Here is a 56,335-nt window from a genome sequence, read left to right on the forward strand (position 1 = left end):
AGCCGCTGGAGCAGATCGAGCGCGACACCGAGCGCGATCGCTTTATGACCGCGGAAGAAGCCGTGGAATACGGCCTGGTTGACGGCATTCTGACACACCGCAGCTAGAACCACGCGGCGCCGATGGACTATAGTAATCAGAGTGGGCAGGGGCTCGCTCTGCTGTGGCCACTCGGCGTTCCCGATATGAGTTTGGGCGCACTGCCGCCGTGATTTTCCTGCGGGACAAGACTAAAGAAGAGGTTTGACTGATGACAGATAAGCGCAAAGACGGTTCAGGAAAGCTGCTGTACTGCTCTTTTTGCGGCAAAAGCCAGCATGAAGTGCGTAAGCTGATTGCCGGGCCGTCAGTGTATATCTGCGATGAATGTGTCGATCTGTGTAACGACATTATTCGCGAAGAGATTAAAGAAGTTGCCCCGCATCGTGAGCGCAGTGCGCTGCCGACGCCGCACGAGATCCGCCACCACCTGGATGACTACGTCATCGGCCAGGAGCAGGCGAAGAAAGTGCTGGCGGTTGCGGTGTACAACCACTACAAACGCCTGCGCAACGGCGATACCAGCAACGGTATCGAGTTGGGCAAGAGCAACATCTTGCTGATCGGCCCGACCGGCAGCGGCAAAACCCTGCTGGCGGAAACGCTGGCGCGCTTCCTGGACGTGCCGTTCACCATGGCCGACGCCACCACGCTGACCGAAGCCGGTTACGTGGGCGAGGACGTGGAAAATATTATCCAGAAGCTGTTGCAAAAATGTGACTATGACGTGCAGAAAGCGCAGCGCGGCATCGTTTATATCGATGAAATCGATAAGATTTCCCGCAAGTCCGACAACCCGTCGATCACGCGTGACGTCTCCGGTGAGGGTGTGCAGCAGGCGCTGCTGAAGCTGATTGAAGGCACCATCGCCGCGGTTCCGCCGCAGGGTGGGCGCAAGCATCCGCAACAGGAGTTCCTGCAGGTCGATACCTCCAAGATCCTGTTTATCTGCGGCGGCGCATTCGCCGGCCTGGATAAGGTGATCGGCCAGCGCGTCAACACCGGCTCCGGCATCGGCTTCGGCGCGACCGTCAAGGGCGAGTCCGAGAAGGCGACCGAAGGCGAACTGCTGCTGCAGGCCGAACCGGAAGATTTGATCAAGTTCGGCCTGATCCCTGAGTTCATCGGCCGTCTGCCGGTGGTGGCGACCCTGAGCGAGCTGAGCGAAGACGCGCTGATTCAGATCCTGAAAGAGCCGAAGAACGCCCTGACCAAGCAGTATCAGGCGCTGTTCAACCTGGAAGGCGTGGAGCTGGAGTTCCGCGACGAAGCGTTGAACGCCATCGCCAAGAAAGCCATGGCGCGCAAAACCGGCGCTCGCGGCCTGCGCTCCATCGTGGAAGGCGCGCTGCTCGACACCATGTACGATCTGCCGTCGATGGACAGCGTAGACAAAGTGGTGATCGACGAGTCGGTCATCGCCGGCCAATCCAAACCGCTGCTGATTTACGGCAAGCCGGAAGCTCAGGCGTCTGGCGAATAATTAGCCAGTCAAACCAGGGCGTTATCAGCAAAATGGGGGATTTTATCCCCCATTTCTTTTTCCTGCATTCTTGCCGTTGAATGTAAGAGATTCATCCCCATATACTCGTTAACCAGATTTTATGAAACGTTAGATGCTTGCGTCTCATGAGATTCCCCCTCAACCTGGCGGAAATTAAACTAAGAGAGAGCTCTATGAACCCTGAGCGTTCCGAACGCATTGAAATCCCCGTTCTGCCATTGCGCGACGTGGTGGTTTATCCGCACATGGTGATCCCGTTATTTGTTGGCCGGGAAAAATCGATTCGGTGCCTCGAAGCCGCAATGGATCACGATAAGAAGATCATGCTGGTGGCACAGAAAGAGGCCTCAACGGATGAACCTGGCATTAATGACTTGTTCTCGGTTGGCACCGTAGCGTCGATCCTGCAGATGCTGAAGCTGCCGGACGGCACGGTAAAAGTGCTGGTCGAGGGGCTGCAGCGCGCGCGCATCACCACGCTGTCCGACAGCGGTGAGCATTTCGCCGCGCAGGCGGAATACCTTGAGTCGCCGGCGATCGACGAGCGCGAGCAGGAAGTGCTGGTGCGCACCGCGATCAATCAGTTTGAAGGCTATATCAAGCTGAACAAAAAAATCCCGCCGGAGGTGCTGACTTCACTGAACAGCATCGACGACGCCGCGCGCCTGGCGGACACCATCGCCGCCCACATGCCGCTGAAACTCAGCGACAAGCAGTCAGTGCTCGAGATGTCCGACATCACCGAGCGCCTGGAATACCTGATGGCGATGATGGAATCGGAGATCGACCTGCTGCAGGTCGAGAAACGCATCCGCAACCGCGTCAAGAAGCAGATGGAGAAGAGCCAGCGCGAGTACTATCTGAATGAGCAGATGAAGGCGATTCAGAAAGAACTGGGCGAGATGGACGACGCGCCGGACGAGCACGAAGCGCTGAAGCGCAAGATCGATGCGGCGAAAATGCCGAAAGAGGCGCGCGAGAAAACCGAAGCGGAACTGCAAAAGCTGAAGATGATGTCGCCGATGTCGGCGGAAGCGACCGTGGTGCGCGGCTACATCGACTGGATGCTGCAGGTGCCGTGGAATGCGCGCAGCAAGGTGAAAAAAGACCTGAACAAGGCGCAGGAAGTGCTCGATACCGATCACTACGGCCTGGAGCGCGTCAAGGATCGCATTCTCGAGTACCTCGCGGTGCAGAGCCGCGTCAGCAAAATCAAGGGGCCGATCCTGTGTCTGGTGGGGCCGCCGGGCGTGGGTAAAACCTCGCTGGGGCAGTCGATCGCCAAAGCGACCGGCCGCCAGTACGTGCGCATGGCGCTGGGCGGCGTGCGTGACGAAGCGGAAATCCGCGGCCACCGCCGTACCTACATCGGTTCGATGCCGGGCAAACTGATCCAGAAGATGGCCAAGGTTGGGGTGAAGAACCCGCTGTTCCTGTTGGATGAGATCGACAAGATGTCTTCCGACATGCGCGGCGATCCGGCCTCCGCTCTGCTGGAGGTGCTGGATCCGGAACAGAACGTGGCGTTCAACGACCACTACCTGGAAGTGGATTACGATCTGTCCGACGTGATGTTCGTTGCCACCTCGAACTCGATGAACATTCCTGCGCCGCTGCTGGACCGTATGGAAGTGATCCGCCTGTCGGGTTACACCGAGGACGAGAAGCTCAACATCGCCAAGCAGCACCTGCTGCCGAAGCAGCTTGAGCGCAACGCGCTGAAAAAAGGCGAGCTGACGGTCGACGACAGCGCCATCATCGGCATCATTCGCTTCTACACCCGCGAAGCCGGGGTGCGCAGCCTGGAGCGTGAAATCTCCAAACTGTGCCGTAAAGCGGTGAAAACGCTGCTGATGGACAAGAAGCTCAAGCATCTCGAGATCAACGGCGACAACCTGAAGGATTACCTGGGCGTGCAGCGCGTCGATTACGGCCGTGCGGATACCGAAAACCGCGTGGGCGAAGTCACCGGGCTGGCGTGGACGGAAGTGGGCGGCGATCTGCTGACCATCGAAACCGCCTGCGTGCCGGGCAAAGGCAAGCTGACCTACACCGGTTCCCTGGGCGAAGTGATGCAGGAATCGATTCAGGCGGCGCTGACCGTGGTGCGCGCGCGCGCGGAGAAATTGGGCATCAACGCCGATTTCTACGAGAAACGCGACATCCACGTGCACGTGCCGGAAGGGGCGACGCCGAAAGACGGCCCGAGCGCCGGTATCGCGATGTGCACCGCGCTGGTCTCCTGCCTGACCGGCAACCCGGTACGCGCCGATGTGGCGATGACCGGGGAGATCACGCTGCGCGGCCAGGTGTTGCCGATCGGTGGCCTGAAAGAGAAGCTGTTGGCGGCGCATCGCGGCGGCATCAAAACCGTGCTGATCCCTTACGAGAACAAGCGCGATCTGGAAGAGATTCCGGACAATGTTATCGCCGATCTGGAGATTCATCCGGTGCAGCGAATCGATGAAGTTTTGAACATTGCGTTGCAAAACCCGGCCTTCGGCGCACTGCCGGTAGCGGCAAAATAGTGACGAATCGCAAAAACCATTGATAAAACTTATACTGGCAAGCCATTTCGGACTTGCCAGTATTTTTTTGTACCGCTAAGTTAGATCTCTGTCGGCCCACGTTTTGCCACCCAGTCGGTGGCTTGCCAAGGTTCGATGGGATTGATATAACAGCTGCGCTGTCGCAACCGTAGGGATTTTTCGGTGCGACGATAGAATTCTAGAGGGGATGATAGAGTGAATAAGTCACAACTGATCGACAAGATTGCCGCAGGTGCTGATATTTCCAAAGCGGCAGCGGGACGTGCTTTAGACGCAGTAATCGCTTCCGTTACCGACTCTCTGAAAGCAGGGGATGACGTGGCTCTGGTAGGTTTCGGTTCCTTCACCGTGCGTGAACGTTCGGCTCGTACCGGCCGCAACCCGCAGACCGGTAAAGAGATCAAAATCGCGGCAGCCAAAGTACCGGCCTTCCGTGCAGGGAAAGCGCTGAAAGACGCTGTAAACTGATTTAGCGTCTAACCGTTTAGCGTAACAGGGTTTTGTAATAAACAATCACCTGACGCAGCGGTGCTGGTAAGGTAAGATACAAGGCGCATCGGACTGATGCGCTTTTTTTATTTTTGTCGCAGGGAACGCGCCTGCACAAGGGTTGTTAATCCACATCACAGCGGAGTGTTGTCACACTATGATGGACAATTTACGCGCGGCTGCTAATCACGTCGTGCTCAAAATCATCCTGGCCCTGATCATCCTGTCATTCGTTCTGACCGGGGTGGGTAACTACCTGATCGGCGGCTCCGGCGATTATGCTGCGAAAGTAAATGGTCAGACGATCGAGCGCGCTCAGCTGGAACAGGCTTTCCAAAGCGAGCGTAGCCGCATGCAGCAGCAGCTGGGTGACCAGTTCTCCGCGCTGGCCGGCAACGAAGGCTATATGCAGCAGATGCGCCGTCAGGTGTTGTCCCAGTTGATCGACAACATGCTGCTCGACCAGTACGCCAAGAAGCTGGGCCTGGCGGTCAGCGACGATCAGATCAAGGACGCCATCCGCAAGGCGCCTTACTTCCAGACCAACGGCCAGTTCGATAACGCCAAATACCTCGACCTGATCGGCCGCATGGGCTATACCGCCGACAACTTCGCGCAGTCGATGCGCCAGCAGTTGGTCAATCAGCAGGTGATCCAGGCCTTCGGCGATTCCGGCTTCGTGCTGCCGTCTGAATCGCAAGCCATGGCGGCGTTGGTGCTGCAGGAGCGCGACGTGCGCCTGGCGACCATCGATTTGAAAGCGCTGCAGGCGAAACAGAGCGCCGGCGACGACGAACTGAAGGCGTATTACGATCAGAACAAGAACAGCTTCATCGCACCTGAGCAGGTGAAGGTGAGCTATATCCCGCTGGACGCTGCGTCCATGCAGGACAAGGTGAAAGTGAGCGAAGAAGACATCAGCGCTTACTACGACCAGCACAAGAGCAGCTACGGCCAGCCGGAGCGTAAAAACTACAGCGTGATCCAGCTGAAAACCGAGGCGGAAGCCAACGCGGCGCTGGACGAGCTGAAGAAGGGCGCCGATTTCGCCACGCTGGCGAAAGAGAAATCCACCGATATCATCTCACGCCGCACCGGCGGCGAGCTGGGTTGGCTGGAGCCGGAAACCACCGCCGACGAGCTGAAGCAGGCTAACCTGACCGAGAAAGGGCAGCTGTCCGGCGTGGTGAAGTCTTCCGTCGGCTACCTGATCGTGCGTTTGAACGATATCGAACCTGAGAAAGTGAAGCCGCTGAGCGAAGTGCATGACGCCATCGCCAAGCAGGTGCAGCAGGAGAAAGCGGTAGACGCGTATTACGCGCTGCAGCAAAAGGTGAGCGAAGCGGCGACCAGCGACAACGAATCTCTGGCCTCGGCTGAAGAAGCGGCCGGCGTGAAAGCGGCGCAAAGCGACTGGTTCACCCGTGACAACATTCCTGCCGCGCTGAACTTCAAGCCGGTCGTGCAGGCGATCTTCGACGGCTCGCTGATCGGCGAGAACGGCGCGCCGGGCAGCAACTCCGACGTGATCACCGTAGACGGCGACCGCGCCTTCGTGGTGCGCGTGAGCGGCCACAAGCCGGAAGGCATCGAACCGTTCGACCAGGTGAAAGACCGCGTGGCGGAACTGGTGAAGCGCAACAAGGCGCTGCAGGCAGCGAAGCTGCAGGGCGAGAAGCTGCTGGTTGAGCTGAAGCAGGGCAAGGGCGACGAGGCGATGAAAGCCGCCGGCCTGAGCTTTGGCGCCGTGCAGAAGATGGCGCGCGCGCCGGAAGACAGCCAGCTGGTAGAGAGCGTGTTCGCGCTGCCGCACCCGCAGGACGGTAAACCGGTATACGGCATGTCGCAGGATCGTCAGGACAACGTGGTGCTGATCGCGCTCGATGCGGTGAAGCCAGGCACGTTGCCGGAAGACGAAATGAAAACCTTCGTCGGCAAAATGGAAGAGGGCGCGACCGGCGTCTCCTTCGATTCGCTGCTGGCGAGCCTGCGTAAAGAAGCCGAGATCAAAATGGGCGCCGCTGAGCAACAGCCTCAGTAATCGCCGCATTTTTCTGCAACGCAGTGCAACAAACAAAGGCCGCTTTCGCGGCCTTTTCCACATCTGATATCCGCCGATTGCTGAATATCCGCCGCCGCGGCAAGGTAGCCGTGCTGTCACACACAAGGAGGATACAGCATGCAACATTCAGAGAAAAAAGCGTTTTTCGGTTACCGTCGTCACGTTAACGCCGCGCTGACCGCGCTGTTGTTATGCCTGGCTGGGCCGGCCGCCGCGGTGAATAAAGCCGAGGCGCCGGCCCCCATGCTCTCAGCACCGGGGAGCAATGGCGGGCAATCGGTGATGACCAAGACAGCTGAAGAAACGGCGGTCAGCATCAATCAGGCTACCGCCGAACAGCTGGCCGCCGCCTTGAGCGGCGTCGGCCTGAAGAAGGCGGAAGGCATCGTGCGCTACCGCGAGCAGAATGGGCCATTCACCCAGGTTGAGCAGTTGCAGGAGGTGCCGGGCATCGGGCCGGCGCTGTTTGAGAAGAACCGCGCCCGGCTGAAAATGTGATCCCGGTCGCGGCTGCGTGGCAAAATGCCGCTGAGGCCGAAACTCCTCTGCTACATTTTACAGGTCTTACCAGTTTGGCGCGTTGACCAAACGGGCGAGGGAGCCAGCGCGGCTCCCTCTTTCTGTAATCACCAGGCAGGAGCGATCGTTCCCTATGCAAACCTTTATCAAAGTTCGCGGTTATCATCTTGATGTTTACCAGCACGTTAACAATGCTCGCTATCTGGAGTTTCTGGAAGAGGCGCGTTGGGAGTGGCTGGAGAACGAGGCCGGGTTCCGCTGGATGACGGAAAACAACATCGCTTTCATCGTGGTGAACATCAATATCAATTACCGCAGCCCGGCGGTATTGGGGGATAAGCTGCGTATCGACAGCCAGATGGTGCAGCTCAACGGCAAGAGCGGCGTGCTGAGCCAAAAGGTGACGCAGGATCCGGCGGGGACGCCGGTGGCCGACGCGCTGCTGACTTTCGTGTGCGTCGATCTGAAAACGCAGCGTGCGCTGCCGCTCGAGGGGGAGCTGCGTGCGCATCTGGAGGCGCTTGTGCCGCAGGAAAACTCACGGTAAACGGGGGGAGAACGGGCGGCAGAAGCTGCCGCCGTCACTGCCTCAGGCCAGACCGGCCTTTTGTTTCAACGCCGCCATCACTTCCGCCTGATTGGCGCGATACTGCGTCAGGCCATTGGCGCGCAGGTTGCAGGCGGCGCACTCGCCGCAGCCGTCACCCTTGATGCCGTTGTAGCAGGTCAGCGTATCCTGGCGCACGCGATCCAGCTGGTGGTAATAGTCCGCCAGCGCCCAGGTCTCGGCCTTGTTCAGCCACATCAGCGGCGTTTCGAAGCGGATATCGCGGGCGATGCCCAGCGTCACCGCCTTGTTCAACGCTTTAACGAATTCGTCGCGGCAATCGGGGTAGCCGGAGAAATCGGTTTCACACACGCCGGTGATCACCGCTTCCGCTTCCACCTGGTAGGCGTAGATCGCCGCCAGCGTCAGGAACAGGATGTTGCGGCCCGGCACGAAGGTGCTCGGCAGCGCATTTTTCTGATTGGGGTCGTAGGCGGGAACCGGGATATTGTCGCGCGTCAGGCTGCTGACGGCCAGCTCGTTGAGCAGCGTTACGTCCAGCACCTTGTGCGCCTTGGCGCCGAGGGCCACCGACAGCTCCTGAGCCACTTCAATCTCGGCGCGATGGCGCTGGCCGTAATCGAACGTGACGCAGTGAACTTCGTCATACTGTTGCAATGCCTGGATCAAGCAGGTCGTGGAGTCTTGTCCACCGCTGAAAACGACAACCGCGCGCTTCATAAAATCACCTTTTTGGGCTTTGGCCTCTCCCGATACACATTCGGGCGGCAGGATAAAATTGCGTTGCGGCGACAATAGTAGCAGAAAGGGCCGCCAGGCGCAGGGCGGTTCGGCTCAGGCCGGGGCGTCGTCCACCGGCGGCGGCAGCCACGCCTGGCAAAAATCGAACCAGCCGTGGGCGGTCAGCGTGACGCCATGCATGCGCGGCGGCGCGCTGATCTGATACTGGTAGTGAAACAGCGGCGTGATGATGGCGGCGGCCATCAGCCGTTGATAATAAGCCTGCAGTTGTGCGAAGCGCGGTTGCTGCGCCTGCAACTGCTGGATCTGCCGCAGCGTCTCCTGTTGCTGTTGCCAGCGGCTTTCCGTCAGGATGCCGCGCCACAGCGTATCCTGCCGCAGCCAGCTCTCCAGCGTCGCCTCGGGCGCTTCGCCGATCAGGTTGTCCGCCAGCAGCAGGTCGGCCTGGGCGATCTGTTCCTCGCTTTGCCAGCGCTTGCCGGCGTAGTAGCGCACTTCCAGCTCGCAGCCGTGCTGCGCGAGCAGCCGCTGTAGCGCGGCCGTCACCGTTTCCAGCTCGACCGGCGGCCGATACAGCAGCGTCAGCCGGGCGGGCAGGGCGACCTCCTCTTCGACCTGTTGGCGGGGGATGCGCCAGCCGGGCAGCATTTCATGGCTGGGGGTGATCACGCTGTTGGGGATCGGCAGATGGCTCAGCAGGCCGGATTGCTGGATCAGCATCAGCAGTTTTTGCCCCTGGGCTTCGCTCAGCACGCCGTGGCGCAGGTTCAGCGCCAAATAACACCAGCCCAGGCTCATGCTGCGCTGCACCGGCCGGGCCTGCGCCAAATCGTCTTGTTGACCGATGGTGATGCGCACCGGATGCTGGCAGCTGGTGTAGGGGGCGGCGGTGGGCAGATCGGGGGTGATCCAGTATTCGATGGTGTCCAGATACGGATGCTGCAGGTGGTAACCGGCGTGCTGTTCCAGCCGCACCAGCTGCGGTTCATTCAGCGTCAGCTTGAACGGGCCGGCGCCGATGGCCGGCAGCTCCGGGTGGGTCATCAGGCAAGGTAGCTCCGCCAGCCGGTGGGCCAGCCAGTAATCCGGCAGATGCAGATCGAACTGAACGCACAGCGGATGCGGCAGGCTGATGCGCGCGACGTTGGCCAGGCTCGGTTGGCTGCGCGGGTGGTGTTGCAGTTTTTCCAGCGTTTGCAGCAGCTGGTGGCCGGTCAACGGTTCGCCGTTGTGCCAGCGCAGCTGGCTGCGCAGAAAGAAGCGCCAGCGCAGGCCGCGATCGCTAATCTGCCAATGGTGCGCCAGATCGGGCTGCGGTTCCGGGTTACCGGTCATCAGGCGCGTCAGTCCGGCGTGCAGGGTCGACACCAGGTGTTGCTCGGCGCGGCCGGTCAGCGTGAGCGGGTCGAGCGTTTCCAGCGTGCGGTAATAGGGAATGCGCAGCGTCGGGCTGCCGGCCTGCCATTGCCCGCCGAGGTGCGGGCTGAGCAGATCCTGCAGGTGCTGCGGATCGAGCTGCGCCATCTCCAGCGCCCCCTGATGGTTGCCCTGTTGCAGCAGCTGTTGCAACAGCTGCGCGCGCAGTTCATCCGGGGTTTTCAGGCAATGCAGGCGGGCGCGTTTGCCGCGGCCGGGCTGCGAATGCCAGCTCAGCCAGCCCTGATCCTGCAGCTGTTGCACCAGCGTGCGGGCGTGCCGCTCGCTGCAGTAGAACATCGCCGCCAGCTCGCCGATGGTCACGGCGACCGGCGCGCTGCCGAGCTGATGGTACAGGCGTTGATATTGGCTGAGGCGATGAACCAGGCGCATGGGCAGAAATCCGGAACGGTTTTTTCAAATTGTTCACTATTACTTCCGCAAATACCATTCCATACTGCACGGATTGTAATCGCGTTCACATTCAAGAGGTCTTTATGTATCGCCTGGCAGCTTTCGATATGGACGGCACGCTGTTGATGCCGGATCACCGGGTTGGCCCGGAAACGCTGGCGGTGCTGAACCAGCTGGTGAAACGGGAGATGGTGGTGACGTTCGCCACCGGGCGGCACTACCTCGACGCGCAGCCGATCATGGCGCAGCTGGGGCTGCAGGGCTACCTGATCACCGGCAACGGCACGCGGGTGTATGACAACCGCGGCCAACAGCTGCACGCTACCGATCTGCCGGCGGCGGTCGCCGAAGAGGTGCTGCATCATCATTGGCGCACCAGCGCCAGCATGCACGTGTTCCGCGACGAAGGCTGGCTGACCGAGTTTCCCGTGCCGGAAGAGATGCTGCGGGCGCACCACCTGAGCGGCTTTCGTTTTCAGCTGGCCGACGTGCGCCGCCTGCCGGCGTTCGGCAACAGCAAGGTGTGCTTTGTCGCGCCGCACGAGGAGCTGCTGGCGTTGCAGGTGCAGCTGCGGGCGCAGCTGGGTGACGAGGCAGACCTGTGCTTTTCCGCCTACGATTGCCTGGAGGTGCTGCCGCTCGGTTGCAATAAGGGCACGGCGCTGGACCGGCTGAGCCGCCATCTGGGGCTGACGATGGCCGACTGCATGGCGTTCGGCGACGCGATGAACGACAAAGAGATGCTGGGGGCGGTGGGGCACGGCGTGGTGATGGGCAACGCCCTGCCGCAGCTGAAATCCCTGCTGCCGCAGCTACCGGTTATCGGCCATTGCCAACAGCAGGCGGTGGCCCACTATTTACAACATTGGCTGCGTTCACCTTGCCTCACCTATTCCCCCGAAGAATGAGGTTCTCCTTACAGCCGGCCGGGTATGACTACCCGGCTTTTTTTTATCCGCAGCCTGGCGTTACAAATCCGCCAGCTGCGCCAGATACGGCTGCAGATCGCCGATGTTGTTGCTGACCCATTCCGGGTTGTAATAGGTATCCAGATAACGCTCGCCGCTGTCGCACAGCAGGGTGACGATCGACCCTTGCTCGCCGTTTTCGCGCATCTGTTTCGCCAGCTGCAGCGCACCCCAGACGTTGGTGCCGGTGGAAGCGCCAACCTTGCGGCCGAGCACGCCTTCCAGCCAGTGAATGGTAGCGACGCTGGCGGCATCCGGCACCCGCAGCATGTTGTCGACCACCGACGGGATGAACGACGGCTCGGCGCGCGGGCGGCCGATGCCTTCGATGCGGCTGCCGCAGCTGCCGATCAGCGTGCGATCGCCGTGGTGGAAGCAGTCATAGAACACCGAATTTTCCGGATCGACCACCGTCAATTGCGTATCGTGCCCCTGATAGCGGATGTAGCGCCCCAGCGTGGCGGAGGTGCCGCCGGTGCCGGCGCTCATCACGATGTGTTTCGGCACCGGGAAGGGTTCGCGCGCCATCTGGCGGAAGATGCTGTCGGCGATGTTGTTGTTGCCGCGCCAGTCGGTGGCGCGCTCGGCGTAGGTGAACTGATCCATATAGTGGCCGTTCAGCTCTTTCGCCAGCTGTTCGGAGGCGGCGTAGATCTGGGCGGCGTGATCGACGAAGTGACAGCGGCCGCCGTAAAAGGCGATCTGTTCCACCTTGCGGCGCGCGGTGCAGGACGGCATCACCGCGATGAACGGCAGGCCGATCAGACGGGCGAAGTAGGCTTCGGACACCGCGGTGCTGCCCGAAGAGGCCTCAATGATGGTGGTGTTTTCGGTGATCCAGCCGTTGCACAGGCCATAAAGGAACAGCGAGCGCGCCAGACGGTGTTTCAGGCTACCGGTCGGGTGGGTGCTCTCATCTTTCAGATACAGGCAGATGCCGGGAAACGCCGGCAGGTTCAGGCGAATCAGGTGCGTATCGGCGGAGCGCTGAAAATCCGCTTCTATTTCACCGATAGCATATTTTACCCAAGAGTTTGTCATGATTTGGCCTCAGAATAGGGGGCTGGTTTATGGCGTAGCATAGCCTGTCGGCAGGAAAAAAGGATTGCCATTTTCCCTGTTTAATCGCCTAATGGGAGAAAATTTTTCTCCTGGTGGCCGCTATGTTAGATAAAACAGACCGTAAGCTGCTGTGCATGCTGCAGCAAGACTGCACCCAGTCGCTGCAGGCGCTGGCCGATGCGGTCAATTTGACCTCGACGCCGTGCTGGAAACGCCTGAAGCGCCTGGAAGACGAGGGCTATATCCGCGGCCGGGTGGCGCTGCTGGATAACGAAAAGCTCGGCCTGGGGCTGACGGCGTTCGTGCTGATCAAGACCCAGCAGCACAGCAGCGAGTGGTATCAGGCGTTTGTACAGTTGACCAGCCAGATGCCCGAGGTGCTGGCGTTCTACCGCATGGCGGGGGAGTACGATTACCTGATGCAGGTCGAAGTGGCGGACATGAAAAGCTACGACGGCTTTTATAAGCGCCTGGTGAACGGCGTGCCGGGCCTCATCGACGTCACCTCGAGCTTTGCCATGGAAAAAATCAAATACACCACTGCATTGCCGGTGCCGGAGTGAAAAGTTCACCGGACGGGCGGCTCAACGGTGGTATCCTGCTCCGCTGAAGCAGAAAAAGAGACAAATCCCATAAAATCCTGGAATCAAACTGCGTGAGATTATTTGCTCAAATCGGCTGGTACTTCCGCCGGGAGTGGCGCCGCTACCTCGGGGCGGTGGTGCTGCTGATCGTCATCGCCATCCTGCAACTGTTGCCGCCTAAGCTGGTCGGCATCATCGTGGACGGCGTCACCGAAAAACAAATGTCTACCGGCGTGCTGATGGCCTGGCTCGGGCTGATGATCGGCACCGCGATCGTCGTTTACCTGCTGCGCTATGTGTGGCGGGTATTGCTGTTCGGCGCGTCCTACCAACTGGCGGTCGAGCTGCGCGAGAACTTTTACCGCCAACTCAGCCGGCAAAACCCGGCGTTCTACCTGCGCCACCGCACCGGCGATCTGATGGCGCGCGCCACCAACGACGTGGACCGCGTGGTGTTCGCCGCCGGCGAAGGCGTGCTGACGCTGGTGGATTCGCTGGTGATGGGGTTGGTGGTGCTGGTGGTGATGAGCACCCAAATCAGCTGGCAGCTGACGGTGCTGGCGTTGATCCCGATGCCGCTGATGGCGATCGCCATCAAATATTACGGCGACCAGCTGCACCAGCGCTTTAAATCGGCGCAGGCGGCGTTTTCCAGCCTGAACGATCAGGCGCAGGAAAGCATGACCAGCATCCGCATGATCAAGGCCTTTGGGCTGGAAGATCACCAATCCAACCGCTTTGCCGAAGTCGCGGCGCAGACCGGCGCCAAGAACATGCACGTGGCGCGGGTGGATGCGCGCTTCGATCCGACCATTTATATCGCCATCGGCGCCTCTAACCTGCTGGCCATCGGCGGCGGCAGCTGGATGGTGGTGAACGGTTCGTTGACGCTCGGGCAGCTGACCAGCTTTGTGATGTACCTCGGCCTGATGATCTGGCCAATGCTGGCGCTGGCCTGGATGTTCAACATCGTCGAGCGCGGCAGCGCGGCCTACAGCCGCATCCGCAGCCTGCTCGACGAGGCGCCGGCGGTGCAGGACGGCCCGCAGGCGCTGCCGGCCGGGCGCGGCGTGCTGGACGTGGATATCCGCGCGTTCCACTACCCGGAAAACCCGCACCCGGCGCTGCATGATGTGGCGCTGACGCTGAAACCAGGGCAAATGCTGGGGCTGTGCGGGCCGACCGGGGCCGGCAAATCGACGCTGCTGTCGCTGATCCAGCGCCAGTTCGACGTCGATCAAGGGCAGATCCGCTATCACGGCCTGCCGTTGCCGCAGGTCAAACTCGACGACTGGCGTTCGCGGCTGTCGGTGGTGAGCCAAACGCCGTTCCTGTTCTCCGATACCGTGGCGAACAACATCGCACTGGGCCATCCGGGGGCGACGCAGGCGCAGATCGAACAGGCGGCGCGGTTGGCCAGCGTCCATGAGGACATTCTGCGGCTGCCGCAGGGCTATGACACCGAGGTGGGCGAACGCGGCGTGATGCTGTCGGGCGGGCAGAAACAGCGCATCTCCATCGCGCGCGCGCTGCTGCTGGATGCGGAGATCCTGATCCTCGACGATGCGCTATCGGCGGTGGATGGCCGTACCGAACACCAGATCCTGCACAACCTGCGTAGCTGGGGGCAAGATCGCACGGTGATCATCAGCGCGCACCGGCTGTCGGCATTAACCGAGGCCAGCGAAATCCTGGTGATGCAGCACGGCGGCGTGGCGCAGCGTGGCGATCCGGCGGCGCTGGCGGCGCAGCCGGGCTGGTATCGCGATATGTACCGCTATCAGCAGCTGGAAGCGGCGCTGGACGAAGCGCCGGAAAACGGCGAGGAGGCGTTGGCCGATGAATAAAGTGCAAAAGCTGTGGCCGACGCTGAAGCGCCTGCTGGCCTACGGTTCGCCGTACCGCAAACCGTTGGGGGTGGCGGTGCTGATGCTGTGGGTGGCGGCGGCGGCGGAAGTCGCCGGGCCGATCCTGGTGAGCTATTTTATCGATAATTACGTCGCCAAAGGGCAACTGCCGCTGATGATCGTCGGCGGGCTGGCGGCGGCCTACATTCTGCTGGAGCTGCTGGCGGCGGCGCTGCATTACTTCCAGGCGCTGCTGTTCAACCAGGCGGCGGTAGGCGTGGTGCAGCGGCTGCGCACCGACGTGATGGACGCCGCGCTGCGCCAGCCGCTCAGCGCCTTCGACACGCAACCGGTCGGGCAATTGATCTCGCGCGTCACCAACGACACCGAAGTGATCAAGGACCTGTACGTGATGGTGGTCTCCACGGTGCTGAAAAGCGCCGCGCTGATCGGCGCCATGCTGGTGGCGATGTTCAGCCTCGACTGGCGCATGGCGCTGGTGGCTATCTGCATCTTCCCGGCGGTGTTCGTGGTGATGGGCATCTATCAATATTACAGCACGCCGATTGTGCGCCGGGTGCGCAGTTATCTGGCGGACATCAACGACGGTTTCAACGAAGTGATCAACGGCATGGGCGTGATCCAGCAATTCCGCCAGCAGGTGCGCTTCGGCGAGCGCATGAGCGCCGCCAGCCAATCGCACTATCTCGCGCGCATGCAGACGCTGCGGCTCGACGGTTTTCTGCTGCGGCCGCTGCTCAGCCTGTTTTCGGCGCTGGTGCTGTGCGGTTTGCTGATGTTGTTCGGCTTCAGCGGTGAAGGCGTGATTGGCGTCGGCGTACTCTATGCCTTCATCAACTACCTGGGGCGTTTGAACGAACCGTTGATCGAACTGACGTCACAACAGTCGATCCTGCAGCAGGCAGTGGTGGCCGGCGAACGCATTTTCGAACTGATGGATCGCAGCCAGCAGAGTTACGGTACCGACGATAGTCCGTTGGCCGGCGGCCGCATCGACATCACCGATCTGAGCTTCGCTTACCGCGCGGACAAAAAGGTGCTGCAGCATATTTCGCTGTCGGTGCCGTCGCGCGGCTTCGTGGCGCTGGTCGGGCACACCGGCAGCGGCAAGAGCACCTTGGCCAACCTGCTGATGGGCTATTACCCGGTCAGCGAGGGAGAAGTGCGTCTCGATGGCCGCCCGATCTCCAGCTTGTCGCACCGCACGCTGCGCCAGGGCGTGGCGATGGTGCAGCAGGATCCGGTGGTGATCGCCGATTCGGTGCTGGCCAACGTCACGTTGGGGCGCAATATCGAGGAAGACGCCGTTTGGCGAGCGCTGGAAACGGTGCAGCTGGCGGATCTGGTGCGTGGCTTCCCGCAGGGTATTCACACCCGACTGGGGGAGCAGGGCAATAACCTGTCGGTTGGGCAGAAACAGCTGCTGGCGATGGCGCGGGTATTGGTGCAGGCGCCGCAGATCCTGATCCTCGACGAGGCGACCGCCAACATTGACTCGGGCACCGAACAGGCTATCCAGCGCGCGCTGCGTGCGATCCGCGAGCACACCACGCTGGTGGTGATCGCTCACCGCCTCTCGACGATTGTCGATGCCGATTCCATTCTGGTGCTGCATCGCGGCCAGGCGGTGGAGCAGGGCAACCATCAACAGCTGCTGGCGCAGCAGGGGCGCTACTACCAGATGTATCAGCTGCAGCTGGCGGGCGAGCAGTTGGCGGAAGCGGTGCGCGAGGAGAGCCAACCCGCCTGATCCCACGGGCCGCGATCGCGGCCCTTATTTTTCCCAACGCACCACAAGCAGGCAACTCCGCCAGGCTACGCCCCCTTTCTGCACTTTTTCGACGCGACACGCACCAAATCAGTGCGCATTATTTAACCCATTCAAGGTATCGGTACTGCGCCGCGCCGCGGCGGCGCCCGCGTGTCTGCTAATCCGCTGAATCGCCATGCAAAATAAAATTTGGCACAGCCCTTGCTACATATGACGCGTACCAGGGGTGAGTTTGGGCTTAATTCGTGGAGGGGCAATATGAAGCTGGTGACCGTGGTAATCAAACCGTTCAAGCTGGAGGACGTGCGCGAGGCCTTGTCCTCCGTGGGTATTCAGGGGTTGACCGTAACCGAAGTGAAGGGCTTTGGCCGCCAGAAGGGGCACGCCGAGCTGTATCGCGGCGCCGAATATAACGTCAATTTCCTGCCCAAGGTCAAAATCGATATCGCCATCGCCGACGATCAGTTGGATGAAGTGGTTGATGTGATTAGCAAAGCCGCCTACACAGGCAAAATCGGCGACGGCAAAATTTTCGTTGCCGAGTTGCAACGTGTGATCCGCATTCGCACCGGCGAAACCGACGAATCGGCACTGTAACCGCGAACTCAGTTAAGTGATGGGGATGGATTGATAATGAAAAGACTGTTATCCATGTTGGGCCTGAGTTCGGTAACCCTGGTTCCTTCTTTGGCACTGGCCGCCCCGGCGGTCGCCGATAAGGCCGACAACGCCTTTATGATGATCTGCACCGCGTTGGTGCTGTTCATGACGCTGCCCGGCATCGCGCTGTTTTACGGCGGCCTGCTGCGCGGCAAAAACGTGCTGTCGATGCTGACGCAGGTCACCGTCACCTTCGCGCTGGTCTGCGTGCTGTGGGTGTTGTATGGCTATAGCCTGGCGTTCAGCGAGGGCAATGCGGTGTTCGGCGGATTCCAGACGGCGATGCTGAAAGGCATCGGCATCGACAGCGTCACCGGCAGCATCAGCCAGATGATCCACGTCGCCTTCCAGGCCTCCTTCGCCTGTATCACCGTGGCGCTGGTGGTGGGTGGCTTCGCCGAACGCATTCGCTTCTCGGCGGTGCTGATCTTCGCGATCCTCTGGTTCACGCTGTCTTATCTACCGATCGCGCACATGGTGTGGGGCGGCGGTTACCTGGCCGCCGACGGCGCCTTGGACTTCGCCGGCGGCACCGTGGTGCACATCAACGCCGCCAGCGCCGGGTTGATCGGCGCCTACCTGATTGGCAAACGCGCCGGCTTCGGTAAAGAGGCCTTCAAACCGCACAACCTGCCGATGGTGTTTACCGGGGCGTCCATCCTGTATATCGGCTGGTTCGGCTTCAATGCCGGTTCCGCCAGCGCGGCCAACGGCATTGCGGCTCTGGCATTCCTCAACACCGTGGTTGCCACTGCGGGCGCCATTCTCTCCTGGACCTTCGCCGAGTGGGTGCTGCGCGGCAAGCCTTCATTGCTGGGCGCCTGCTCCGGCATGATCGCCGGGCTGGTAGCAGTGACGCCGGCGGCGGGCACCGTGGGCGTGGGCGGGGCGTTGATCATCGGCCTGGTGGGCGGCGTCGCCGGCCTGTGGGGCGTCGTAACGCTGAAAAAATGGCTGAAAGTGGACGACACCTGCGACGTATTCGGCGTGCACGGGGTGTGCGGCATCGTCGGCTGCCTGCTGACCGGCGTGTTCACCGCCTCTTCACTGGGCGGCACCGGCTACGCCGAAGGCGTGACGATGGGCCACCAGGTCTGGATCCAGCTGGTGAGCGTGCTGATCACGCTGGTGTGGTCGAGCGTCGCCGCTTTTATCGCCTTCAAGATCGCGGGCGCCATGGTGGGGCTGAGAGTGCCGGAAGAGCAGGAGCGCGAGGGGCTGGATGTCAACAGCCACGGCGAAAGCGCCTACAACCAATAAGACTCGAAGCAGGGCAGTGCGCTAAAGACTAAAATAATGATGAAGCCAAAAGGGGCGATGGAAACATCGCCCCTTTCTTTATATTACGGATCAGGCGTCGCGCTGGCGAATCACCCCTTCCTGCACGGTGGTGGCGACCAGTACGCCGTCGCGGGTGTAGATCTGGCCGCGCACAAAGCCCCGTGCGCCGGAAGCGGAGGAGCTCTCCACCGCGTACAGCAGCCAGTCATCCATGCGGAACGGACGGTGGAACCACATCGAGTGGTCAATGGTGGCCACCTGCATGCCCGGCTCGAGGAAGCCGACGCCGTGCGGCTGCAGCGCCGTCGGCAGGAAGTTAAAGTCCGACGCGTAGCCCAGCAGATATTGGTGGATGCGTTGATCGTCCGGCATGCTGCCGTTGGCGCGGAACCACACGTAGCGATGCGGTTCTTCCACGCTGCCTTTCAGCGGGTTGTGGAATTTCACCGGGCGCATTTCGATCGGCTTCTGGCCGATAAATTTTTCGCGCACTTTTTCCGGCAGCATATGCGCCAGTTTCTGGGCGATCTCCGACTCGGACAGCAGCCCTTCCGGCGGCGGTACGTCCGGCATCAGGTTCTGATGCTCGAAACCCGCTTCCGGGCTCTGGAAGGAAGCGGTCATATAGAAGATAGGTTTGCCGTGCTGGATGGCGCTGACGCGGCGCGCGCTGAAACTGTTGCCGTCGCGCAGGGTTTCCACGTCGTAAACGATAGGCTTGCTGCTGTCGCCCGGGCGCAGGAAGTAACTGTGGAACGAGTGCACGCTGCGTTCGTCCGGCACCGTCTGTTTGGCGGCGTACAGCGCCTGGCCGACCACCTGCCCGCCGAACACCTGGCGCAGCCCCAGATCTTCACTCTGGCCGCGGAACAGCCCTTCTTCGATTTTCTCCAGATCCAGCAGATCGAGGAGGTTTTGCAATGCCTGGCTCATAAAGTTATTACCTTTCTAATAATCATTTTGCGCAGTGTGCGGAATATCACGGCGCGGCGTCAACATTTTGCGTTAAAGGGCCGATGAGAATGCTCTTAATCGTGGACGCCTTGGGTTGTTTAAGTGATTAATAGGCGGGGTAAAGTGGATTTATCAGTGTTTTGTGCTAGGTTTAATAGGTGAGGTGGTGAAAGCCACCAACATGTTGATAATAAAAAAGGAGACCGATCCATGAAACTCTGGCAAATCGTAGGCGGTGCCGCGGCACTGACGATCACGCTGGCGGGATGCGCGCAAAAGAGTGCTGATGTGCCTACCCAGGCGGCCGGTAACCCGGCGGCTGCGCAAACGCAGATTCAGGGCCCGGCGGTGACAGGTTCGGTTAATATACGTCAGCGCATTGCGCTGCCGCCGGACGCCGTACTGACGGTCACCCTCTCTGACGCCTCGCTGGCGGATGCACCGTCTAAAGTGATTGCACAGCGCGCGGTACGTACTGAAGGGCAGCAGGCGCCATTCAGCTTTACGCTGCCGTACAACCCGTCCGACATCCAACCGAATGCGCGTATCATTCTGAGCGCGGCGGTGACGGTCAACGGGCGACTGATGTTTATTACCGACACCATCCAGGAAGTGGTTAACCGCAACGGCACCCGTGCCGATCTGCTGCTGGTTCCGGTTCAGGGTGTGCCGATTCAGGCTGCGCCAACCGCCATGCAGTAAGCTTACTGCGGTACAGCAAGATGAAATCAGCAGCCTTTGCGCTTCGGCCAAAGGCTGTTTTGTTTTACCAGCGCCAGCCGTAGCGATCGAAATCGACCGTGCTGTGCGGGCCGAAAATAATCCCCTCCGCCAGCAATGCCTGCCGTTGCCGTTGAAAATCCTCCCCCTGCTGCGAGATCTGTCCGTGCCGGTTGATCACCCGGTGCCAGGGCAGCGTGCTGCCTTCCGGCAAACGCCGCAGCACGCCCCCGACCTGACGCGCGGCGCGCGGCGAGCCGGCCAGCCGGGCGACTTCGCCGTAGGTGGTGACTTTGCCGAACGGGATGGCGGCCACGATATGGAAAACCCGCTGGCTGAAAGAGGCGTCTTCTGGTTGCATATTGCTGTTCCTGCGTGACTCAAAACCCAGGCGAAGAGTGTGCCACAGCGCAGGTGGGTAAGAAAACAGCGGTTAACCCCGGTTGGCTTGCTATTTGATGGGGCATCGCCGATAATGCCCACCGCTTCGGAGTACAGAAGCCGTCAATGGGGGCCCTGTTGGTTCTCCCGCAACACTAACTTGTGAACTCGGTCAGGTCCGGAAGGAAGCAGCCGCAGCAGGTGACGTGTGTGCCGGGATGTAGCTGGCAGGGTCCCCACCCATTTGGGCCCCCATTTTCCGCCATCGTTCGCCCTGATTACCGGGCAGGCACGCCGCGCGAACTTTCCCTGATAACCAACCGTGGCTCGAGCTTCAGCGACGCCGGCGTTTCTCCTTTCATTTTTTTCAACAGCAATTCCATCGCGCGGTAGCCCATATCCCGCATTGGCGAGCGCACGCTGCTCAGTGCGATCGGCAACTGAGCGGCCAGCGGCGTATCGTTGAAGCCGACGATGGCGATATCGCGGCCTGGCGTCAATCCGCAGTCTCGCGCAGCGCCCATTAAGCCAATCGCCAGAAAGTCATTGACGGCGAAAACGGCGGTTGGCGGCCGCGGCCCGGAGAGCAGCGAAATGCCGACCTGGTGGCCGGATGCTGTATCGAAATGGCTGGGGATGATGTTGGCGTCCGGCATTTCAATGCCGGCCTGGCGGCAGTAACGGATAAAGCCGGCTGTTCTATCCAGGCCGGTGCTGGCGAAGGGTTCGCCGGAGACGACGGCGATGCGGCGATGACCTTGCTCGATCAGGTGCCGCGCCGCCAGCTCACCGCCGAGATAGTCATCGCACGTGACGGCGCAATGCTCGCCGGCGCGCCGACTGACCAGCACGAAAGGCACGCCTCGCGCGGCGATGTCCGCCAGAAAACGATTGTCCGACGTCAGGTGAGCGTCACCGATGATCAGGCCGTCCACCCGCCTGGCCAGCGCCATTTCCCCGCGCTCTTGTTGCGTGTTCGGCCGATCGTGGGTATTGGAGACAAAGGTGGATATGCGGTTTTTGGCCGCTGCCTCGTCAATGCCCTCGTAAATGGTGGCCAGCACCAGATCGGAAAGGCGAGGCACCAGGACGCCAATCACCTGGCTGCGCTGCGTTTTCAAGCTGGTGGCGTGTGGGTTGGGGCGATAGTTCAATTCTGCGGCGAGCTGTCTGATGCGTTGCACGGTTTCCGGCGAGGCGGCCAGAGAGGCGTCATCTTGCGAGCCGTTCAACACGCGGGAAATGGTGGAAACATGCATGCCCAGGCGAGCGGCGAGCGCTTTCAGCGTAATGGGTTTATCGGTGTTCTCCATGCTTTCCTTCTCGGCTGGGCGAATTGGCGGAAACAGCGCAGGGCGGCATGCCGCCAAGCCTCGACATCATGCCACGAATTCGATCACAACACGGCTCTTGTTTATTTATTAACCATGATGCGGCTCACGTTATTTAACAAAACAACAACAACCCGTATTGACTTGGTTGGCTTACGATCATAAACCTAGCAAACCCAAACGTTTGGGTAAAGGCGTATTGGTTAACCCAAACGTTTGGGTTGATGATAAAAACAATCGGGGAAAAGAGAATGAACGAGAATAACAAAACGTGTGTCAGTCCGGTGCGGGTTGCCGTCGTTCAGTTCGATCCGCAGGTGGGCACGGAGAACCGCGAACGCAACTTGCGATACGGGCTGGGGCTGGCGCAGCAAGCCGCTGCGGCAGGGGCGAATTTGATCGTGCTACCCGAACTGGCCAATACCGGATACCTGTTTACCCACCGGCAAGAGGCGTTCGACCATGCAGAAGAGGTGCCAAACGGCCCCAGCGTTCAGGTTTGGATGGACTTCGCCAGAAAGCACGATGTTTATCTGGTCGCCGGCGTGGCGGAGCGCGATGGCGCACAGCTGTACGACACTGCCGTGCTGGTTGGCCCCGACGGATTCATTGGTCACTACCGCAAGGCGCACCTGTGGAATCTGGAAAAGCTGTGGTTTACTCCAGGCAATTTGGGTTTCCCGGTGTTCGATACGCCGATAGGGCGTATCGGCATGCTGGTGTGCTGGGACATCTGGTTCCCGGAGGTGCCCCGCCTGTTGGCGCAGCAAGGCGCAGATATCATTTGCAGCGTGAACAACTGGGTGTGGACGCCTCCGCCGCTGTTTGATGAAGCCGGCCGCTGTATGGCGTCTTATCTGACGATGACCGCCGCACACGTCAACAATGTCTTTATCGCTGCGGCGAATCGGGTGGGGAGCGATCGCGGCGAACGTTTCCTGGGGTGTTCGCTGATTGCCGGCACCAACGGTTGGCCGATCGGCGCGATCGCGTCGGCGGAAGATGAAACCATTTTATATGCGGATATCGATCTGTGCGCGGCCCGCAGCGCACCAATCTGGAACAGCCTGAACGACCTGCATCGCGATCGCCGCACCGATGTTTACGACGCGATGTTGGGTTATCGCATTCATCCAGCGTTCCCTCGGTGAGGCGGCCCTTATGGAGAACAGGTCGGTTTCAATCCGGGGAATAAAATGCGGGACGGTGGCGCTGAATATCGCGGCGGCCGCCGCGCTGGCGGCCGCATTGGCGCTCGCCGCGCAGCTGGCGACGGCGGTGGGGCGCACGGCGCATTGGCCCGATTACACGTCGATGTTGGCGCAGTGGCCGGCGCCGTTAGCCTGGCTGAGGTGGGTGCTGGGGGATATGAGCGAGGCGACGTTCTACAAACATGAGCTGGCCTCTCTCGGCATGTTGGCTGGCGGCGCGCTGGCCTGGCGGGCGTGCCGCAGGGGCAGTCAATGGCAGGGGTTCGCCATTTCTTATGCGACGGGGCTGTGGCCTTGGCTGCTGCTCAGTTCAACGCTGGGATTGGTGCTCAGCAACCTGTTATGGGGATGGACGATCCGCGACGGGCAAGGGTGGCAACCGACCTTTGTCGCCTTTGTTTCACTGCCGGCCGCGACGGTGCTGATGTATGGCCGGGGATGGAAAATAACCGTCGTTGGCGCGGTGCTGGGGGCATTGTTGGTGACGCCGTCGTCGCTGTTGTTGGTTAATTTTGTCTTTGCGCCGTTGGCGCTGCCGGGCGTGATCGGCAACGTTGGCGGCATGGCGTTGGGAAGCGTGGTTGCGTTTATGCTGTATCGCCGCCTGCCGTGGCTGACGACCCACGACAACGCGCCGCAGATCGTCGCCGCACTGCCTCCCGAACAGGTTTTTGGGCCGGTCTGGACCGTGCGCAGGATGCTGGCGGACTTTACCGAATCACCTTTTTTCGGCAACGAGTGGGCGAGCGCCGGCCTCATTGCGGGGGTATTGTTGGCCACCGCGCTGAACGCCTTGTCGCCCGCTTACGGTTCCGGACTTCTGGCGGAAATCTTGACGGCTCAGGCGCTGGCCGCCGCGATTGCTGTCGTGGTCTGGCGCCGTCAGTGGATTGCCCAAGGCTGGTATCCCACCTACATCCCGGTGGTGTCGGTGGCGCCGGCCGCCGTGTTGGCCTACGGCGGCACCGCGACGGCGATCGTCGGTGGAGCTTTGCTGGGGGCGCTGTTGGGACCTCCTTTGGCTGCGGCATTTGCTCGCCGTTTGCCCAAGGACTTTCACCCTTATGTGGGCAATGTGTTGTCGATGGCGTTCAGCACGTTGCTGATCGTGCCGGCGTTGGGGCTGTTGCCGGGGAGCGGCGGGCATTAACGGCCGCGTTCATCGTTTTATCTGTAGGAATTCACTATGTCGCTAACGACTCCGAATGTTGCTTTAACAGACGGTTATTTTGCGGGAAAAAGCCTGGAACAGCTGGCGCAGGCGCTGCGCAGCCGGCGAACGAGCGCGGTTGAGCTGACAGAACACGCGTTGGCCGGCATCGCCGCGATCGAGCCTGAGCTGAATACCTTCACCCATATCGCCGCGGAACAGGCCCGGCGCAGCGCTGCCGAGGCGGATACCCTGCTAGCGGCGGGGAAGGATTTGGGCATATTGCACGGGGTGCCCGTCGGCATTAAGGACAACATTATGACGGCCGGTATGCCAACGACCATGGGGTCCGCGCATTTTCGGGACTTTGTGCCGGAACAGGACGCCGACTGCGTTGCGGCCTTAAAAAAAGCCGGCGCCATCATACTCGGTAAGACGACGACGCACGAGTTTGCCTATGGTCCGACCGGCGATTGCGCTTTGCAGGGGGCGACCCGTAATCCCTGGGACAAGTCGAAAATGACGGGGGGCTCGAGTTGCGGCAGCGCCGCTGCGGTGGCCGCCGGCATTGTGCCCGTCGCGTTGGGCACGGATACCGGCGGTTCGGTGCGGATCCCCGCTGCGTTGACCGGCACGGTGGGGTTTAAGCCCAGCTATGGCGCCATCTCAACCGAGGGGGTTTTTCCGCTCTCGCGCAGCCTGGATCATGTGGGGATCATCGCCGGCTCTCCCGCCGACGTCGCCGCCGTTTACGCGATATTGGCGCCCGACGATGCGCCGTCGCCTGCGGCCGATGTCGCTGGGCTGCGGCTGCATTGGGTGCCGCCAGCGGCTTTTGGCCCGCAGGATCCGCAGGTCGTCGCGCTGGCGGAGGCTTGGCTGCGCGCAGCCTGTGGGCGGAGGTTGCCGTCGGCCGTCGAGATCGCCCCGTGGGCAAGCGAGATGCAGTTGGTTCTTGGGCAGATACAAAAGAGTGAGGCCTATGAGGTGCACGCCGAGCGCGTGGCCGAGTGGCCGGAGCGCTTTCAACCCGAAGTGTTGCAGCGGCTCATCGCTTCGCGCGAGGTCAGAGGATGGGAATATGTGCGTGCGCTGGCGCGTCGCGAGGCGCTGTCGCGCCGTTTCGCGCGCGTGTTCGAATGCTGCGATGTGCTGCTGATGCCGACGGTGCCCGTTTGCGCGCCTGCGTTGCATGCGCGGACGCTGTTTCTCGGCGGGCGCGTCTGCGGCGTTCGCGACGCACTGCTCAGCCTGACCAGCATATGGAATCTGCTGGGGCTGCCGGCGATCACTATCCCGTGCGGGTGGCTGAACGGGCTCCCTGTGGGGTGTCAGTTGATCGCGGCGAAAGGGAGGGATCGGTTGCTGATCGACGCGGCGCGGCAGCTCCTGGCCGCCGCGCGGTGAGTGGACGACGCAAGGCGATCCGGCAGATCGCCTTGCGTGATGTAATGCGATTACACTTGGTAGTGAGGGTAATCTTCTATGTTGAATCCTCCGTTGAAGTGCGCGCCGGTGTTGTTGCAAAGATTGATGATGGTATCAATGGCGCCGCGCAGCGAAGGCTCCGTCCAGCCGGCATCGACGGAGAAAGACTCGCCGGCCAAATAGAGCCCGGAGTGCGCTGCGGTATCGCGGTTGTAGGCCAGCAGGCTCATGGCATCGGCATAGGTTCCTGCGCGGTAAAGCTTAGCGCAGCCGAGCGAGTTCGGCTCGGTGATCCAACGTACGACGCGCGCGTGCTCAGTTTGAATGTAGGGCGAAATAGGTTGGCCGATATTTTGTGAACGCAATAGAATGCGGTCCAGCTCCGCCACGCATTTTTCGACCAGAGCGGCGTCGCTGAAAGACGCCAGCTTGGTGGCGTCGTCTTCCCAAGTATAGCTGAGAAGAATACAGGGCGTTTCATAACCGCCGACGCTGTATTGATAGGCGTAAACGTCGTGAACGAAGGTATCGGTCACCAGGATTTGAGGGATTTTATTGCCGGGATCGGTGAAAAATGTCGGATCCAACGGCGCATAAACTTTACAGCTGGTTTCCCAGTGGGCGGTTTTGTAAGCGCGGGTGATGGTTTGCGGTAACTGTTGTGGTGAGAAGCCTTGCAGTTCCACGTCGACTTCCAGGATCCAGGATGGCACCGTCACCACGACCGAGTCGAAATCTTCATACGCCATTGCGGTGTCTGCGCCCACGGTATAGTGAACGCGAATGCCGTTTTCCCGCTTCTCGATGCGCTTCACGCGCTGCTGCGTGCCAAACCCGGCCTGGCGCTGCATGGCGTGCTCATAAAACGACAGCGCCTTGCCCTGCGGCGGCAGGAATAGCATGCAGTCGTCAAACGTGCGCACCCCACGATAGCGGGGGCCTTCAAAACGGCGGCCATAGGCATCCGGCAGCGTCAGCGCCTCGGCAAAGGGGCCGGGATTAAAGGCACCGTCTGGATCATAACGCCCGTGGATGAGTTGCAGCTGGCTGCCGAAACCGAATATCGCCGTGCGCAAGGGGTAGAGGGTGCAAACATCGTAGAAGGCGCCCCAACTGCCATCGCCAAAGCCGATGGAGTAAAAAATGTTGGACTCTTCATCGCTCATTGCCAGCCCGCCGAAGTTTCCCGGGTTCTCCGGATCCCAATGCTCGATGGCCGGCGCCTTGACAAAGTCGCGGAAGGCCGTGCGGGAATAGGTCTCGACAATGGCTTGCCACATGACCTCCCAATCGTCTGAACCATAAGTTTCACTGACTTTGTCGACCATTAGTTTTTCAAACGTCTTCCACTTGTCGAATACCGCCTGCAGTTGAGCGGTCGGCGGCGGCGTCGTGCCATCCGGGTTGACCCATACCTGCATGATAGGTTCAGCGCCGCCGTGCACCAAGCCTTCTTGCAGGTAAATGCCGGTTGACGCGACCCATCGCGTGCCGGGGTTGGGGAAATCTTGAATCGAAAGCCCAAATTCACTGGCGTAGTAGGCCAGCAGCGAGCAGCCATCGTCAGGCGTTTCTCCGGCCAGATTAAAGTAAGGCATGCGCATCGCCGCCATCTCGAAGGGGGCGTAGCGGGTTGCCAATCCCTGGTTTGCGACGTCGGTAATGGTGTAATGGCGGCCGGCGATGCGGTCGCCCGCTTCCATGACGGTCACGTTATTGAAGCCACAGCGATACAGTTCGCGCGCCGCCGTCAGGCCGGTGATGCCTGCGCCTATAATGCAGATTTTATGGTCTGGCGCCGTCGCCTGAGCAATACCGCCGGTTTGCTCTACCAGCCGACGGTAATCGAACGACAAATCGGGCGGGTTTGGATAACGGCCACCCCAGGCGCCGGAGGTATGCAGTTTTTGCGCGGCGGCCAGTTGTGCGGCGCGCTGTGCGGGATAGTTATAGCTGCTGCCAATCGTCATCGTGTTTCCTTTAGGGTTGGGTTTAGGTTTTTAGACGCTATCAGCAGTTGAATATAGTGCTTTTTGTTTATGATTACTTACTTGTTTGGCGCTAAATGATCCAGATCAACCCGCGTTGAAATTTGGTGATTCTGGCTGGATGAAAGTTATTTAATGTATTATTTGCTGTTATTTTTGTATTTTTTTGATTTTTTGGTGCTGATTCTGATTTTTTGGTAATTATTTTAATGATTATAGTTTCTAATGTTTTTTGCGGGCGAGTGAAGGGCGCATGTGCGTTGAAAGAAGCGTAGGTGTGATGCGGCTCATCGTGCGGAGACAAGTGAGCCGATGAGACTTTTTGGCACGGATATTCAGGAAAAAGGTAAGGTGGTCGTGTGCAGCTATGAGCGGCTCAATGAGCTGCAGTGCTATCAATTCTTGCTGAACGTGCTGGATGTGTATGACTATGCAGTGATCGGTATGCCGAATAACGTGCTGAAAGTGATTGCGGCCAAAAACATCTCTCCGATCCTGACGCCGTTGATGGCAGTTCGTTTCGCCTGGCGTTTTTTCCGGCCTAAGGTGCCCTATGGCGATATGCTGCAAGGGCACGAGAAGGGATTGGTGCATTTGCTGCACGAAATATTCTACCTGCTGATTTTCGTGGTGCTGCTCAGTGGATTCCTTATGCTGGAGCACGGCTTTGCCGTTTTCGGCGCGATCGACTTCCCTCGCCCGATAGCAAATCTCGACGTTAACCGCTTCTTTTTCGCCGTGCACCGTTATTCGTGCATCGCGCTGTCGGCCATGATCGTGCTGCACATAGCGGCGGTGATTAAACACCACTGCTTCGCCGGGCAGGCGATTTTGCGCCGCATGCTCTGATTTTACGGGGCGAACACGCCGCCCGGCGAGGCAGTGCGGCGGCGTGGCCGCGAAGGTAATAGGGAAGAGCGACGGCATGACCGTGACGCGTGTGGCCGATAAGCAGGGAGTGCGAGAGACAGCACGCGTTAATCGCGTTAAGGCGTAATACCCCGGACAGGAACAGAGAATTGTTTCTATTTATTATTAACGATAAAAATGAACGTAATTAACATTTCATTGTCAATAGGAAAAATACGTATTCAGTTTGAACATTGAAGCCGATAAAAGCATCGGCTCAACGCGTTGGGAGATGATTATCTGACATATTTCCAAACGGAGGTGGGGATTTTGTCATACAGTTTGTTCATGGTGAGCTCCGCCAGACGGTGATCGGCCGCTGAGTAAAACAGCTCCAGTTCATCATCGGAAAGCTCGTACTTATTTTTCTCAATAACACGTTCGAGAGTATCAATCGTGGTGCATTTACGTAAACGCATCAGATAGTCGGTTTTAGTCATGGTGGCCTTTAGTTTAATAACCGTAAAATAGCTCGGGAATAATTATCCCCTAAGTTTTCATTGTCGTACAGATGTCCTCTCCTGAGAACATTCTGAATAATCTCGCCTTGGTTTTTTGCCAGCGGCGCAGGTCGGAATCATTGATACCGTAGCTGCTGAACAGCGTATAGGTATCGTCGAGATATTCTTCGACTAACTCCGACAGGTCTGATTCGTCCATGTATTTAATTTTATAACTCATCACAAACGAAGCGATATGTTCGATCAACTCATTAAGCTGCAGGTTGACGGAGGACGTCGGATCGTTGACCCACCCATGGTGACTGTCTCCCAGGGTAGCGATACCTTCATCATACAAATTTTCGCACAAGAATTTGAGCTGAGCAATGTCGTGTCGCTTAGGCGAATACTCATCCATATCATCCCCTCCGTAAGTCTTAATTGCGGTGTGATAACACTATGTGAGTAAGCTGATTTACATCATGGACGGAGGCAGCTTAACGGTGGTTAAATAAACTTCCCGTAAAATGAATATAAATCATTTTTTCGCGTTTGGCCTGCAGTTATTACGTAAACTTACAATTCATCCGCAGTTGATGGCCGTGAGTTATCAATGATGTCGAAGATTAAACCCCGCTCCGTCACTCGGAACCGTACGCTGTCGTTGATGATATCTTCGCTGTTGATATCCAGGCAGGCATTAAAAATGCCCCACTTATAGCGATAACTCATTGAATAATCGCCGTCACCTTGTCGTACTATATCAAGTATTTCTAATGAATCTTCGGCATAGCGTGCGCTTTCAGAATAAAAACTCAGTTCGCTGGTCAGCGCCGGCACTAACTCCGCTATATTGTCATTAATCACTTTCTTTAATTTTTTAACAGAAAGTGCGTTGACGTCCCGGTTACAGGCAAGGGCAACAAGCATTAATCTCGGCCAACAGCAATGTTATCTGCTTATCTTACTCCTTTTTCACTCACGCCGGTAAATTTTTCGATTTACCGCTGTTCTTTACCTTATGCCAACATTTCAACCGAATGGGAATATCCCTGGATTTGATAAGGAGGCTGCGGGGGGAAGCGCCGCTGCGCGAAGGACTGTTACGTTCCGTTGCATTATTGTCGCGCCATAGCTTGAGATGTGGTAGTGGGTGTGATGTTATATTATAACTATTAACCCATCATTTTGGTCACCACATTGACTCCCTCTTCACAACATGACGCCGCGCCGTCACTGAATTCGTTGTTTACCACCTCCGCCGCCGCGCGCTGTGCGGGGGCCGTTGCGCTGCTGGCCCTGCTGTGGCTCGGCATCTTCTGGGCGGTATCGCTGCCATGATCTCCTTGCGCCAACTGGCGATAGGCTATGGCGTCACGCCGCTTTTCCCGCCGCTGAGCGGGCAGTTCAGCGCCGGTTCGTTAACCGCGGTGGTGGGCGTCAACGGGGCCGGGAAATCGACGTTGCTGAAAACGCTCGCCGGATTGTTGCCGCCGCTGGGCGGCAGTCTGAGTTTTAGTGGCGGCAAGCCACCGCGCAGGGCTTATCTACCGCAGCAGGCCGAGCTGGATCGGCAATTCCCGATCGCGGTAAGCGATCTGGTGGCGATGGGCTGTTGGCCGCAAAACGGCATGTTCGGCGGCATGAACAGGCGTGCGGCAAGCCAGGTCAATGAGGCGCTGGCGAACGTTGGCATGAGCGCGCTGGCGCGCAGCCCGGTGGGCGAACTGTCCGGCGGCCAGCTGCAGCGGGTGCTGTTTGCGCGCCTGCTGGTTCAACCGGCGCCGCTGATTTTGCTGGATGAACCTTTCACCGGCATCGACAGCGCCACCACGCAGATCCTGCTGCAGGCGATCGCGCAACTGCACCGGCAGGGGAAAACGGTGATCGCCGTGCTGCACGATATGTCGATGGTCGCCGAGCATTTTCCACAGGTGCTGTTGCTAACGCCGCAGGCTTGCCACTGGGGCGCGGCCGAGCGGGTATTGGAACAGGTGCCGAGGTATCACGCCGCCGAACGGCAGCCGGATCTGCGGGCGGTGGCGCCATGATGCTGTGGCATGGGCTTATCGATCCTTTCCTCTCTTTCGGTTTTATGCGCCGCGCGCTCATGGCGTGCCTGGCGTTGTCGCTCAGCGCCGCCCCGCTGGGCGTGTTTTTGCTGCTGCGCCGCATGAGCCTGGTGGGGGATGCCTTGTCCCACGCGGTGTTGCCGGGCGCGGCGATCGGCTATCTGATCTCCGGCATGTCGCTGGTGGCGATGGGGGTGGGCGGCTTTATCGCCGGGCTGGCGGTGGCGATGCTGTCTGGCTTGGTGAGCCGTCGCACGCCGCTGAAAGAGGACGCCAGCTTCGCCGGGTTCTACCTGGGCTCACTGGCGCTGGGGGTCACGCTGGTCTCGCTGCGCGGCTCCAGCGTGGATCTGCTGCACGTGCTGTTCGGTTCGATCCTGGCGGTGGATGCGCAGGCGATGCTGATGGTCGGAGCGATCGCCTCGGTTTCGCTGCTGGCGCTGGCGGCGCTGTACCGTGCATTGGTGATCGAGTCCTTCGACGTCACGTTCCTGCGCGTCAACGCGCCGCGCCGGTTGGCGCTGATCCACGGCCTGTTTCTGGCGCTGGTGGTGGTCAATCTGGTGGCGGGATTCCAGATCCTCGGCACCCTGATGTCGGTGGGGCTGATGATGCTGCCCGCCGCCAGCGCGCGCTTCTGGGCGCGCAATCTGCCGCAGACGCTGGCGACGGCGATGGGCATCGGCGCGCTTTCCAGCCTGATTGGGTTGGTGTGGTCCTATTACGCTTCGCTGCCCGCCGGCCCGGCGATCGTGCTCAGCGCCAGCGTCATCTTTTTCGTCTCGATCCTGTTTGGAACGCGCGGAGGCATTTACGCCTTCGCGCGCCGTTGAGAAGTGCCATTTGCAAGGAGAAAGTATGAAACGTTTACCTATATCTCTGGCGGTCGCTGCGCTGCTGGCCAGCCCATTGGCGATGGCGAAGACCGTCGACGCCGTCGCCAGCTTTTCCATTCTGGGCGATATCGTCAAACAGGTGGGGGGCGATCACGTCAAGGTCAGCACGCTGGTGGGGCCGGATGGCGATCCGCACAGTTTCGAGCCTTCGCCGCAGGACGGCAAAAAGTTGGCTCAGGCTGATGTGGTATTCGTCAGCGGACTGGGGCTGGAAGGGTGGATAGATCGCCTGGTCAGCGCTTCGGGTTATAAAGGGCAGGTGATCACCGCTTCACAGGGCATCAGCACCCGCCAGATGGAGGAGGACGGCAAAGCGATTACCGATCCTCACGCCTGGAACAGCATGAAAAACGGCGTGCAGTACGCCACCAACGTGATGAACGCCCTGATTGCCGCCGATCCCGAGGATGCCAACTATTTTCGCCAGCGCGGGGCCGAATACATTCAGCAACTGCAAAAGCTGGACCTGTGGGCCAAAACCCAGTTCGCCGCAGTGCCGCCACAGAAACGTAAAGTGCTGACCAGCCATGATGCTTTTGGTTACTTTGGGCAAGAGTATGGCGTCACCTTCCTTGCCCCGGTCGGATTTTCCACCGAGGCCGAAGCCAGCGCCAGCGACGTGGCCGGCCTGATCAAGCAGATCAAACAGGAAAAGGTCAACGCTTACTTTATCGAGAATCAGACCGATCCGCGGTTGGTGAAACAGATTGCCGCCACCACCGGCGCCAAGGCGGGCGGCGAGCTGTACCCTGAAGCGCTCTCCCGTACGGGCGGCCCGGCGGCCACCTATGAACAGGCGTTCAAACACAATGTCGACGCGCTGCTGAGCAGCATGAAGTAACCTCTGCCCCCGCCTGCCGGCGGGGACAGCTTGCAGGCACTTTCTCGCCATAAAAAAAGCCCCGTTGAGCAGCAACGGGGCTTTGCGACAGATGACACTGGGGAGTTAACGCTTTTTCTTACGTCCCTGTACCGCTTTGAATCGCGGATTGCTTTTACAGATCACATAGATGCGGCCACGACGACGCACGACTTTGCAATCCGGGTGGCGATTTTTCGCCGAACGCAATGAACTCAATACCTGCATGGGATTTCCTTGTTACTTATTGCCGATAAAGCGGCCAAAGCGCTGCTGGAAGCGCGCCGTGCTGCCTTCTTTGGAATAGTCTTTCTGCTTGCCGGTGTAGTACGGATGCGAAGCGGAAGAGACGTCTAGGGTGACATACGGCCAGTTTTCGCCGTCCAGCTCGATGGTGCGATCGGTTTTGATGGTCGATCCCACTTTAAAGTAGGCGTTGGCGCTGACGTCGTGGAAGACCACGGTGCGGTAATCGGGATGGATGCCGGGTTTCATAATGGCTCTCTCGTGTAATGTTATACTATAACAATAATTATGCGCCGACCCGGCGTCGCGATCAAGCGTAAATTGCGCCCACGAGTGAATTAATGAGAACGGTTTGCATTAAGCAACTGAAGCAAAAGAAAAAGGCCGCATGTGCGGCCTTTTCGATTATCGGGTGGAGCTCATATCACTGAGCGATCAGTGGTGCTCTACCGGATGGCTGTGTTCCAGGTCCTCGTTCTTCTTGCTGAAGCGGCGGCGAACCACCACGAAGAACACCGGTACGAAGAAGATCGCCAAGACGGTGGCGGTGATCATCCCGCCCATTACGCCGGTACCTACCGCGTTCTGTGCGCCGGAGCCCGCACCGCTGCTGATAACCAGCGGCAGAACCCCGAGGATGAAGGCCAGAGACGTCATCAGGATTGGACGCAGACGCATACGCACCGCTTCCAACGTCGCTTCGATCAGGCCTTTGCCTTCTTTCTCCATCAGATCCTTGGCGAATTCCACGATCAGGATGGCGTTCTTCGCCGATAGACCGATGGTGGTCAGCAGCCCCACCTGGAAGTACACGTCGTTGTTCATGCCGCGCATCGTCGCTGCCAGCAACGCACCGATAACCCCCAGCGGCAATACCAGCATGACCGAGAACGGCACGGACCAGCTTTCATACAGCGCCGCCAGACACAGGAACACCACCAGAATCGAGATGGCGTACAGCGCCGGCGCCTGGTTGCCCGACAGACGTTCCTGATAGGACATGCCGGTCCAGTCGTAACCGATGCCGCTTGGCAGTTTGGACGCCAGCTGTTCCATCAGGTTCATCGCTTCACCGGTACTCTTGCCCGGTGCGGCCTGGCCCAGAATTTCCATCGACGGCAAGCCGTTATAGCGTTCCAGGCGCGGTGAGCCGTATTCCCATTTCGCCGAAGAGAAGGCGGAGAATGGCACCATCTGGCCGCTCGTGCCGCGCACGTACCACTTGTTGATGTCTTCCGGCAGCATACGGAACGGCGCGTCGGCCTGTACGTATACCTTCTTCACACGACCGCGGTCGATGAAGTCGTTGACGTACGAGCCGCCCAGCGCGGTGCTCAGCGTGCTGTTGATGGTGGTGATGCTGACGCCCAGCGCCTTGGCTTTCTCCTGATCGACGATCAGTTTGAACTGCGGCGTATCTTCCAGGCCGTTCGGGCGCACGCCCACCAGCACGTCCGGATGTTGAGCAACCATGCCCAACAGCTGGTTACGCGCTTCGGTCAGTTTCTCGTGCCCCAGGCCGCCCTGGTCAATCAGCTCGAAGTCGAAGCCGGTTGCGGTACCGAGTTCGATGATCGCCGGCAGGTTGAACGGGAATACCAGGCCTTCTTTAATCTGCGAGAATGCGCCCATGGCGCGACCCGCGATCGCTTCGACCTTGTTCTCGCTCCCTGGACGCTCGCCCCAGTCTTTCAGGCTGACGAATGCCAGGCCGTTGTTCTGGCCGTTACCGTTGAAGCCGAAGCCCGCGACGGTAAACACCGAAACCACGTTGTCCTTTTCCTTGTTCAGGAAGTAGTCGGAGACTTCTTCCAGCACTTTGTTGGTGCGGGACTCGGTGGCGCCGGCAGGCAGCTGCACCATGGTCAACAGGATGCCCTGATCTTCGTCCGGCAGGAACGAGGAAGGCAGGCGCAGGAACAGCAGGCCCATGCCAACCACGATCAGCAGGTAGATGATCAGATAGCGACCGGTGCTGCGCAGGATGTTGCCCACGCTGTCGGTATAGTGATGCGTGCTTTTCTCGAACATGCGGTTAAACCAGCCGAAGAAGCCTGTTTTAACCCCGTGATCGCCTTTCGGGATCGGTTTGAGCATGGTGGCGCACAGCGCCGGCGTCAGGATCAAGGCCACCAGCACCGACAGCGCCATCGCGGACACGATGGTGATCGAGAACTGGCGATAGATGGCGCCGGTTGAACCGCCGAAGAACGCCATCGGCACGAATACCGCCGACAGCACCATGGCGATACCCACCAGCGCGCCCTGAATCTGGCCCATCGATTTACGGGTCGCTTCTTTCGGCGGCAGCCCCTCTTCGGCCATGACGCGCTCGACGTTTTCCACCACCACGATGGCGTCATCCACCAGCAGGCCGATCGCCAACACCATGCCGAACATCGTCAGGGTGTTTATCGAGAAGCCGAACGCCGCGAGTATCGCAAAGGTCCCCAGCAGCACCACCGGCACCGCGATGGTTGGGATCAGCGTCGCGCGGAAGTTCTGCAGGAACAGATACATCACCAGGAATACCAGGATGATGGCTTCGATCAGCGTTTTCACCACTTCGTTGATGGAGATCTTAACGAACGGGGTGGTGTCGTACGGATAAACCACTTTCATCCCTTGCGGGAAGAATGGCGTCATCTTGGCCAGCTCATCTTTCACACCTTTGGCGGTGTTCAAGGCGTTGGCGCCGGTTGCCAGTTTGATACCCAGACCGGCGGCAGGCTTACCGTTATAGCGAGCGGTAACGGCATAGCTTTCCGCGCCGCGCTCGATGTGAGCGACGTCGCGCAGGCGTACCTGGGAACCGTCGGTATTCACCTTCAGCAGGATCTTGCCGAACTCTTCCGGCGAAGTCAGACGGGTCTGCGCGATGATCGAGGCGTTCAACTGCTGCCCCGGCACCGGCGGCAGGCCGCCCAGCTGGCCTGCGGCGATCTGGTTGTTCTGCTCGGTGATGGCGGAGGTCACGTCCGTGGTCGTCAGCTGGTAGTTGTTCAGCTTGTTCGGATCCAGCCAGATACGCATCGCGTACTGGGCACCGAACAGCTGCACTTCACCCACGCCGGACGAACGGCTGATCGGATCCTTGATGTTGGACGCCACGTAGTCCGCAATATCGTCCTGAGTCATGTTCGGATCGTCGGAAACGAAGCCGGCCACCATCAGGAAGCTGCTGCTGGATTTTTCTACTTTCAGGCCCTGTTGCTGAACTTCTTGCGGCAGCAACGGGGTGGCCAACGACAGTTTGTTCTGGACCTGAACCTGCGCGATGTCAGGATCGGTGCCGGATTCAAACGTCAGGGTAATGGTGACGCTACCAGAGGAATCACTGGTGGAGGACATGTACATCAGGTTATCGATACCGTTCATGTTCTGTTCGATAATCTGCGTGACGGTATCCTGCACCGTTTTGGCATCTGCGCCCGGGTAGTTGGCGGAAATACTCACCGCCGGCGGTGCAATAGTGGGATACTGCGCAATAGGCAGTTTCATTATTGCAAGCACCCCCGCCAACATGACGATGATGGCGATTACCCAGGCGAAAATTGGGCGGTCTATAAAGAACTTAGCCATGTATTACAGGCTCCTTTTTATGACTTCTGCGCTTCAGACTGCGGCTGTTTTTGCGCCTGAGTGTCAACTTCCTGCACTTTTACCTGCGCGCCCGGATGCACTTTCATCAGGCCGGAGACGATCACGCGATCGCCGGCTTTCAGGCCATCGGTAACCAGCCATTTGTCGCCAATCGCCTGGTCCGCCTTCAGCGTGCGCAGCTCAACTTTGTCGTCTGCCCCTACCACCAACGCCGTCGCTTCGCCGCGCGGGTTGCGGGTGACGCCTTGCTGAGGCACCAGCAGCGCATCGCTGCGCACGCCTTCGTCCAGACGGGCGCGTACGAACATGCCCGGCAGCAGCGTATCGTTCGGGTTAGGGAACAGGGCGCGAATGGTGATGGAGCCGGTGGTCTCGTCGACGGTGACGTCGGAGAATTCCAGCGTGCCTTCCTGTGCGTATTCGGTGCCGTTTTCCAGCAGCAGTTTCACTTTAGCCTTGCCGTTTTCCTGCTTCAGCGCGCCGCTGGCCAACTCTTGCTTCAGGCGCAGGAAGTCGGTGCTCGACTGGGTGACGTCGACATACATCGGATCCAGCTGCTGCACGGTGGACAGGGCGGTCGCCTGGCCGTTGCTGACCAGCGCGCCTTCGGTCACGGCGGACTTGCCGATGCGGCCGGAGATCGGGGAGGTCACCTTGGTGTACGCCAGGTTGATGCGCGCGGTTTCCACGGCGGCCTTGGCGGCCACCACGGCGGCATCCGCCTGCTGCAGGGTGGAGACGGCGTTGTCGTAGTCCTGCTTGCTGATGTAGCTGGTACCCAGCAATGGCTTGTAGCGGTTTACCGTCACGCGTGCGATGGAAGCGCTGGCCTGTGCTTTGGCCAAATCGCCTTTCGCGCTGTCGTAGCTGGCTTGATAGGTGGCGGGATCGATTTGGTACAGAGACGTCCCGGCCTTGATATCGCTGCCTTCAACGAAGTTGCGCTTCAGGATGATGCCGCTGACCTGAGGGCGAACTTCGGCGATACGATACGCAGCGGTGCGGCCAGGAAGATCGGTAGTGATGTTGAGAGGCTCGGCCTTCAAGGTGACTACGCCCACTTCAGGCGCCTGTTGTTGGGCGCCTTGCTGTTGGGTTTCTTTATCGTTACATCCTGTTAGCACTAAGCTGCCTGAAAGCATCAGAACGGCCGCCAGAGGCGTTAACCCTCTGTTTTTGTTCATAGAAAAACCTCAAGTGTCCGATTTCAAAATGATCAATGGATCACAAGCTTTAAAACCCATTGCTGCGTTAATTATATGTGCGTGCTATGGTACATACATTCGCGAATGTATGTAAATCACACTCCCCCTAAATAACAATGCCATGGCACGAAAAACCAAACAGCAGGCGCAAGAAACCCGACAGCAAATCCTTGATGCTGCGGTGAGAGAGTTCTCTGAACGTGGCGTTGCTGCAACGTCACTGACAGATATTGCCACCGCTGCCGGGGTTACGCGTGGAGCCATTTACTGGCACTTCAAGAATAAGGTAGACCTGTTTAATGAAGTTTGGGAATCTACCGAGCCGAAAATTGACCAGCTCGAAACAGAGTATCAGGCAAAGTTTCCCGATAATCCACTGCGGGTTATCCGAGAAATTCTGATTTACATTCTGACGTCTACGGTTGAAGACGGCCGTAGGCGGGCGTTGATGGAAATTATATTCCACAAATGCGAGTTTGTCGGTGAAATGATGCCGCTGCTGGATTCGCGCAAGGTGCTGTACCTCGCCGGCTACGAACGCATTGAAGCGGTGCTGTATAACTGCATTCACCACGGGCAATTACCCGCCGATTTACATACCCGCCGCGCGGCGATCATCCTGCGCGGTTATATCACCGGCCTGATGGAAAACTGGCTGTTTATGCCGGAAAGTTTCGATCTGCGGGCCGAAGCCGAAGCGCTGGTGGACGCGTTTTTGGAAATGCTGCAGTTTTGCCCCACCTTGCGCCTCAAACCCGACGCGGCGACGCCTGACGCCGACCGCCTTCCTTTATAAGGAGAGATTTCATGTCATCAGTTGTTCTCATCGCCAATGGCGCCGCCTATGGTCATGAATCCTTGTTCAATGCGCTGCGGTTGGCCATCGCCATGAAAGAGCAGCAGAGCAGTCTCGACCTGCGGCTGTTTCTGATGTCCGATGCGGTGGTGGCCGGGCTGGCGGGGCAGCAGCCGCACGAGGGATACCACCTGCAGCAGATGCTGGAGATCCTCACCGCGCAGCAGGTGCCGGTCAAGCTGTGCAAGACCTGTGCCGACGCGCGCGGCGTCAGCCGCTTGCCGCTGGCGGACGGCGTGGCGATCGGTACGTTGGTCGAGCTGGCGCAGTGGACGCTGGCGGCGGAAAAAGTGCTGACTTTCTGATTCCGCTGCAACGGGTCATCAGCTGCAACGCTTTTGTTGTTCGTTGCCCGCCGGCGGCCGTGACACTCTTCAGGCTTCTTAACCGATCCGAAGCTAAATCATGCAGTGCTGATTGATTCTGCCTTCTCTGGCTCTGGCGCCGCTCACGTTTGTCGGCGCATCGCCGCCGCGACACGCTTTTTTTTCCTTATTATTTGCGCGCTCAGCTCGCCGGACGAAGGCGGCCAGACGGCGGGCTGATGAGCGTTGAAAGACGAAAGGGACAGCGGCGCTGTCCCTGATTACTGTCCGGCAGGCAGATAGGGAGAGGTGACGCCGGCGCGCTGCAGTTTTTCCTGATAATCCCGTTTGACGATATCCAGCGCCGCCAGCGCGGTGGCCGGATCGATCTCGTTGCATTCCAGCAGGTAAATCAAGTCTACCGCCAGCTGCAGTTCGGGTGAGGCGTTTTCCAGAGACATAGCACCTGCGCTTAATTAATGGAATGAATAACTCGCGTACCGGCAGAGTATAGTGAACCCGGCGCGCAACCGGGAATAATCATTAAAATATTGTGATAAATCTTCAAAAACCGTTTTCTTTGCGCTCGATATTGCGCTCGATGCGCGCCAGCGCCTGGCGGCAGCGCATCAGGCGCCCCTCCAGCGCCGCCAGCTCGTGCTGCAGCTTTTGCTGCGCCGCCAGCGTGGTCTGGCGGCCGAGCAGGCTTTCCCGATCCTGAATCATGGCGATCAGCCGGCGTTCATAGTCCTGATGCTCGGCCAGCTTGTGGTACAGATCGGCCTCGGGGGCTTCTTTCGGCTGGTTCTTGCGCCGCAGCGCCTGGGTGGCCAGCTCGCGCTGCAGGGCGGCGATCTGAGCCACCAGTTTTTCGGCCAGAAAGGCCACCTGGCTGGTGCGGCTGTCGTTGGCGGCGCTTTGCAGCTGGGCGAAATTCTTCTCCACCTCGGCCAGGTAGTCGCGCAGCCGCGTGCCGCGGTTGGCGAACAGGGCGGCGTCGAAGCGCGCCTGCGGGATCGGGGCGTCGCCGCGCGGGGTCACTTCGGCCGCCAGCGCCGCGATCTGCTGTGCCAACACCTGTAATAGACGCTGAGTGCTCACATAAGCTCCCTCTTGATTTCAACAGGCGTAAGCTTGCCCGCGATCCTGCCGTGAAACAAGCGCCGCACGCATATTCCGCCGGCGCGGCGCCGATGCTACAGTAGGCGGCAACCGATTGAGGAGCGAAGAGCCGCATGACGCGTGGGTTATTGATCATTTTGGGCTGGCTGGCGGTGGTGCTGGCGACGTTGGGCGTGGTGCTGCCGCTGTTGCCGACCACGCCGTTTCTGCTTTTGGCCGCCTGGTGTTTCGCCCGCTCTTCGCCGCGCTTTCATCACTGGCTGCTGCACCGCTCCTGGTTCGGCCCCTACCTGCGCCACTGGCAACAGCATCGCGCGCTGCCGCCGGGAGCGAAGTGGAAGGCGGTGCTGGTGATCGTGCTCACCTTCGCCTGTTCGCTGTGGCTGGTGAAAATCTGGTGGGTGCGCGGGCTGTTGCTGCTGATGCTGGCCATTTTGCTGACCTTTATGCTGCGCCTGCCGGTTATTGACCTGCCGCAACAAAAACAGCGCTGATTGTGCGCCGCCGGTTGCATTTGTCCGCCAGTTTGCATAGATTTGGGCGTTTTCGTGCGCGGATCGCCTGCCATTTCATCTCCGGTGTGTTTCACCCGGCGGCAGCGGGTGAGCGGCGCGCCGGTTTTCAGGCAGTTTTATCAGGCAACAATTATGACCGCTACTGCGCAGCAGCTTCAGTTTATTAAAGACAGTATCAAAACCATCCCGGATTATCCGAAGCCGGGCATCCTGTTCCGCGACGTGACCAGCCTGCTGGAAAACCCGTTGGCCTACGCCGCCAGCATCGAGCTGCTGGTTGAGCGCTATCGCGAAGCGGGCGTGACCAAGGTGGTGGGTACCGAAGCGCGTGGTTTCCTGTTCGGCGCGCCCGTCGCGCTGGCGTTGGGCGTCGGTTTCGTGCCGGTGCGCAAACCGGGCAAACTGCCGCGCGCCACGCTCAGCGAAAGCTATGAGCTGGAGTACGGCACCGACAAGCTGGAGATCCACACCGACGCCATCACCGCGGGTGACAAAGTGCTGGTGGTGGACGATCTGCTGGCGACCGGCGGCACCATCGAAGCGACCACCAAACTGATCCGCCGCCTGGGCGGTGAAGTGAACGACGCCGCATTCATCATCAACCTGCCGGATCTGGGCGGGGAAGCGCGTCTGAACAAGCTGGGCATCGACTGCTACTGCCTGGTGGACTTCGCCGGCCATTGATGCGGCATCGCCCCTTGGGCACAACGGCCTCGCGGATCGCCGCGGGGCTGTGTTAGCATGACCCTCCAGATTCCTCGACTTCTCCGGTATTAATGAGCTATCAGGTTCTCGCCCGTAAGTGGCGCCCTCAAACGTTCGCAGACGTGGTCGGCCAGGAACATGTCCTGACCGCGCTGGCCAACGGCCTCTCGCTGGGGCGGATCCATCACGCCTATCTGTTCTCGGGCACGCGCGGCGTGGGGAAAACCACCATCGCGCGCCTGCTGGCCAAAGGCCTGAACTGTGAAACCGGCATCACCGCCACGCCGTGCGGCCAATGCGACAACTGCCGCGAGATCGAGCAGGGGCGCTTCGTCGATCTGATCGAGATCGACGCCGCTTCCCGAACCAAGGTGGAAGATACCCGCGATCTGCTGGACAACGTTCAGTACGCGCCGGCGCGCGGCCGCTTCAAGGTCTACCTGATCGATGAAGTGCACATGCTCTCGCGCCACAGCTTCAACGCGTTGCTCAAGACGCTGGAAGAGCCGCCGCCGCACGTCAAATTCCTGTTGGCCACCACCGATCCGCAAAAGCTGCCGGTGACCATTCTCTCGCGCTGTCTGCAATTCCACCTCAAGGCGCTGGACGTCGATCAGATCCGCCAGCAGCTGGAAACGGTGCTGACGGCGGAGCAGATCACCAGCGACGCCCGCGCGCTGCAGCTGCTGGCGCGCGCCGCCGACGGCAGCATGCGCGATGCGCTGAGCCTGACCGATCAGGCGATCGCCATGGGGCAGGGGCAGGTGACCGCCGCCACCGTCAGCCAGATGCTCGGCACGCTCGATGACGAACAGCCGCTGGCGATCCTCGAAGCGCTGGTCAGTGCCGACGGCGAAAAGGTGATGGCTCAGGTCGCACAGGCCGCTTCGCGCGGCGTGGACTGGGAAAACCTGCTGGTGGAGACGCTGGCGCTGTTGCACCGCATTGCGATGGTGCAGCTGCTGCCTTCGATGCTCGACAATCAGTACGCCGCCGTGGAACAACGGCTGCGCGAGCTGGCGCGTACCCTGCCGCCGGCCGATGTGCAACTTTACTACCAGACGCTGTTGGTCGGCCGCAAAGAGCTGGCCTATGCGCCGGATCGCCGCATGGGGGTTGAGATGACCCTGCTGCGCGCGCTGGCGTTTCACCCGAAAGCGGTGATCCCGGAGCCGGTGGCGTTGGTGCAGACCGCGCCGGCGCCGATGGCGCAGCCGCAGGCCGCCGCATCGCAACAGCCGCCGCAGTTTCAGGACGTGCCGCCGCCGCTAGGGCAGCCGGCCGCGCCGTCGCGGCAATCATCGACCCCATTACCGGATGCCACCGCCCAGCTGTTGAAAGCGCGGTCCCAGCTGCAGCGGCAGCAGGGAGCATCCACACCAAAAAAGAATGAGCCGGCGGCGCCAGGAATAGCGCGGCCGGCAAACTCGGCGCTGGGGCGTTTGGCTTCCGTGACCGAGCGTAGCCAGCAGCGTCTGGCGGAGAAGAAGGTGCCGGAAAAACCGGCCAAGCCGGAAGCCTATCGCTGGCGCGCGCAGACCGAGCCGGAAGCGGCACCGGAACCGCTGGCGACGCCGAAAGCGTTGCGCACGGCGTTGGAGCACGAGAAAACGCCGGAGCTGGCCGCCAAGCTGGTGGTGGAGTCGCTGGAGCGCGACGCCTGGGCGGCGGAAATCGACAGGCTGAAGATCCCGAAACTGGTGCAGCAGTTGGCGTTGAACGCCTTCAAGCAGCAGCCGGAAGCGGGCAAGATTTGCCTCCATCTGCGGTCTTCGCAGCGTCATCTGAATTCGCCTTCGGCGCAGAAGACGCTGGCCGAAGCGCTCGGCGAGCTGTACGGCAGCCCGATCGAGCTGACCGTGATAGAGGACGATAATCCGGCGGAGCGCACCCCGCTGGAATGGCGACAAGCCATCTATGAAGAAAAGCTGGCGCAGGCGCGCCAGTCCATCGTTGCGGATACCCATATTCAGACGCTGTGCCGGTTCTTCGACGCGGATCTGGATGAAGAGAGTATTCGCCCCCTTTAAACGCCGCGCGAGGTGCGCGGCCCTAGCGACGAGAGACGACTATGTTTGGTAAAGGCGGTCTGGGCAACCTGATGAAGCAAGCCCAGCAAATGCAAGAAAAAATGCAGCAGATGCAGGAAGAAGTCGCCAAATTGGAAGTGACCGGCGAGTCTGGCGCGGGCCTGGTGAAGGTCACCATCAACGGCGCGCACAACTGCCGCCGCGTGGAGATCGATCCTAGCCTGATGGAAGACGACAAAGAGATGCTGGAAGATCTGATCGCCGCCGCGTTCAACGACGCCGCGCGCCGCATCGAAGAGACCCAGAAAGAGAAGATGGCCTCCGTCTCCAGCGGCATGCAGTTGCCGCCTGGCTTCAAGATGCCGTTCTGATGCAAACCAGCCCGCTCCTTGAATCCCTGATGGAGGCGCTGCGCTGCCTGCCGGGCGTCGGCCCGAAATCGGCGCAGCGCATGGCGTTTCAGCTGCTGCAGCGCGATCGCAGCGGCGGCATGCGCCTGGCGCAGGCGTTGACGCGCGCGATGTCGGAAATCGGCCACTGCGCCGACTGCCGCACCTTCACCGAGCAGGACGTCTGCACCATCTGCGCCAATCCGCGCCGTCAGCAAAACGGCCAGATTTGCGTGGTGGAAAGCCCGGCGGATATCCATGCCATCGAGCAGACCGGCCAGTTCGCCGGGCGCTACTTTGTGCTAATGGGGCATCTGTCGCCGCTGGACGGCATCGGGCCGGGCGATATCGGTCTGGATCGCCTGGAGCAACGGCTGGAAAAGGAGAGCATCACCGAAGTGATCCTCGCCACCAACCCGACGGTGGAAGGGGAAGCGACCGCCAACTACATCGCCGAGATGTGCGGCCAGTATGGCGTGCTCGCCAGCCGCATCGCCCACGGCGTGCCGGTGGGCGGCGAGCTGGAGATGGTCGACGGCACCACGCTGTCGCATTCGCTGGCCGGGCGTCACGCCATCAAGTTCTGATGTTTTCCCGGATGGGGCCGTTCGGCCCCGTCATTTTTTTGCCAAAAATCTCCCGCCGTCCGCTTGAAAAACAAGACCCTGACCCTCATCTGATCCTCATTGTTCGATTTTGGTAGCCATTGTCTTTTGAGGTAATCAATGAGTATGAAAGGTCAAGAAACCCGCGGGTTCCAGTCTGAAGTAAAACAGCTGCTTCATTTGATGATCCATTCGCTGTACTCCAACAAAGAAATTTTCCTGCGCGAGCTGATTTCCAACGCCTCTGACGCCGCCGACAAGCTGCGCTTCCGCGCCCTGTCCGCGCCAGAGCTGTACGCCGGCGACGGCGAGCTGCGCGTCCGCTTGTCCTTCGATAAAGAGCAGCGCACCCTGACCATCGCCGACAACGGCATCGGCATGCGCCGCGAAGAAGTGATCGAAAACCTCGGCACCATCGCCAAGTCCGGCACCAAAGCGTTCCTGGAATCCATCGGTTCCGACCAGGCGAAAGACAGCCAGCTGATCGGCCAGTTCGGCGTCGGTTTCTACTCGGCGTTCATCGTGGCGGACAAAGTGACCGTGCGCACCCGCGCCGCCGGCGCCGCCGATGACGAAGGCGTGTTCTGGGAGTCCGCCGGCGAAGGCGACTACACCATCGCCGACATCACCAAAGAGACGCGCGGCACCGAAATCACCCTGCATCTGCGCGAAGGCGAAGATGAGTACCTCGACGCCTGGCGCCTGCGCTCGGTGATCGGCAAATATTCCGATCACATCGCCTTGCCGGTGGAGATCGAAAGCAAAAACGAAGAAGACGACACCGTCACCTGGGAGAAGATCAACAAGGCGCAGGCTCTGTGGACCCGCAGCAAGGCTGACGTGACCGACGAAGAGTACAAAGAGTTCTACAAGCACATCGCCCACGATTTCACCGATCCGCTGAGCTGGAGCCACAACCGGGTAGAAGGCAAGCAGGAGTACACCAGCCTGCTGTATATCCCGGCGCAGGCGCCGTGGGACATGTGGAACCGCGATCACAAGCATGGCCTGAAGCTGTACGTGCAGCGCGTGTTCATCATGGACGACGCCGAGCAGTTCATGCCGAACTACCTGCGCTTCGTGCGCGGCCTGATCGACTCCAACGATCTGCCGCTGAACGTGTCGCGCGAGATCCTGCAAGACAGCCGCGTGACGCAAAACCTGCGCGGCGCGCTGACCAAGCGCGTGCTGCAAATGCTGGATAAGCTGGCCAAAGATGACGCCGAAGGCTACCAGAAATTCTGGCAGCAGTTCGGTCTGGTGCTGAAAGAGGGCCCGGCGGAAGACCACGGCAACCAGGAAGCGATCGCCAAACTGCTGCGCTTTGCCTCCACCCACGGCGACAGCTCGGCGCAGACCGTGTCGCTGGAAGAGTACATCGGCCGCATGGCGGAAGGGCAGGAGAAGATTTACTACATCACCGCCGACAGCTACGCTGCAGCCAAGAGCAGCCCGCACCTGGAGCTGTTCCGCAAGAAAGGCATCGAAGTGCTGTTGCTGTCCGATCGCATCGACGAGTGGATGATGAGCTACCTGACCGAATTCGACGGCAAGCCGTTCCAGTCGGTCAGTAAAGCGGATGAAACGCTGGACAAACTGGCGGATGAAACCGAAGAGCAGAAGGCCGCCGAGAAGCAGCTGGAGCCGTTCATCGAACGCGTGAAAACCCTGCTGGGCGAGCGGGTGAAGGATGTGCGCCTGACGCACCGCCTGACCGATACGCCGGCGATCGTGGTGACCGACGCCGACGAAATGAGCACCCAGATGGCCAAGCTGTTCGCCGCCGCCGGCCAGCAGGCGCCGGAAGTGAAGTACATTTTCGAGCTCAATCCGGAGCATGCTCTGGTCAAACGCGCATCCGATGTGGGCGATAACGAACATTTCGCCGAATGGATCGACCTGTTATTGGATCAGGCGCTGCTGGCTGAACGCGGCACGCTGGAAGATCCGAACCTGTTCATCCGTCGCATGAACAAGTTGCTGTCCGCCTGAAACTGAAAATATGCGCCCTTAACGGCACCGTTAGGGGCGCATTGCCGATTTTTCCCCGCCTTTTCTCGCTTTTTGTTCGTCCGTTTTTTTGCACATTCCGCAATCGATTTCCTTCGCGCGCCTTGAGCCTGCCCCCCCTGAAATGGTATCGTTGAGCGTTTTCGCAATTTTATAAAAACTACATAGCAAGGGGATTTACGCAATGCGTATCATTCTGCTGGGCGCTCCGGGCGCTGGTAAAGGTACTCAGGCTCAATTCATCATGGAGAAATACGGCATTCCGCAAATCTCCACCGGTGATATGTTGCGCGCAGCCGTGAAGGCCGGCAGTGAACTGGGCAAGCAGGCGAAAGAGATCATGGACGCCGGCAAGCTGGTGACCGATGAGCTGGTGATCGCGCTGGTCAAAGAGCGCATCGCTCAGGAAGATTGCCGCAAGGGCTTCCTGCTGGACGGTTTCCCACGCACCATTCCGCAGGCTGACGCGATGAAAGAAGCCGGCATCAACGTGGACTTCGTGCTGGAGTTCGACGTGCCGGACGAGCTGATCGTTGACCGTATCGTTGGCCGCCGCGTGCACGCGCCGTCCGGCCGCGTATACCACGTGAAGTTCAACCCGCCGCAGGTGGAAGGCAAAGACGACGTGACCGGCGAAGAGCTGACCACGCGCAAGGACGATCAGGAAGAGACCGTGCGCAAGCGCCTGGTGGAATACCATCAGATGACCGCGCCGCTGATCTCTTACTACAGCAAAGAAGCGGCGGCGGGTAACACCCAATACCGCAAAATCGACGGCACCCGCAAGGTGGCCGAAGTGAGCGCAGAGCTGGCGACCATCCTCGGTTGATCGCAAGCGCGTTGTGCATGACGCCGGGCCTGTGGCCCGGCGTTTTTTTTGCCGTTTTCCCGCCAAATTGTGATCGCGGCGGCTTGTTGCGGCCGTGCCCGTTAATCGCCCGCGCCAAATGGCGTATAACAAGCCTGCGTTTTCACCCTCAGTAGGGAGCCGGGCATGCTCAGACAAACCAATCTTCTGGCGGAAGCCACCGCGCGCCAGATCGTCCAGCGGGCGATGGGCATCATCAGCCATTCCGTCAACGTGATGGACAGCAACGGCGTGATTATCGCCTCCGGCAACCCGCAGCGCCTGTTCCAGCGCCATGAAGGCGCCGTGCTGGCGCTGGCGGAGAACCGGGTGGTGGAAATCGACCGCGCCACCGCCGAACATCTGAAGGGCGTGCGGCCCGGCATCAACCTGCCGTTCAGCTTTCGCAACCAGCGGGTGGGGGTGATCGGCATCTCCGGCGAACCGGCCGAGGTGCGCGCCTACGCCGAGCTGGTGAAGATGGCGGCGGAGATGATGGTGGAGCAGGCGGCGCTGCTGGATCAGCACCAGTGGGAAAAACGCTACCGGGAAGAGCTGGCGAATCAGCTGCTGCAGCCCCAGCCGAACACCGCGTCGCTGGCGGCGATGGCGGCGTATTTGGGATTGGATCTGCGCCAGGCGCGCATCGTGTGGATCGTCGAGCTGCAAGAGGCGCAGCCGCACCTGCTGCGCGAGCTGCTGGCGGAGCTGGAGGCCACCCAGCGCGACGCGTTGATCGCCATTACCGGCTTCAATGAAATGACCCTGCTGCGCCCGGCCTGCATGGTGCAGGGCGAATGGAGCCTGAAGCTGGAGCGCCAACAGGCCCAGCGTTTGCAAAACCAACTCAAACACCGCTTCCGGGTGCGCTTGATCGTCGGCGGTTTTTATGACGATCCGCAAAGCGCCTACCGTTCCAGCCTGACGGCGCGCGCCACTCAGGCGATGGCGCAGCGCCTGAAACTGCGTCACGCGACGCTGTTCTACCACGACTACCCGCTGCCGTCGCTGTTGTGCGATCTGGGGGAGGATTGGCGCGCGCAGGAGCTGGGGCGCCCCTGGCGGACGCTGGGCGAACAGGACGAAAAAGGCGTGCTGCGCGGCACGCTGCGCCACTATTTTTCGCAGAATTGTGATCAGACGCAGACCGCCGCGCAGCTGCATATCCACGTCAATACCCTGCGCTATCGCCTGCAGCGTATCGAAGCGATAACCGGCATGAAAATCAACCAATTAACCGACGCTCTGCGGTTATATATCGGCATGCTGATGCACGACTGAGTTGTGCCAACCCACAAATTCCACGCCGTTCCCCCGGCGATTTTTTGTTGTTTCCCCTCAGGCCAACGCCGGGCGCGCGGGATATGTTGGCCTGCACATCAACCACGGAGAAAACAACAATGACAACCGTATCCACTCTGGGGGCGCTGGTGGCGTTAGCCGTCGCCATCGTCCTGATTCTACGCAAGGTGCCGCCGGCTTACGGCATGATCGCCGGCGCGCTGGCGGGCGGGCTGTGCGGCGGCGCCGACCTGGTGCAGACCGTAACGCTGATGATCGGCGGGGCGCAGGGCATCACCAACGCCGTGATGCGCATCCTGGCGGCGGGGGTGCTGGCCGGGGTGCTGATCGAATCCGGCGCGGCGCACACCATCGCCGAAACCATCGTGCGCAAGGTGGGCGAAACCCGCGCGCTGCTGGCGCTGGCGGTGGCTACACTGATCCTGACGGCGGTGGGGGTGTTTATCGACGTGGCGGTGATCACCGTCGCGCCGATCGCGCTGTCGATAGCCCAAAAGGCCGGCATTTCGCGCGCGGCGATCCTGCTGGCGATGATCGGCGGCGGCAAGGCCGGCAACGTGATGTCGCCCAACCCGAACACCATCGCGGCGGCGGACAATTTCCACGTGCCGCTCACCTCGGTGATGATGGCCGGCATCGTGCCGGGGCTGTGCGGCCTGGTGGTGGCCTACCTGCTGGCGCGCCGCCTGAGCGATAAAGGCAGCAAAGTGATGGCTGAAGAGCTGACTCAGCATGCCGAAGGGGCGCGGCCGGGCTTCGCTGCGGCGATCAGCGCGCCGCTGGTGGCGATCCTGCTGCTGTCGCTGCGGCCGATCGCCGGCATCGCCGTCGATCCGCTGATCGCGCTGCCGGCCGGCGGCTTGGCGGGCGCGCTGCTGATGGGGCGCATCCGCCAGTGCAATCAGTTTATGGTCTCCGGCCTGTCGCGCATGGCGCCGGTGGCGATCATGCTGCTCGGCACCGGCACGCTGGCGGGCATTATCGCCAACTCGGCGCTGAAGGATGTCTTGATTAACGGCTTAACGCACACCGGGCTGCCGGCCTGGCTGCTGGCGCCGCTGTCCGGTGCGCTGATGTCGATGGCGACCGCGTCGACCACCGCCGGCACCGCCGTGGCTTCCGGGGTGTTCAGCTCCACGCTGCTCGAGCTGGGCGTGAGTGGGCTGGCCGGCGCGGCGATGATCCATGCGGGCGCCACGGTGCTGGATCACCTGCCGCACGGCAGCTTCTTCCACGCCACCGGCGGCAGCGTCAATATGGCGGTGCACGAGCGGCTGAAGCTGCTGCCGTACGAAACGCTGGTGGGGTTCACCATTGCGGCAATCTCGGCGCTGATGTTTGGCGTATTTAACCTGGCGGGATAAGGAACAGTGATGAAAACGCTGAAAAAAGTGGTTATTGCCCCGGATTCTTTCAAAGAGAGCCTGAGCGCGCTCGGCGTTGCCGACGCCATCGAGCGGGGGTTCCGCCAAATTTACCCGCAGGCGCACTACGTGAAGCTGCCGATGGCGGACGGCGGCGAAGGCACGGTGGAGTCGATGGTGGCGGCCACCGGCGGCGAAATCGTCCAGGTGACGGTCACCGGGCCGCTGGGGGAACCGGTGCAGGGGTTCTATGGCTTGCTGGGCGACGGCGAAACCGCGGTGATTGAAATGGCCGCCGCCTCAGGGCTGCACCTGGCACCGCCCGGCCGGCGCGATCCGCGCATCACCACCAGCTACGGCACCGGCGAACTGATGCTGGCGGCGCTGGAACGCGGCGTGAAGGCGGTCATTCTCGGCATCGGCGGCAGCGCCACCAACGACGGCGGCGCCGGGATGATGCAGGCGCTGGGCGTGAAGTTGCTGGATAAGGCACGCCGGCCGCTGCCGGCGGGCGGAGCGGCGCTGGCGCAGCTGGCGCATCTCGATCTCACTGGGCTGGATGCGCGTTGGCAACGGGTGAGCGTGACCGCCGCCTGCGACGTCGATAACCCGCTGTGCGGCGAAAAGGGCGCCTCGGCGGTGTTCGGGCCGCAGAAGGGAGCGACGCCGGAGATGGTGGCGCAGCTCGATGCGGCGCTGTATCACTATGGCGAGCTGTTGGAACGGGAAACCGGCCGCGCGGTGCTCACCCAGCCAGGGGCGGGCGCGGCGGGCGGCATGGGGGCGGCGCTGCTCGGCATGCTCAATGCGCGTTTGCGGCCGGGCATCGAGATCGTCACCGAAACCTTGCGCCTGGATGAGGCGGTGCGCGATGCCGATCTGGTGATCACCGGGGAAGGCCGGCTGGACAGCCAGTCGATCCACGGCAAAACGCCGATCGGCGTGGCGCGGGTGGCCAAGCGCCACGGCGTGCCGGTGATCGCCATCGCCGGCAGCCTGACGTCGGATTACCAGGTGGTGCATCAACACGGCATCGACGCGGCGTTTTCGGTGCTCGATGGCATCGTGACGCTGGAAGAAGCGCTGGCGGGCGCCGATCGCAATCTGCAGGTGACGGCGCGCAACGTAGCGGCGGTGTGGCGACTGGCGCAAGGGGGAGGCCCACAGGCATAGCCTGTTGCTGTTATCGGTTTCGATGCTCGACTTTTCCGTTACAATAGCCGGCATTAATGGCTGCTGACATCCCGACCCAGAACGGAATGCCGGCCGGAAAGGAAATGAGGGGAACTGAGATGAAGCAAGAGAAACACGGCGTATTGCTGGTGAACCTGGGCACGCCAGATGCGCCGACCTCGTCGGCGGTCAAACGCTATCTGAAGGAATTCCTCAGTGACGATCGCGTGGTCGACACGGCGCCGCTGATCTGGTGGCCGATCCTCAACGGCGCGATCTTGCCGATCCGTTCGCCGCGCGTGGCGAAGCTCTATCAGTCGGTGTGGATGGAAGAAGGCTCGCCGCTGCTGGTGTACAGCCGCCGCCAACAGCGGGCGCTGGCGGCGCGCATGCCGAATACGCCGGTGGAGCTGGGCATGAGCTACGGCTCGCCGAGCCTGGCGGAAGCCATCGACAAGCTGCTGGCGCAGGGCGTGACCAACCTGGTGGTGCTGCCGCTCTATCCGCAATATTCCTGTTCCACCAGCGCGGCGGTATGGGATGGCATAGCGCGGGTGCTGAAAGGCTATCGCCGCTTGCCTTCTGTGGCCTTCATCCGCGATTACGCCGAACACCCGGCCTACATCGCCGCGCTGCAGCAAAGCGTGGAGCGCTCGTTCGCCGAGCATGGCCAGCCGGATCGGTTGGTGCTGTCGTTCCATGGCATCCCCAAACGCTATGCGCGCCTGGGTGACGACTACCCGCAGCGCTGCGAGGATACGCTGCGAGCGCTGAGCGCCACATTGCCGCTGGCGCCGGAGCGAGTGATGATGACGTACCAATCGCGCTTCGGCCGCGAGCCGTGGCTGACGCCGTACACCGATGAGACCCTGAAGGGACTGCCGGCGCAGGGCGTGAAGCACATTCAGCTGATTTGCCCCGGTTTCTCGGCGGACTGCCTGGAAACGCTGGAAGAGATCAAGGAGCAGAACCGCGAGATCTTCCTCGAGGCCGGCGGCGAGAAGTTTGAGTATATCTCTGCGTTGAACGACGAGCCGGCGCATATCGATATGATGCAGCAGCTGGTGGCGCAGCGCCTCTAATCATCAATAATCTGTATATTAGAATCATCGTGATCGGGCGGGAATGTGTTAACATTCTCCGCTTGTTAAACCGCCACCACCGCCAATCACATGAAATTTCCTGGTAAACGCAAGTCCAAACACTATTTCCCGGTGAGCGCCCGCGATCCGCTTCTGCAGCAGGCCCAGCCCGAAAGTGAAATCAGCACCTCGTATATCGTCGGCATCGACCAGACGCTGGTGGATATCGAGGCGAAGGTGGACGACGCTTTTGTCCAGCGCTACGGCCTGAGCCTGGGCCACTCTCTGGTGATCGAAGACGACGTCGCCGAGGCGCTGTATCAGGAACTGAATGAAAACAACCTGGTTACCCATCAGTTCGCCGGCGGCACCATCGGCAATACCATGCACAACTATTCGGTGCTGGCGGACGATCGCTCGGTGCTGCTCGGCGTGATGTGCAGCAACGTGAAAATCGGCAGCTATGCCTACCGTTACCTGTGCAATACCTCCAGCCGTACCGATCTTAACTATCTGCAGGGCGTTGATGGCGCCATCGGCCGCTGTTTCACGCTGATTGGCGAAAGCGGCGAGCGCACCTTCGCCATCAACCCGGGCCAGATGAACCAGCTGCGCCCGGAAAGCATTCCTGAAGAGGTGATCGCCGGCGCGTCGGCGCTGGTGCTGAGCTCTTATCTGGTGCGCTGCAAGGAAGGGGAGCCGATGAAGGCCGCCACTTTGCAGGCGATCGAATACGCCAAAAAACACGACGTGCCGGTGGTATTGACGCTGGGCACCAAGTACGTGATCGCCGACAACCCGCAGTGGTGGCGCGACTTCCTGAAGGAAAACGTGACGATTCTGGCGATGAACGAAGACGAAGCGCTGGAGCTGACCGGGCTGAGCGATCCGCTGACCGCCTCGGACATGGCGCTGGAGTGGGTGGATCTGGTGCTGTGCACCGCCGGGCCGAACGGCCTGTATATGGCGGGCTACACCGAAGAGGCCAACAAGCGCCAGACTCAGCACCCGCTGCTGCCGGGGCATATCGCCGAGTTCAACCGCTACGAATTCAGCCGCGCCATGCGCCGTGAACACTGTGAAAATCCGCTGCGCGTTTATTCGCACATCGCACCGTATATGGGCGGGCCGGAGAGGATCATGAACACCAACGGCGCCGGCGACGGCGCGCTGTCGGCGTTGCTGCACGATATCGCCGCCAACGGCTATCACCGCCACAACGTGCCGAACTCCAGCAAGCACGTGCGCAGCTACCTGACTTACTCCTCCCTGGCGCAGGTGTGCAAATACGCCAACCGCGTCAGCTACCAGGTGTTGAACCAGCATTCGCCGCGCCTCACTCGCGGCCTGCCGGAGCGGGAAGACAGCCTGGAAGAGTCTTACTGGGAGCGTTAACCCGCTGAAAAAGAAAAGGTCCGGCATGCCGGACCTTTTTTTATGCGCGCGTGGCGCTTCAGATCGGGCAGCCGCCCATTTTTTCTTCTTCGCTCAGGGTGTCCAGCTGCAGGATGTTCAGCATGCTGTTGGCGATCTCCCGTTCGCCCATCACCACCTGGTTGGCGCCGCGATCGGTGATGTAGGCCACCTCGTCGTCGTAGTGGGCGCGGGCGATGATCTCGATATTCGGCCGCTTGGCGCGCGCCGAGGCGACGATCTCGCCGGCCTCATAGCCGTTGGGGATGGTCAGCAGCAGCCAGCGCGCGCAGTCGAGCCGCGCCAGATCCATCACTTCCGGATTGGCGGCGTTGCCCAGCACCGTCTTGATGCCCTGTTCGCGCAGCGCTTCCACCCGCGGGCGGGAGTTCTCGATCACCACCAGCGGGATGCCCGCTTCGGCCAGTTTGCCGCCCAGCAGGCTGCCGACGCGGCCATAGCCGACCACCAGCGCGTGATTGCACATATCCACCGGGATTTGCTTCTCTTCTTCCACCGCCTCTTCGAGGATTTGGTCTTCGATGGTTTCGGTCTTGGCCAGATAGCGTTCCAGCAGGGTGAACAACAGCGGATTGAGCATGATGGACAGAATGGCGCCGGCCAGCACCAGATTGCGGCCGTGTTCCGACATCATGCCGAGCGCAATGCCGAGGCCCGCCAGAATAAAGGCGAACTCGCCAATTTGCGCCAGGCTGGCGGAAATGGTCAGCGCGGTGCGCTTGGAGTGACCGAACATTTTCACCAGCAGGAACGCGGCGGCGGATTTGCCGAACACGATGATCGCCAGCGTCGCCAGCACCGCCAGCGGTTCGTTAATCACGATCATCGGATCGAACAGCATGCCGACCGAGACGAAGAACAGCACCGCGAATGCGTCGCGCAGCGGCAGGGTGTCGTGCGCCGCGCGGTGGCTCAGTTCGGACTCGTTCAGCACCATGCCGGCGAAGAAAGCGCCCAGCGCGAAGGAGACGTCGAACAGCTTCACCGCGCCGTAGGCGATGCCGAGCGCCAGCGCCAATACCGCCAGGGTGAACAGCTCGCGCGAGCCGGTGCTGGCGGTTTTTGACAGGATCCACGGCACCAGGCGGCGGCCGACCACGATCATCAGCGCGATAAAGGCGATGACCTTACCGATGGTCAGCGCCAGCTCCATCAGCAGCTGGCTGCTGCTGGCGTTGTCGTTGCCTAGCATGTTGCCGAAGGCCGGCAGCAATACCAGCGTCAGCACCATCGCCAAATCTTCGACGATCAGCCAGCCGATGGCGATTTGCCCGCGCTGGCTGTCGATCAGCTGCCGCTCCTCCAGCGCGCGCAGCAGCACCACGGTGCTGGCGGTGGAGAGGCAGAGGCCGAACACCAGGCCGGAGATCAGATCCCAACCGAGCAACTTGGACAGCCCCATGCCGAGCAGGGTGGCGACGGCTATTTGCGCTACGGCGCCGGGAATGGCGATAGATTTTACTGCGAGGAGGTCTTTCAAAGAGAAGTGCAGGCCAACACCGAACATCAACAGGATAACGCCGATTTCCGCCAGTTCCGGCGCCAATGAGGTATCGGCGACGAAACCGGGGGTGAACGGGCCGGCGAGCACGCCTGCGGCCAGATACCCCACCAGAGGGGAGATGCGCAGGCGGTTCGCCAGCATGCCGAGGAGGAAGGCGAGTACTAACCCTCCGACGATGGTGGTAATGAGCGGTGTTGAATTATGCATCCATACTCCTTCTGGCTATGCATCGCGGCACGGGAGAAACGCAACAAAGTTACGAAAAGATACATTTAGTTTATTGCATTTGTGCGCGGCTTGCTTGGCTAATTTGGCCTTTTTTGTAAAAAGGCAGAGGATTTCACTTAAGGCGCGGCAATGAGGGGGTTTTGTGCCAGATAAAGCAAATAACATTGATTTATCCGTAAGATAACCCGGACGAATAAGTAATTTCATCCGGGCTGGTCGCGGGGTTATTGCGGTTTATGCTCCATATTGGGCAGCAGTGCGGTGATAATGCCGATCAGCGGCAGGAAAGCACAGATTTGGTAGACCAGTTCGATACTGGTCAAATCCGCGACATAACCAAGAACTGCCGCGCCTAATCCGCCCATACCGAAAGCAAAACCGAAGAATAAGCCGGAAACCATGCCCACCTTGCCGGGGATCAGCTCCTGGGCGTAGACCAAAATGGCGGAGAACGCCGAGGCGAGAATAACCCCGATAATCACCGTTAAAATGCCGGTCCAATAGAGCGATGCATAAGGTAAAACAAGGGTAAACGGCGCAGCGCCGAGAATAGAGCCCCAAATAACGTATTTTCGCCCTATCTTGTCGCCGAGAGGCCCGCCGATAATGGTGCCTGCCGCCACCGCAAATAGGAAGGCGAACAGGTGAATTTGCGCATTCTGCACCGAAACGCCGAATTTATGTATCAGATAAAAGGTGTAATAGCTGCTGATGCTGGCCAGATAGAAGTATTTAGAGAAAATCAGCACCAGCAGGATGCCCAGCGAGTAGACTACGGTACGTTTTGGCAGCGGTTTCAGCGTTGATGGGCTTTTCGGCTGCCCTTTAGTTGCCCGGTGCTGATGTTGATACCACTTGCTGACCTGCAGCAACACCACGATCGCCAGCAGCGCCGCCAGCGTGAACCAGGCGACGTTACCCTTGCCGTAAGGCGCGATGATCAGCGCCGCCAGCAGCGGGCCGAGCGAGCTGCCGA

General features: G+C 60.3%; 53 protein-coding genes, 1 other RNA gene and 1 other annotated feature (2 of these 55 only partly in view). Of the genes, 36 read left to right on the forward strand and 18 right to left on the reverse strand.

Going from position 1 to position 56,335, the window contains the following annotated elements; all coding sequences use genetic code 11:
- The 7 genes from clpP to ACK3CV_RS05630 all read left to right on the forward strand — a co-directional run.
- On the forward strand, positions 1-107 hold the 3' portion of the coding sequence (clpP, locus tag ACK3CV_RS05600) for an ATP-dependent Clp endopeptidase proteolytic subunit ClpP (RefSeq protein WP_016928858.1). Its footprint begins 517 nt before the window's first position; 107 of the gene's 624 nt are visible here — the last part of the coding sequence; its start codon lies beyond the left edge, outside the window; its stop codon occupies positions 105-107.
- Positions 108-250: 143 nt separating this feature from the next.
- Entirely contained in the window at positions 251-1,522 is a 1,272-nt protein-coding gene (gene clpX, locus ACK3CV_RS05605) for an ATP-dependent protease ATP-binding subunit ClpX (protein WP_004940354.1), read from the forward strand.
- Between the two features lie 194 nt (positions 1,523-1,716).
- Complete coding sequence (gene lon, locus ACK3CV_RS05610) at positions 1,717-4,071, forward strand: endopeptidase La (RefSeq protein ID WP_033637315.1); 2,355 nt, start codon at positions 1,717-1,719, stop codon at positions 4,069-4,071.
- Positions 4,072-4,287: 216 nt separating this feature from the next.
- Complete coding sequence (gene hupB / locus ACK3CV_RS05615; RefSeq protein WP_004940351.1) at positions 4,288-4,560, forward strand: nucleoid-associated protein HU-beta; 273 nt, start codon at positions 4,288-4,290, stop codon at positions 4,558-4,560.
- A 178-nt stretch (positions 4,561-4,738) separates the two neighbouring features.
- Positions 4,739-6,622, forward strand: a complete 1,884-nt coding sequence (gene ppiD / locus ACK3CV_RS05620) for a peptidylprolyl isomerase (RefSeq protein WP_033637316.1) — start codon at positions 4,739-4,741, stop codon at positions 6,620-6,622.
- A 138-nt stretch (positions 6,623-6,760) separates the two neighbouring features.
- On the forward strand, positions 6,761-7,141 hold the full coding sequence (locus ACK3CV_RS05625; RefSeq protein ID WP_033637317.1) for a ComEA family DNA-binding protein: 381 nt from the start codon (positions 6,761-6,763) through the stop codon (positions 7,139-7,141).
- A 154-nt stretch (positions 7,142-7,295) separates the two neighbouring features.
- Positions 7,296-7,709, forward strand: coding sequence for an acyl-CoA thioesterase (locus ACK3CV_RS05630; RefSeq protein ID WP_033637318.1), 414 nt, complete (start codon positions 7,296-7,298; stop codon positions 7,707-7,709).
- 42 nt (positions 7,710-7,751) lie between these two features.
- On the opposite strand, the gene queC is transcribed toward ACK3CV_RS05630, so the two are convergent.
- Positions 7,752-8,450: a 7-cyano-7-deazaguanine synthase QueC gene (gene queC / locus ACK3CV_RS05635; RefSeq protein ID WP_004940343.1), complete on the reverse strand. Its 699-nt coding sequence runs from the start codon at positions 8,448-8,450 to the stop codon at positions 7,752-7,754.
- Between the two features lie 114 nt (positions 8,451-8,564).
- The gene (locus tag ACK3CV_RS05640) at positions 8,565-10,280 is read right to left on the reverse strand and encodes an SgrR family transcriptional regulator (RefSeq protein ID WP_164141169.1); all 1,716 of its coding nucleotides are present in this window, start codon (positions 10,278-10,280) and stop codon (positions 8,565-8,567) included.
- 104 nt (positions 10,281-10,384) lie between these two features.
- Between ACK3CV_RS05640 and cof the strand changes: the two genes are divergently transcribed.
- Entirely contained in the window at positions 10,385-11,209 is an 825-nt protein-coding gene (cof, locus tag ACK3CV_RS05645; RefSeq protein ID WP_033637320.1) for an HMP-PP phosphatase, read from the forward strand.
- A 60-nt stretch (positions 11,210-11,269) separates the two neighbouring features.
- Here the strand turns inward: cof and ACK3CV_RS05650 are convergent, their stop codons facing one another.
- Positions 11,270-12,310 carry a PLP-dependent cysteine synthase family protein gene (locus tag ACK3CV_RS05650; RefSeq protein ID WP_015376851.1) on the reverse strand — a complete coding sequence of 347 codons (1,041 nt, stop codon included), beginning with the start codon at positions 12,308-12,310 and terminating at the stop codon, positions 11,270-11,272.
- A 122-nt stretch (positions 12,311-12,432) separates the two neighbouring features.
- Between ACK3CV_RS05650 and ACK3CV_RS05655 the strand changes: the two genes are divergently transcribed.
- The 5 genes from ACK3CV_RS05655 (at position 12,433) to amtB (ending at position 18,474) form a co-directional block, all read left to right on the forward strand.
- Positions 12,433-12,894, forward strand: coding sequence for an Lrp/AsnC family transcriptional regulator (locus tag ACK3CV_RS05655; protein ID WP_004940330.1), 462 nt, complete (start codon positions 12,433-12,435; stop codon positions 12,892-12,894).
- 92 nt (positions 12,895-12,986) lie between these two features.
- Entirely contained in the window at positions 12,987-14,762 is a 1,776-nt protein-coding gene (gene smdA, locus ACK3CV_RS05660; RefSeq protein ID WP_038876191.1) for a multidrug efflux ABC transporter permease/ATP-binding subunit SmdA, read from the forward strand.
- Entirely contained in the window at positions 14,755-16,533 is a 1,779-nt protein-coding gene (gene smdB, locus ACK3CV_RS05665; protein ID WP_004940328.1) for a multidrug efflux ABC transporter permease/ATP-binding subunit SmdB, read from the forward strand. Before smdA ends, smdB begins: the two co-directional genes overlap by 8 nt.
- Positions 16,534-16,812: 279 nt before the next feature.
- Positions 16,813-17,151 (forward strand): P-II family nitrogen regulator, encoded by a 339-nt coding sequence (gene glnK, locus ACK3CV_RS05670; protein WP_004940327.1) that lies wholly within the window; start codon positions 16,813-16,815, stop codon positions 17,149-17,151.
- Positions 17,152-17,187: 36 nt separating this feature from the next.
- Positions 17,188-18,474, forward strand: coding sequence for an ammonium transporter AmtB (amtB, locus tag ACK3CV_RS05675; RefSeq protein WP_033633994.1), 1,287 nt, complete (start codon positions 17,188-17,190; stop codon positions 18,472-18,474).
- A gap of 90 nt (positions 18,475-18,564) precedes the next feature.
- Here amtB and tesB read toward each other — a convergent pair whose 3' ends face one another.
- Positions 18,565-19,428 (reverse strand): acyl-CoA thioesterase II, encoded by an 864-nt coding sequence (gene tesB, locus ACK3CV_RS05680; protein ID WP_004940320.1) that lies wholly within the window; start codon positions 19,426-19,428, stop codon positions 18,565-18,567.
- Between the two features lie 231 nt (positions 19,429-19,659).
- Between tesB and ACK3CV_RS05685 the strand changes: the two genes are divergently transcribed.
- On the forward strand, positions 19,660-20,151 hold the full coding sequence (locus ACK3CV_RS05685; protein WP_016928846.1) for a YbaY family lipoprotein: 492 nt from the start codon (positions 19,660-19,662) through the stop codon (positions 20,149-20,151).
- Positions 20,152-20,215: 64 nt separating this feature from the next.
- Here the strand turns inward: ACK3CV_RS05685 and ACK3CV_RS05690 are convergent, their stop codons facing one another.
- Positions 20,216-20,530, reverse strand: coding sequence for an MGMT family protein (locus ACK3CV_RS05690; protein WP_033647296.1), 315 nt, complete (start codon positions 20,528-20,530; stop codon positions 20,216-20,218).
- Between the two features lie 156 nt (positions 20,531-20,686).
- Here ACK3CV_RS05690 and ffs point away from each other — a divergent pair.
- Positions 20,687-20,783: signal recognition particle sRNA small type (ffs, locus tag ACK3CV_RS05695), an RNA gene on the forward strand.
- 45 nt (positions 20,784-20,828) lie between these two features.
- Here the strand turns inward: ffs and ACK3CV_RS05700 are convergent.
- Complete coding sequence (locus ACK3CV_RS05700) at positions 20,829-21,863, reverse strand: LacI family DNA-binding transcriptional regulator (RefSeq protein ID WP_033633992.1); 1,035 nt, start codon at positions 21,861-21,863, stop codon at positions 20,829-20,831.
- Between the two features lie 269 nt (positions 21,864-22,132).
- On the opposite strand from ACK3CV_RS05700, the gene ACK3CV_RS05705 reads away from it, so the two are divergent.
- From ACK3CV_RS05705 to ACK3CV_RS05715, 3 genes are read left to right on the forward strand one after another with little or no spacing between them, the layout of a single operon-like run.
- Complete coding sequence (locus tag ACK3CV_RS05705) at positions 22,133-23,032, forward strand: nitrilase family protein (protein WP_033633991.1); 900 nt, start codon at positions 22,133-22,135, stop codon at positions 23,030-23,032.
- Between the two features lie 55 nt (positions 23,033-23,087).
- The gene (locus ACK3CV_RS05710) at positions 23,088-24,242 is read left to right on the forward strand and encodes a hypothetical protein (RefSeq protein ID WP_204280368.1); all 1,155 of its coding nucleotides are present in this window, start codon (positions 23,088-23,090) and stop codon (positions 24,240-24,242) included.
- Between the two features lie 36 nt (positions 24,243-24,278).
- Positions 24,279-25,649, forward strand: coding sequence for an amidase (locus ACK3CV_RS05715; RefSeq protein WP_033633990.1), 1,371 nt, complete (start codon positions 24,279-24,281; stop codon positions 25,647-25,649).
- Positions 25,650-25,699: 50 nt separating this feature from the next.
- Here the strand turns inward: ACK3CV_RS05715 and ACK3CV_RS05720 are convergent, their stop codons facing one another.
- On the reverse strand, positions 25,700-27,640 hold the full coding sequence (locus ACK3CV_RS05720) for a flavin monoamine oxidase family protein (RefSeq protein ID WP_164038797.1): 1,941 nt from the start codon (positions 27,638-27,640) through the stop codon (positions 25,700-25,702).
- Positions 27,641-27,970: 330 nt separating this feature from the next.
- Between ACK3CV_RS05720 and ACK3CV_RS05725 the strand changes: the two genes are divergently transcribed.
- The gene (locus ACK3CV_RS05725) at positions 27,971-28,507 is read left to right on the forward strand and encodes a cytochrome b (protein ID WP_239504638.1); all 537 of its coding nucleotides are present in this window, start codon (positions 27,971-27,973) and stop codon (positions 28,505-28,507) included.
- A 296-nt stretch (positions 28,508-28,803) separates the two neighbouring features.
- On the opposite strand, the gene ACK3CV_RS05730 is transcribed toward ACK3CV_RS05725, so the two are convergent.
- The 3 genes from ACK3CV_RS05730 to ACK3CV_RS05740 all read right to left on the reverse strand — a co-directional run bounded on the left by ACK3CV_RS05730 (position 28,804) and on the right by ACK3CV_RS05740 (position 29,937).
- Entirely contained in the window at positions 28,804-29,007 is a 204-nt protein-coding gene (locus tag ACK3CV_RS05730) for an HHA domain-containing protein (protein ID WP_004940313.1), read from the reverse strand.
- Positions 29,008-29,056: 49 nt separating this feature from the next.
- A complete protein-coding gene (tomB, locus tag ACK3CV_RS05735) occupies positions 29,057-29,425 on the reverse strand; it encodes an Hha toxicity modulator TomB (protein ID WP_004940312.1) in 369 nt (122 codons plus the stop codon).
- Positions 29,426-29,583: 158 nt separating this feature from the next.
- The gene (locus tag ACK3CV_RS05740; RefSeq protein ID WP_164038794.1) at positions 29,584-29,937 is read right to left on the reverse strand and encodes a hypothetical protein; all 354 of its coding nucleotides are present in this window, start codon (positions 29,935-29,937) and stop codon (positions 29,584-29,586) included.
- 407 nt (positions 29,938-30,344) lie between these two features.
- Between ACK3CV_RS05740 and ACK3CV_RS05745 the strand changes: the two genes are divergently transcribed.
- The 3 genes from ACK3CV_RS05745 to ACK3CV_RS05755 are packed head-to-tail and all read left to right on the forward strand — an operon-like array spanning position 30,345 to position 32,816.
- Positions 30,345-31,058, forward strand: coding sequence for a metal ABC transporter ATP-binding protein (locus ACK3CV_RS05745; RefSeq protein WP_164038851.1), 714 nt, complete (start codon positions 30,345-30,347; stop codon positions 31,056-31,058).
- A complete protein-coding gene (locus ACK3CV_RS05750) occupies positions 31,055-31,912 on the forward strand; it encodes a metal ABC transporter permease (RefSeq protein ID WP_033637343.1) in 858 nt (285 codons plus the stop codon). Before ACK3CV_RS05745 ends, ACK3CV_RS05750 begins: the two co-directional genes overlap by 4 nt.
- Positions 31,913-31,937: 25 nt before the next feature.
- Complete coding sequence (locus tag ACK3CV_RS05755) at positions 31,938-32,816, forward strand: metal ABC transporter substrate-binding protein (RefSeq protein WP_164038792.1); 879 nt, start codon at positions 31,938-31,940, stop codon at positions 32,814-32,816.
- Positions 32,817-32,921: 105 nt separating this feature from the next.
- Here ACK3CV_RS05755 and ykgO read toward each other — a convergent pair whose 3' ends face one another.
- The 4 genes from ykgO to sdeX form a co-directional block, all read right to left on the reverse strand.
- Positions 32,922-33,062, reverse strand: coding sequence for a type B 50S ribosomal protein L36 (gene ykgO / locus ACK3CV_RS05760; protein ID WP_004940304.1), 141 nt, complete (start codon positions 33,060-33,062; stop codon positions 32,922-32,924).
- 12 nt (positions 33,063-33,074) lie between these two features.
- Positions 33,075-33,329 carry a type B 50S ribosomal protein L31 gene (locus tag ACK3CV_RS05765; protein ID WP_033637345.1) on the reverse strand — a complete coding sequence of 85 codons (255 nt, stop codon included), beginning with the start codon at positions 33,327-33,329 and terminating at the stop codon, positions 33,075-33,077.
- 186 nt (positions 33,330-33,515) lie between these two features.
- A complete protein-coding gene (sdeY, locus tag ACK3CV_RS05770; RefSeq protein WP_033637346.1) occupies positions 33,516-36,662 on the reverse strand; it encodes a multidrug efflux RND transporter permease subunit SdeY in 3,147 nt (1,048 codons plus the stop codon).
- Positions 36,663-36,679: 17 nt separating this feature from the next.
- Positions 36,680-37,867 (reverse strand): multidrug efflux RND transporter periplasmic adaptor subunit SdeX, encoded by a 1,188-nt coding sequence (gene sdeX / locus ACK3CV_RS05775; protein ID WP_033637347.1) that lies wholly within the window; start codon positions 37,865-37,867, stop codon positions 36,680-36,682.
- A gap of 142 nt (positions 37,868-38,009) precedes the next feature.
- Here sdeX and acrR point away from each other — a divergent pair, with 142 nt between their 5' ends.
- Entirely contained in the window at positions 38,010-38,684 is a 675-nt protein-coding gene (gene acrR, locus ACK3CV_RS05780; protein ID WP_033653243.1) for a multidrug efflux transporter transcriptional repressor AcrR, read from the forward strand.
- An 11-nt stretch (positions 38,685-38,695) separates the two neighbouring features.
- Positions 38,696-39,049 (forward strand): DsrE/DsrF/TusD sulfur relay family protein, encoded by a 354-nt coding sequence (locus ACK3CV_RS05785; RefSeq protein WP_004940282.1) that lies wholly within the window; start codon positions 38,696-38,698, stop codon positions 39,047-39,049.
- 281 nt (positions 39,050-39,330) lie between these two features.
- Here ACK3CV_RS05785 and rsmS read toward each other — a convergent pair whose 3' ends face one another.
- Both rsmS and priC read right to left on the reverse strand, forming a co-directional pair.
- A complete protein-coding gene (gene rsmS / locus ACK3CV_RS05790) occupies positions 39,331-39,510 on the reverse strand; it encodes a pleiotropic regulatory protein RsmS (RefSeq protein ID WP_016928837.1) in 180 nt (59 codons plus the stop codon).
- A 103-nt stretch (positions 39,511-39,613) separates the two neighbouring features.
- Positions 39,614-40,150, reverse strand: a complete 537-nt coding sequence (gene priC, locus ACK3CV_RS05795; protein WP_033637350.1) for a primosomal replication protein PriC — start codon at positions 40,148-40,150, stop codon at positions 39,614-39,616.
- Positions 40,151-40,284: 134 nt separating this feature from the next.
- On the opposite strand from priC, the gene ACK3CV_RS05800 reads away from it, so the two are divergent.
- The 12 genes from ACK3CV_RS05800 (at position 40,285) to ACK3CV_RS05855 (ending at position 53,588) form a co-directional block, all read left to right on the forward strand.
- On the forward strand, positions 40,285-40,665 hold the full coding sequence (locus tag ACK3CV_RS05800; RefSeq protein WP_004940275.1) for a DUF454 family protein: 381 nt from the start codon (positions 40,285-40,287) through the stop codon (positions 40,663-40,665).
- Positions 40,666-40,818: 153 nt separating this feature from the next.
- A complete protein-coding gene (apt, locus tag ACK3CV_RS05805) occupies positions 40,819-41,370 on the forward strand; it encodes an adenine phosphoribosyltransferase (RefSeq protein WP_015376864.1) in 552 nt (183 codons plus the stop codon).
- Positions 41,371-41,462: 92 nt separating this feature from the next.
- Positions 41,463-43,421 carry a DNA polymerase III subunit gamma/tau gene (gene dnaX, locus ACK3CV_RS05810; RefSeq protein ID WP_101427852.1) on the forward strand — a complete coding sequence of 653 codons (1,959 nt, stop codon included), beginning with the start codon at positions 41,463-41,465 and terminating at the stop codon, positions 43,419-43,421.
- Positions 42,754-42,818: a sequence feature (DnaX frameshifting element), on the forward strand. It overlaps the preceding gene by 65 nt.
- 41 nt (positions 43,422-43,462) lie before the next feature.
- Positions 43,463-43,792, forward strand: coding sequence for a YbaB/EbfC family nucleoid-associated protein (locus ACK3CV_RS05815; protein WP_004940264.1), 330 nt, complete (start codon positions 43,463-43,465; stop codon positions 43,790-43,792).
- A complete protein-coding gene (recR, locus tag ACK3CV_RS05820; protein ID WP_004940263.1) occupies positions 43,792-44,397 on the forward strand; it encodes a recombination mediator RecR in 606 nt (201 codons plus the stop codon). The genes ACK3CV_RS05815 and recR overlap by 1 nt, the downstream gene beginning before the upstream one ends.
- A gap of 144 nt (positions 44,398-44,541) precedes the next feature.
- A complete protein-coding gene (gene htpG / locus ACK3CV_RS05825; RefSeq protein WP_164141167.1) occupies positions 44,542-46,407 on the forward strand; it encodes a molecular chaperone HtpG in 1,866 nt (621 codons plus the stop codon).
- A gap of 202 nt (positions 46,408-46,609) precedes the next feature.
- Positions 46,610-47,254, forward strand: coding sequence for an adenylate kinase (gene adk, locus ACK3CV_RS05830; protein ID WP_004940261.1), 645 nt, complete (start codon positions 46,610-46,612; stop codon positions 47,252-47,254).
- A 165-nt stretch (positions 47,255-47,419) separates the two neighbouring features.
- Entirely contained in the window at positions 47,420-48,553 is a 1,134-nt protein-coding gene (locus ACK3CV_RS05835) for a sugar diacid recognition domain-containing protein (protein ID WP_039566980.1), read from the forward strand.
- Between the two features lie 119 nt (positions 48,554-48,672).
- Positions 48,673-49,938, forward strand: a complete 1,266-nt coding sequence (locus ACK3CV_RS05840) for a GntP family permease (RefSeq protein WP_015376868.1) — start codon at positions 48,673-48,675, stop codon at positions 49,936-49,938.
- 9 nt (positions 49,939-49,947) lie between these two features.
- On the forward strand, positions 49,948-51,111 hold the full coding sequence (locus ACK3CV_RS05845; protein ID WP_103798873.1) for a glycerate kinase: 1,164 nt from the start codon (positions 49,948-49,950) through the stop codon (positions 51,109-51,111).
- A gap of 119 nt (positions 51,112-51,230) precedes the next feature.
- Complete coding sequence (gene hemH / locus ACK3CV_RS05850; RefSeq protein WP_164141165.1) at positions 51,231-52,193, forward strand: ferrochelatase; 963 nt, start codon at positions 51,231-51,233, stop codon at positions 52,191-52,193.
- Positions 52,194-52,283: 90 nt separating this feature from the next.
- A complete protein-coding gene (locus ACK3CV_RS05855; protein ID WP_025301797.1) occupies positions 52,284-53,588 on the forward strand; it encodes an inosine/guanosine kinase in 1,305 nt (434 codons plus the stop codon).
- A 58-nt stretch (positions 53,589-53,646) separates the two neighbouring features.
- Here the strand turns inward: ACK3CV_RS05855 and ybaL are convergent, their stop codons facing one another.
- Positions 53,647-55,338 carry a YbaL family putative K(+) efflux transporter gene (gene ybaL / locus ACK3CV_RS05860; RefSeq protein WP_033637356.1) on the reverse strand — a complete coding sequence of 564 codons (1,692 nt, stop codon included), beginning with the start codon at positions 55,336-55,338 and terminating at the stop codon, positions 53,647-53,649.
- Between the two features lie 245 nt (positions 55,339-55,583).
- Positions 55,584-56,335, reverse strand: the 3' portion of a protein-coding gene (locus ACK3CV_RS05865) for an MFS transporter (protein ID WP_033637357.1). 469 nt of this gene lie beyond the right edge of the window; only the last 752 of its 1,221 coding nucleotides appear in the window; its start codon lies off the right edge, out of view — the gene reads right to left on this strand; the stop codon is at positions 55,584-55,586.

Source organism: Serratia sp. TSO36 (assembly GCF_057808395.1).

Excerpts from the sequence above, each read along its gene's own strand:
- clpX (WP_004940354.1), top strand. The coding sequence starts at position 251 with ATGACAGATAAGCGCAAAGACGGTTCAGGAAAGCTGCTGTACTGCTCT.
- lon (WP_033637315.1), top strand. The coding sequence starts at position 1,717 with ATGAACCCTGAGCGTTCCGAACGCATTGAAATCCCCGTTCTGCCATTG.
- ppiD (WP_033637316.1), top strand. The coding sequence starts at position 4,739 with ATGATGGACAATTTACGCGCGGCTGCTAATCACGTCGTGCTCAAAATC.
- ACK3CV_RS05625 (WP_033637317.1), top strand. The coding sequence starts at position 6,761 with ATGCAACATTCAGAGAAAAAAGCGTTTTTCGGTTACCGTCGTCACGTT.
- ACK3CV_RS05630 (WP_033637318.1), top strand. The coding sequence starts at position 7,296 with ATGCAAACCTTTATCAAAGTTCGCGGTTATCATCTTGATGTTTACCAG.
- queC (WP_004940343.1), bottom strand. The coding sequence starts at position 8,450 with ATGAAGCGCGCGGTTGTCGTTTTCAGCGGTGGACAAGACTCCACGACC.
- ACK3CV_RS05640 (WP_164141169.1), bottom strand. The coding sequence starts at position 10,280 with ATGCGCCTGGTTCATCGCCTCAGCCAATATCAACGCCTGTACCATCAG.
- cof (WP_033637320.1), top strand. The coding sequence starts at position 10,385 with ATGTATCGCCTGGCAGCTTTCGATATGGACGGCACGCTGTTGATGCCG.
- ACK3CV_RS05650 (WP_015376851.1), bottom strand. The coding sequence starts at position 12,310 with ATGACAAACTCTTGGGTAAAATATGCTATCGGTGAAATAGAAGCGGAT.
- ACK3CV_RS05655 (WP_004940330.1), top strand. The coding sequence starts at position 12,433 with ATGTTAGATAAAACAGACCGTAAGCTGCTGTGCATGCTGCAGCAAGAC.
- smdB (WP_004940328.1), top strand. The coding sequence starts at position 14,755 with ATGAATAAAGTGCAAAAGCTGTGGCCGACGCTGAAGCGCCTGCTGGCC.
- glnK (WP_004940327.1), top strand. The coding sequence starts at position 16,813 with ATGAAGCTGGTGACCGTGGTAATCAAACCGTTCAAGCTGGAGGACGTG.
- amtB (WP_033633994.1), top strand. The coding sequence starts at position 17,188 with ATGAAAAGACTGTTATCCATGTTGGGCCTGAGTTCGGTAACCCTGGTT.
- tesB (WP_004940320.1), bottom strand. The coding sequence starts at position 19,428 with ATGAGCCAGGCATTGCAAAACCTCCTCGATCTGCTGGATCTGGAGAAA.
- ACK3CV_RS05685 (WP_016928846.1), top strand. The coding sequence starts at position 19,660 with ATGAAACTCTGGCAAATCGTAGGCGGTGCCGCGGCACTGACGATCACG.
- ACK3CV_RS05690 (WP_033647296.1), bottom strand. The coding sequence starts at position 20,530 with ATGCAACCAGAAGACGCCTCTTTCAGCCAGCGGGTTTTCCATATCGTG.
- ACK3CV_RS05700 (WP_033633992.1), bottom strand. The coding sequence starts at position 21,863 with ATGGAGAACACCGATAAACCCATTACGCTGAAAGCGCTCGCCGCTCGC.
- ACK3CV_RS05705 (WP_033633991.1), top strand. The coding sequence starts at position 22,133 with ATGAACGAGAATAACAAAACGTGTGTCAGTCCGGTGCGGGTTGCCGTC.
- ACK3CV_RS05715 (WP_033633990.1), top strand. The coding sequence starts at position 24,279 with ATGTCGCTAACGACTCCGAATGTTGCTTTAACAGACGGTTATTTTGCG.
- ACK3CV_RS05720 (WP_164038797.1), bottom strand. The coding sequence starts at position 27,640 with ATGACGATTGGCAGCAGCTATAACTATCCCGCACAGCGCGCCGCACAA.
- ACK3CV_RS05725 (WP_239504638.1), top strand. The coding sequence starts at position 27,971 with ATGAGACTTTTTGGCACGGATATTCAGGAAAAAGGTAAGGTGGTCGTG.
- ACK3CV_RS05730 (WP_004940313.1), bottom strand. The coding sequence starts at position 29,007 with ATGACTAAAACCGACTATCTGATGCGTTTACGTAAATGCACCACGATT.
- tomB (WP_004940312.1), bottom strand. The coding sequence starts at position 29,425 with ATGGATGAGTATTCGCCTAAGCGACACGACATTGCTCAGCTCAAATTC.
- ACK3CV_RS05740 (WP_164038794.1), bottom strand. The coding sequence starts at position 29,937 with ATGCTTGTTGCCCTTGCCTGTAACCGGGACGTCAACGCACTTTCTGTT.
- ACK3CV_RS05745 (WP_164038851.1), top strand. The coding sequence starts at position 30,345 with ATGATCTCCTTGCGCCAACTGGCGATAGGCTATGGCGTCACGCCGCTT.
- ACK3CV_RS05750 (WP_033637343.1), top strand. The coding sequence starts at position 31,055 with ATGATGCTGTGGCATGGGCTTATCGATCCTTTCCTCTCTTTCGGTTTT.
- ACK3CV_RS05755 (WP_164038792.1), top strand. The coding sequence starts at position 31,938 with ATGAAACGTTTACCTATATCTCTGGCGGTCGCTGCGCTGCTGGCCAGC.
- ykgO (WP_004940304.1), bottom strand. The coding sequence starts at position 33,062 with ATGCAGGTATTGAGTTCATTGCGTTCGGCGAAAAATCGCCACCCGGAT.
- ACK3CV_RS05765 (WP_033637345.1), bottom strand. The coding sequence starts at position 33,329 with ATGAAACCCGGCATCCATCCCGATTACCGCACCGTGGTCTTCCACGAC.
- sdeY (WP_033637346.1), bottom strand. The coding sequence starts at position 36,662 with ATGGCTAAGTTCTTTATAGACCGCCCAATTTTCGCCTGGGTAATCGCC.
- sdeX (WP_033637347.1), bottom strand. The coding sequence starts at position 37,867 with ATGAACAAAAACAGAGGGTTAACGCCTCTGGCGGCCGTTCTGATGCTT.
- acrR (WP_033653243.1), top strand. The coding sequence starts at position 38,010 with ATGGCACGAAAAACCAAACAGCAGGCGCAAGAAACCCGACAGCAAATC.
- ACK3CV_RS05785 (WP_004940282.1), top strand. The coding sequence starts at position 38,696 with ATGTCATCAGTTGTTCTCATCGCCAATGGCGCCGCCTATGGTCATGAA.
- rsmS (WP_016928837.1), bottom strand. The coding sequence starts at position 39,510 with ATGTCTCTGGAAAACGCCTCACCCGAACTGCAGCTGGCGGTAGACTTG.
- ACK3CV_RS05800 (WP_004940275.1), top strand. The coding sequence starts at position 40,285 with ATGACGCGTGGGTTATTGATCATTTTGGGCTGGCTGGCGGTGGTGCTG.
- apt (WP_015376864.1), top strand. The coding sequence starts at position 40,819 with ATGACCGCTACTGCGCAGCAGCTTCAGTTTATTAAAGACAGTATCAAA.
- dnaX (WP_101427852.1), top strand. The coding sequence starts at position 41,463 with ATGAGCTATCAGGTTCTCGCCCGTAAGTGGCGCCCTCAAACGTTCGCA.
- ACK3CV_RS05815 (WP_004940264.1), top strand. The coding sequence starts at position 43,463 with ATGTTTGGTAAAGGCGGTCTGGGCAACCTGATGAAGCAAGCCCAGCAA.
- recR (WP_004940263.1), top strand. The coding sequence starts at position 43,792 with ATGCAAACCAGCCCGCTCCTTGAATCCCTGATGGAGGCGCTGCGCTGC.
- htpG (WP_164141167.1), top strand. The coding sequence starts at position 44,542 with ATGAAAGGTCAAGAAACCCGCGGGTTCCAGTCTGAAGTAAAACAGCTG.
- adk (WP_004940261.1), top strand. The coding sequence starts at position 46,610 with ATGCGTATCATTCTGCTGGGCGCTCCGGGCGCTGGTAAAGGTACTCAG.
- ACK3CV_RS05835 (WP_039566980.1), top strand. The coding sequence starts at position 47,420 with ATGCTCAGACAAACCAATCTTCTGGCGGAAGCCACCGCGCGCCAGATC.
- ACK3CV_RS05840 (WP_015376868.1), top strand. The coding sequence starts at position 48,673 with ATGACAACCGTATCCACTCTGGGGGCGCTGGTGGCGTTAGCCGTCGCC.
- ACK3CV_RS05845 (WP_103798873.1), top strand. The coding sequence starts at position 49,948 with ATGAAAACGCTGAAAAAAGTGGTTATTGCCCCGGATTCTTTCAAAGAG.
- hemH (WP_164141165.1), top strand. The coding sequence starts at position 51,231 with ATGAAGCAAGAGAAACACGGCGTATTGCTGGTGAACCTGGGCACGCCA.
- ACK3CV_RS05855 (WP_025301797.1), top strand. The coding sequence starts at position 52,284 with ATGAAATTTCCTGGTAAACGCAAGTCCAAACACTATTTCCCGGTGAGC.
- ybaL (WP_033637356.1), bottom strand. The coding sequence starts at position 55,338 with ATGCATAATTCAACACCGCTCATTACCACCATCGTCGGAGGGTTAGTA.